Origin of the sequence: Noviherbaspirillum sp. (assembly GCF_035654295.1) — a bacterium.
Taxonomy (GTDB): Bacteria; Pseudomonadota; Gammaproteobacteria; order Burkholderiales; family Burkholderiaceae_D; genus Noviherbaspirillum.
In genome coordinates this window covers 1-46,764 of record NZ_DASRXF010000172.1, presented here as the reverse complement: position 1 = coordinate 46,764, position 46,764 = coordinate 1, and the positions used below count along the sequence as shown (strand labels likewise).

Sequence of the window (46,764 nt, the reverse complement as noted above, 5' to 3'; positions counted from 1 at the left end):
ACGACGAGCGGCGCAAGCGTCATGAAAAACCGGAGGCGCGGTCGCATCGTGCTTACTTCAGGTAGGGCGCCAGCGCCGCTTCGTAATTGCCCTGGGCACGCAGGATCAGGTCGCACAGTTCGCGCGCCGCGCCCTGGCCGCCGCCGGCCTTGGTAACGTAATGCACCCGCGATTTCACTTCCCCGTGTCCGTTCGGCACGCTCGCGGCAAAGCCGACGCGCATCAGGATGGGCAGGTCGATCACGTCGTCGCCGACGAAGCCGCATTCTTCCTTGCCGATGCCGGTTTTCGCCAGCAGGTCTTCGAATGCCTCGAGCTTGTCGTGCACGCCCTGGAACAGGTAGGGAATGCCGAGGTCGGCCGCGCGCTTGGCGACGATCGCCGACTTGCGCGCGCTGATGATCGCAGTCGCCACGCCGGACTGCTGCAGCAGCTTGATGCCGTGTCCGTCCAGCACATTGAAGGTCTTGATCATCTCGCCGTCGGGGGCGTAATGGAGGCTGCCGTCCGTCAGGATGCCGTCGACGTCGAATATCATGAGACGGATGCGCGCCGCCCTTGCCATTGCCTCTTGCATCAGATCACCTTCGCATGCGTCAGGTCGTGGATGTGCAGCGCGCCGACCAGCTTGCCGTCGCCATCGGCGACCAGCAGTTGGTTGATACGGAAATGTTCCATCAGTTCGACGGCTTCGACCGCGAGCTGGTCGGGGCTGACGGTGCGCGGGTTGGCGTGCATGACGTCGGCCATTTTCAGCTTGCCGAAGTCCTGCGCCTTCTCGATCAGGCGGCGCAGGTCGCCGTCGGTGAAGATGCCGACCGCGCGGCCTTCGTCGTCCACCACGGCGGTCATCGCCATGCCCTTGCGGGTAATTTCGAGCAGCGCGGTCGGCAGCATCACATCGGGCTTGACCGATGGTATTGCCGCTCCGGAGCGCATCACGTCGCGCACGTGCGTCAGCAGGCGCCGCCCAAGCGCTCCGCCCGGGTGGGAGCGGGCGAAATCCTCCTCGCGGAATCCGCGGGCGTCCAGCAAGGCCACCGCCAGCGCGTCGCCCAGCGCCAGCGTGGCGGTCGTGCTCGCGGTCGGCGCCAGGTTCAGCGGGCAGGCTTCCTTGTCGACATGGACGTTGAGATGGATATCGGCCAGCTGCGCCAGGCGAGAGGCATCGTTGCCGGTGATCGCGATCAGCTTGGCGCCCATGCGCTTGATGATGGGGATGATGGAAACGAATTCGGCCGCTTCGCCGGAATACGAAATCGCGATGACGGCGTCGTTCTCGGTGATCATGCCAAGGTCGCCGTGCAGGGCTTCCGCCGCATGGACAAACAGCGCGGGCGTGCCGGTGGATGCCAGCGTGGCCGCGATCTTGCGCGCAATATGGCCGGATTTCCCGATGCCCGACACGACCACGCGGCCGCTGCAGTGCAGCAGCAGCATCATGGCCTTGGCAAAGTTGTCATCGGGCTCGTCGGAGAGCCGGCTTTTCAGCGCGAGCAGGGCGTCTGCTTCGATTTGAATGGTCTCGCGTGCGAGCGCCAGTGCGCGTTGCGCATTTTTCGCATCGAAGTCTTTCGGCAAGGTTTTTGCATCGGTTACACTCATGCCGGAAGTATAGCTGAATTACGAAAGCAAAAAATCTGCCAGTCATAACAAAAAGTTGGGCTTTGACGACTGTCAACGGCTGTTTTTGTTTCGTAAGCCCTTCATTTTTAAGCGATCGTGCAAACGGGAAAAAGATGTCTGCAAGGACGGCCCGCGTACACCGCTATCGACTGCTCCTATAAGAATTAATGTTCTCGGCCCTCGAACTCACGCTGATCCTGCTGACTGCCGCCGTGCTCGGCGTGGTGGCGTTCCGCATGCTGCACCTGCCGCCGATGCTGGGCTACCTGGTGGTCGGCATCGTGATCGGTCCGTTCGGATTCGGGCTGGCGGAGCAGAGCGACACCACGCATGTGCTGGCCGAGTTCGGCGTGGTCTTCCTGATGTTTTCGATCGGGCTGGAATTCTCGCTGCCGAAACTGGTTTCCATGCGGCGCACGGTCTTCGGCCTCGGCATGGCGCAGGTGCTGCTCACGATCGCGGCCACCATGCTGTTCGGCTGGCTCGTGGCGCAACTCCTGCCGCAGATGATCGACATCAGCTGGCGCGCGGCTTTCGCCCTCGGCGGCGCACTTGCCATGTCTTCCACCGCGATCGTCTCCAAGCTGCTTACCGAACGGCTGGAACTCGACAGCCCGCACGGCAGGCAGATCTTCGGCATCCTTCTGTTCCAGGATCTGGCCGTCGTGCCCTTGCTGATCCTGGTGCCGGCGCTGGCGAAGAATACCGACAACCTGCTGCCGACCCTGGCATTGGCGGCCATGAAGGCAGGCATCGTGCTCGTACTGCTGCTCGTGATCGGCCAGCGCCTGATGCGCAGCTGGTTCCACATCGTCGTCAAGCGCCGTTCGCAGGAATTGTTCATGCTCAACCTGCTGCTCATTACGCTGGGGGCGGCGTGGATCACGGAAAAGGCAGGGCTGTCGCTGGCGCTCGGTGCATTCGTCGCCGGCATGCTGATCTCGGAAACCGAATACAGGCACCAGGTGGAAGAAGACATCAAGCCCTTCCGCGATGTGCTGCTCGGCCTGTTTTTCATTACCGTCGGCATGCTGCTGAACGTGCGGCTGGTGCTGGAGAACTGGTGGCTGGTGCTGCTGCTCCTGACCGCCCCCGTGCTGCTGAAATTCGCGCTGATCGCCGGGCTCACGAAATTGACCGGCGCGTCGACGGGTACCGCCCTGCGAACCGGCCTCGGCCTTGCGCAGGCAGGTGAATTCGGCTTCGTGCTGCTCAATCAGGCGGGCGGCCTGCAACTGATGGATCCGCTGCTGATCCAGCTCATCCTGGCGTCGATGGTGCTGTCGATGCTGGTGGCGCCGTTCCTCATCGCCAATTCGGATGCGATCGTGATGAAGCTGTCCGCCAATGAGTGGATGTTGCAATCCCTGGCGCTGACGCAGATCGCCACGCGCACCATGACCACCCAGAAGCATGTGCTGATCGCCGGCTTCGGCCGCACCGGGCAGAGCCTTGCCAAGCTGCTGGAGGAAGAGGGCATCGCCTACCACGCGCTCGACCTCGATCCGGATCGCGTGCGCGAGGCGCAGGCGGCCGGCGCGAATGTTTCCTATGGCGATGCCGCGCGGCGCGAAAGCCTGGTGGCGGCGGGCATCCATCGCGCGGCGGCGCTCGTCGTCACCTATGCCAGCACGCCCTCGGCGCTGAAAGTCCTGCACTTCGCGCATGAACTCGCGCCGTCCCTGCCGGTGATCGTCCGCAGTCATGACGATTCCGACCTCGACAAGCTGCGCGAGGCCGGCGCGGCGGAAGTCGTGCCGGAAGCTATCGAAGGCAGCCTCATGCTTGCCTCGCATGCGCTGGTGATGCTGGGCGTGCCGCTGCGGCGCGTGGTGCACCGCGTGCAGGCCGCGCGCGACGAGCGCTATGCTTCATTGCGCGGTTATTTCCATGGCGCCAGCGACGCGCCCGAGGATGCGGAACACCTGCACGTGCGGCTGCATTCGGTGACCCTGCCCGAAGGCGCGAAGGCGGTCGGCAAGATGCTCGCCTCGCTCAAGCTGGGCGAGATCGGCGCCGAAGTCACGATCGTCCGGCGCGGCAAGAGCCGTATCGAGGTCAAGCCGGAGACCGTCCTGCACGCCGGCGACATCATCGTGTTGCGCGGCACGACCGAGGGCGTGGCGCGGGCGGAAGAGAGCCTCCTCAAGTAAGCGCGTCCTGCCTTGCGAGGAGGAAACGAAATCCCGCATATCTCGCTACAATGCAGGGAGTACTCCTCGCCGTCTCCGAAAGAAATCCATGCAAGTGTTTGAGCGCATCCTAGGCATCATCCTGCCGGTCTTCATCATCATCGCGGTCGGTTACGGCTATGCACGCGTGCGCGGCGAGCGTGTCAGGAATGACATGGCATCGGTCAATCGCGTCAGCATGGATGTGTTGTGCCCGCTGCTGGTATTCACTGCGCTCGCAGCCAAGGATTTCGATCTCGTCCACAACGGCATGCTGATCCTGGCGGGTGTCATCATCTCGCTGGGCTCCGGCCTGATCGCATGGCCGGTCGCGCGGCTGCTCGGCTACGACGTGCGCACCTTCATTCCGCCCATGATGTACAACAACTGCGGCAACATGGGCCTGCCGCTCGCCGTGCTGGCCTTCGGCACCTCGGGCCTGGCCGCAGCGGTGGCGCTGTTCATGGCCTGCAATCTGATCTACTTCTCGGCCGGCATCAAGATCATCGAAAGCGGGCGCAACTACCACACGCCGATGTGGAAATTCCTGGTGAGCCCGATGATGCTGGCGATGATGGTCGGCATGGTGTTCGCCGTTTTCCGCATCACGCTGCCCACGCCGCTGATGCAGGCGCTGAAGATGCTCGGCGATGCTTGTATCCCCATCATGCTGTTTGCGCTCGGCGTGCGCATGCTCGATGTCAATTTCAAGAGCTGGCACATCGGCCTGGTGGGAGCGATCGTGTGCCCGGTGGGCGGACTGGCCGTCGCCTGGCTGCTGGACGGAGCGCTGACCCTGACCGACGCGCAGCGCGGCCAGATGTACCTGTTCGCGTCGCTGCCTCCCGCCGTGTTCTGCTTCATGGTGGCGGAACAGTACAAGCAGGAGCCGGACAAGGTGGCATCGATCGTCCTGCTCGGGAATCTTGCCGCGCTGGCCTTTGTGCCGCTCGGGCTGTGGATGGGATTGCCGCGCTGATTGATACGTCAGGCGGTACGGCGGACCTCGAACCGCCCCACGGCGAAGGATGAGGCATCCGCGTCATTGACGACAACGTCCTTCACCCGCGCCGCCGAAGGGCAGCGCCTGGCCCATGCAATGATGTTTTCGACAGCTTCCGGATCACCCTCGACCACCGCCTCGACCGAGCCGTCGGCGCGGTTGCGCACCCAGCCGGAAAGGCGCAGGGCGCGCGCCTGCGCCTCGAAGGAGGCGCGATAGCCGACGCCTTGCACCAGTCCGACGATACGCAGGTGGGCCGCCATCGCTTTTCCTTTCCTTATTTTTTCTTCAGCATCGGCGCCAGGTACTTGCCCGTCACGCTGGCCGCATTCTTCGCCACGTCTTCCGGCGTGCCGGCCGCAATGATCCGGCCGCCGCCTGCGCCGCCTTCCGGCCCGAGGTCGACGATCCAGTCGGCCGTCTTGATCACGTCCAGGTTGTGCTCGATGATCACCACCGTATTGCCCTGGTCGCGCAGGCGGTGGATCACTTTCAGCAGCAGGTCGATGTCATGGAAGTGCAGGCCGGTGGTCGGCTCGTCCAGGATGTAGAGGGTGCGGCCCGTATCGCGCTTGGACAGTTCCAGCGACAGCTTCACGCGCTGGGCCTCGCCGCCCGACAAGGTGGTCGCGCTCTGGCCGAGGCGGATGTAGCCGAGGCCGACGTCGAGCAGGGTCTGCAGCTTGCGCGCAACGACCGGCACGGGCTTGAAGAATTCATGCGCTTCCTCGACCGTCATCTCCAGTACTTCATGGATGTTCTTGCCCTTGTACTGGACTTCCAGCGTCTCGCGGTTGTAGCGCTTGCCGTGGCAGACATCGCAGGGCACATACACGTCGGGCAGGAAGTGCATTTCCACCTTGAGCACGCCGTCGCCCTGGCAAGCCTCGCAGCGCCCGCCCTTGACGTTGAATGAAAAGCGCCCGGCGCTGTAGCCGCGCTCTTTCGCCGCCGGCACTTCCGAGAACAGATCGCGGATCGGCGTGAAGACGCCGGTATACGTCGCCGGATTCGAGCGCGGCGTGCGGCCGATCGGCGCCTGGTCGACGGAGATGACCTTGTCGAAATGCTCCAGCCCGCTGATCGTTTCATAGGGCGAGGGCTCCGTCTGCGAACCGTACAAGTGGCGCGAGGCGGCGTGGTACAACGTATCGTTGACCAGCGTCGATTTGCCCGAGCCGGACACGCCGGTCACGCAGGTCAGCAATCCGACCGGCAGTTCCAGTGCCACGTCCTTCAGGTTATTGCCGGAGGCGCCGGTGATCACGAGCTGGCGCTCGGGATCGGGCGCGGTGCGCTTCTTCGGCACAAGGATCGCCAGCGTCCCGTTCAGGTATTTCGCGGTCAGCGACTTCTTGTTCTTGAGGATGTCCGGAAGCGGTCCCTTGGCGATCACTTCGCCGCCATGCACGCCCGCGCCCACGCCCATGTCGACGATGAAGTCGGCGCATCGGATCGCATCCTCGTCATGCTCGACCACCAGCACGCTGTTGCCGATGTCGCGCAAATGCTTGAGCGTGTTGATCAGCCGGTCGTTGTCGCGCTGGTGCAGGCCGATGGAGGGCTCGTCCAGCACATACATCACGCCGGTCAGGCCGGAGCCGATCTGCGATGCCAGACGGATGCGCTGCGCCTCGCCGCCGGACAGCGTGTCCGCGCTGCGCTCCAGCGACAGGTAATCGAGGCCCACGTTGTTCAGGAACTTCAGGCGCGACACGATTTCCTTGATGATGCGGTCGGCGATCTCCTTCTTCGCGCCGGTGAGCTTGAGCTTCTCGAAGAATTCCAGCGTGTCGCGCAGCGGCGTGATCGCCACTTCGTGAATGGAGCGTTCCTGCTTGCCGGTGCCCACCTTCACATAGCGCGCTTCCACGCGCAGGCGCGCCCCCTTGCAGGTCGGACATTCCTTCTGGTTGATGAACTTCGCCAGTTCTTCCTTCACCGCGATGGAATCGGTTTCGCGATAGCGGCGCTGCAGGTTGTTCACCACGCCTTCGAAGGTATGCTCGCGCACCACCGCGCGGCCGCGCTCATTGATGTAGGTGAACGGAATCGTCTGGCGGCCGGAACCGTACAGCACTGCCTGCTGCGCCGCATCCGGCAGTTTCTCGAAGGGCATGTCGATGTCGAAGCGGTAGTGCTCGGCGATGTTCGACAGCATCTGGAAATAGAACTGGTTGCGCCGGTCCCAGCCCTTGATCGCACCGCTGGCGAGCGACAGGTTGGGGAAGGCGACGATGCGCTTCGGGTCGAAGAATTCGATATGGCCGAGGCCGTCGCATTCCGGGCAGGCGCCCATCGGATTATTGAACGAGAACAGGCGCGGCTCCAGTTCCTGCAGCGAGTAGCCGCAGGTCGGGCAGGCGAACTTGTTGGAGAACAGCTGTTCCTTGCCGCTGTCCATTTCGAGCGCAATCGCGCGGCCCTCGGCGAGACGCAGCGCGGTTTCGAAGCTCTCCGCCAGGCGCTGCTTCACGTCCGCCTTGACCTTCAGGCGGTCGATGACGACATCGATGGTGTGCTTCTCGGTTTTCTTCAGCTTCGGCAGGTCATCCACTTCGTAGATGCGCGCGGCATGCGTGCCGCTCTGGATGCGGAAGCGGACAAAGCCCTGCGCCTGCATTTCCTCGAACAGGTCCACATGCTCGCCCTTGCGATTGGCGACGACCGGCGCCAGGATCATCAGCTTGGTGTCTTCCGGCATGGCCAGCACGGCGTCCACCATCTGCGACACGGACTGCGCGGCCAGCGGGTTTTCCGGATGGTCGGGGCAGTACGGCGTGCCGACGCGCGCATACAGCAGGCGCAGGTAGTCGTGGATCTCGGTGACGGTGCCGACGGTGGAGCGGGGGTTGTGCGACGTGGCTTTCTGTTCGATCGAGATCGCCGGGGACAGGCCTTCGATCAGGTCCACATCCGGCTTCTCCATCAATTGCAGGAACTGGCGTGCGTACGCCGACAGCGATTCCACATAGCGGCGCTGTCCTTCTGCGTAGAGGGTGTCGAATGCGAGCGACGATTTTCCGGAACCGGACAGACCGGTAATGACGATCAACTGATTGCGCGGCAATTCCAGGTTGATGTTCTTCAGATTATGCGTGCGCGCACCGCGAATTCTTATTTCTTCCATGAACTGCTTTCAACATGCGCCCAACTGGGCTTTATACGGGTCAACCTGATACTATAACGGGTTTTGGGCTTCGCCGTATCTGCCCACGCCACCCTGTTTTCTACGCCTGATGTCATCGATTCCTTCCGTCGAACCCAGTCCCCGCATGTCGCCCCTGGAAATCCGGGCCAGCGCCTCGCTTGCATCGATCTTTGCGCTGCGCATGCTCGGCATGTTCCTGATCCTGCCCGTCTTTGCCGTCCATGCAAGATCGCTGCCGGGTGGTGACAGCGCGACAATGGTCGGCCTGGCAATGGGAATCTACGGCCTGACCCAATCGTTCGGGCAGATCCCGTTCGGCGCCGCCTCCGACAAGTACGGGCGCAAGCGGGTCATCATCATCGGCCTGGTGCTGTTCGCCCTCGGTTCGTTCATCGCGGCGGCGGCAAGCAATCTGACGTGGGTGATTGTCGGCCGCGCCATCCAGGGCGCCGGAGCGATTTCGGCAGCGGTGACCGCATTCATCGCCGACTCCACGCGCGACGAGCACCGCACCAAGGCGATGGCCATGGTGGGCGGATCGATCGGGCTGACTTTCGCCGTCTCGCTGGTCGCGGCGCCCGCGATGTACAAACTGATCGGCATGGAAGGCTTGTTTGCGCTGACCGGCATCTTGTCCCTGCTGGCCATCCTTGTGGTGTTATATGTCGTGCCGCCGGCGCCGCCGAAACCTCCGGTGCAGAGCGTGCCGTTCTCCGAAGTGCTTTCCAACCGCGAGCTGATGCGCCTGAACTATGGCGTGTTTGCCCTGCACGTCACGCAGATGGCCATGTTCGTGGTCGTACCCTCGGCCCTGGTTCAGTATGCGGACATTCCGCTACCCAGCCATTGGAAGGTTTACCTGCCGGTAGTGCTGGTCTCGTTCGCGCTCATGATGCCGCCGCTGCTGGCGGGCGAGAAGCGGGGCATGATGAAACAAGTGTTTCTCGGCGCCATTGCCTTGATGGCAATCGTCCAGGCCGGCCTGTGGATGTTCCTGTCCAACCCGACCATGCCCTCCGCGGTCCTGATTATTTTGTTGCTGCTCTTCTTCATATCCTTCAACATATTGGAAGCCTGCCAGCCTTCGCTGGTGTCGCGCATTGCGCCGCCGGCCGCGAAAGGGGCGGCGCTCGGCGTGTACAACACCTTGCAGGCGCTGGGTCTGTTCTGCGGCGGTGCGCTCGGCGGATGGCTGCAGCAGCATGCCGGCGCAGCGTCCGTGTTCGCCCTGGGCGGTGTGCTCACAATTGTCTGGATTATAATTGCCGCCACCATGAAGAACGTGCCCCGCCGCGGCGCTGCCGCGGCCTGACCTGCATTGTCCGCACACAACCGTTTTGTTTGATTCAGCTTTAGGAGAAATTTATGGCCTCGGTTAACAAAGTCATCATCGTCGGCAACCTGGGGCGCGACCCGGAAACGCGCTACATGCCGAACGGCGATGCCGTCACCAATGTTGCAGTCGCGACCACCGAAAGCTGGAAAGACAAGAACACCGGCGAGAAGAAAGAGTTGACCGAGTGGCATCGCATCACCTTCTACCGCAAGCTGGCCGAAATCGCCGGCCAGTACCTGAAGAAGGGTTCCCAGGTCTACGTCGAAGGCCGCCTGCAGACCCGCAAGTGGACGGACAAGGATGGCGTGGAACGCTACACCACCGAAATCATCGCCGACACCATGCAGATGCTGGGTAGCCGCCAGGGCATGGGCGGCGGCGGTGGCGGCGCCTCGATGGACGACGATTACGGCGGCGCGCCCGCGCCGCGCCAGAGTTCCGGCGGCGGCGGTGGAGGTGCAGCGCGTCCCGCATCCCGCCCCGCGCCGAACTTCAGCGACATGGACGACGACATCCCGTTCTGATGTCCTTCCGGACCGCATGCAAAAGCCCCGCCGCGCGCGGGGCTTTTTTTTCAGTTGAATCAAGCTTTTGTGACTTTTTCTGCATTTTCTGCAATAACATGCGCCTGCAATTTATGTTTCTTCTCTACAATTTGTTAAGATGACTTAAGCAGCGGACCGGCACTGATCCGCGCTCCATCCCAATTCCTGTTTCAGCCAATGTTTTCCATTCGTCGTGACCGGCCAGATGCATTAGCCCAGCCCCAATTGGAAAGCCTCATGGAGGCGGCCGGCGACGCGGTATTCCGCCTCGATACGCAAGGAGCGATCCTGTACGCGAGCCGCCGGGCTGCGGATTTGACCGGATCGCCGGAACTGGCGGGCCGTTCGCTGGCTGAACTTGTCGAACCCGCCGACCGTCCCGCGCTGGACGCCCTGGTTGTACAGGCGCGGACGGCAAGCCAGCCGCGCAAGTCCAATCTGCGGATCCAGGCCGCAAACGGGGTGCTATGGATCGAGCTGCAGGTCTCCGCCTATGCCGCCGCCGGCGGCGAAACCGAATTGCTGGCTGTCGGACGCGACATCTCCGGGCAGCAGGCGACCGAAGAGCGCCTGCGCCACATGGCCACGCACGATGCCCTTACCGGGCTGCCGAACCGCTCCCTGCTGTCGGACCGCATCCGCATGGGAATTGCCCATTCGCGGCGGACCGGCGAGGGATTTGCCGTGCTCGCGCTTGACCTGGATGGTTTCAAGAAAGTCAATGACGCCCTCGGCCATCCGGTCGGCGATGCCCTCTTGCGCGTCGCCGCGATGCGCCTGTCCGAGACCTTGCGCGATGTCGATACCCTTGCCCGCGTCGGCGGCGACGAATTCGTCGCCGTGCTGCCCGGCGCCATCACGGAAGGCGAGATCCAGGTCATCGCGCGGCGCATGATCTCCACCATGCAGCTTCCCTTCGAGATCCAGGGCCACACCCTGTATGTGGGGACTTCGATCGGGGCGGCGGTATTTCCGGAACACGGCGACAGCGAGGTCAAGCTGCTGGCGCATGCCGACACGGCGATGTACCGCGCCAAAGAGACGGGCAAGGCGCGCTGCGTCATCTACAGCCACCACCGGTTCAACCAGCCCGAGCACGACGTCTCGATGGAGGCCGCGATGTTCCAGGGCGTGCGGGACGGCGAATTCCTCCTGCACTACCAGCCCATCGTCAACGCCCGGAGCCGCCAGATCGTGGGCTTCGAGGCATTGATGCGCTGGAGCCGGCCGGGGCAGGGGATGGTGTCGCCGGCACAGTTCATCCCGATGGCCGAGAGCAATGGACTGATCAACCTGCTCGGCGCGTGGGCGCTCAAGGCCGCCTGCGTGCAGATCAGGCGCTTCGAGGAAGCGGCCGGGCGGCCGCTGTATGTGTCGGTCAACGTCAGCCCGCGCCAGTTCCGAAACGACCAGTTCCTGGACATCATGGACGAGGCGATGAAGCTGTCCGGCCTGGACGGCCAAAAGCTGCTTCTCGAAATCACGGAAGGCATCCTGATGTCGGACCCTGAGCATGCCGAGTCGCTGCTCAACGCCATGGCCGCCCGCAACGTGCGCATTGCCATCGATGACTTCGGCACCGGCTATTCGTCTCTGGCCTACCTGAAGCGCTTCCCGATCGCCACGTTGAAGATCGACCGCGCCTTCATCAAGGACCTGCCGGCCTCGGTCAAGGACGTGGCTATCTGCAATGTGGTGCTGAGCCTGGCAAGCCACCTCAATTTGACCACCGTTGCCGAAGGCGTGGAGAGCGAAGAGCAATTGCAGTTCCTCGCCGCGCACGGCTGCGGCATGATCCAGGGCTACCTCACCGGCCGCCCGCTGCTGCCGGAGCAAGCGATCGAATTACTCAAGAGCGGACGGCCCGTGAAGCAGGATGCCGTTGCAATCGAATAGCGAACAGAGCGAATGACTGCATTGAACCCGTCCGTTTCGGCAGACCCCGACAAGACGATGGAACTCATCTGGGCGCGTTCGCGCCAGCGCGGCGACCTGCCCGGGTTTTCCAAGGTCGTCACGGCGATCATTGCCGCCATGCGCGGCGATGACGATCGCGAATTCAACATGACACGAACCGTATTGCAGGATCCGGCGCTGACGCAAAAGGTCCTGCGGCTGGCCAACAGTGCGATGTATTCGGTCTTCGGGCAGGGCATCAATACGGTGTCCAAGGCCGTCATTGTCCTCGGGACGGAAGCGATCGGGCATCTGGCGCTGGGGTTGAAGCTGATCGACGGCTTGTCCGCGGCGTCCTCCGAGTCGGCGCTGGCCCGTGCGGAGCTGGAAAAATCGGTCATGGCGGGACATATCGCACGGCAGGTGGTCGCATCGACCAGCACGCGCGACACCGAGGAAGCCGTCGTCTGCTCAATGCTGCATTCCCTCGGGCGCATGCTTGTCACTTTCTACCTGCCCGAGTATTGGCAGCGGATCAGGGCGACCGCCGCCGAAAAGGGGGGCGATGAAAACCGCGCCGCCTCGGAGATCCTCGGTCTCGGGCTGGACGAAGTCGGCCGCCTGGCGGGACAACAATGGGGGCTGCCGGCCGCGCTGGTGGATACCTTCAAGGACATGCCGCCCCGGCCCGTCGGTGAGCCGCTCGACCACACGGACTGGCTCACGGCCGTTTCCACGCTGTCTTCCCGCTTCGCCGAGGCCTTGTGCAAGGAGGATGGATCCAGGCAGGCGGCCCTTGCCGGCCTTGCGGAAAGCTATGCCGACATGCTGGGCCTGGAGAAGGAGCTGCTCATCGCCGCAGTGGAAACCGCGCAGCAGGTTGCCGCGGACGAAGATGCGGTGACCATCAAGCCGCTCATGCCCGCTTCCGCTGCTGGGGCCGCCCTTGCCGGCAAGCCCGCCGACGCCGCGGGCGTCCTGGCGCGCGGCGCCGCTGAAATGCGTGGTGTGCAGCAGACGGCAACGCCCAGCCAGCTCATGTCGCTGGCCCTGGAAACCGTCTACCAGGGGCTTGGATTTACGCGCGTCGTCGCTTTTCTGCGCGACGCCGAGCATGCAAGTTACGCCGCCCACTTGTGTCTAGGGGAGGGTGGGCAGGAACTGCTGCCGCGCCTCGTTTTCGGCGACGCCTACGAACCCGATGTCTTCCACGCCGCGCTTGCCAATGACAAGATGATTTTTGTCGAGAATGCGCAGGCGCCGGCTTTTGCCAGCAAGGTGCCGCGCTGGTGGAAGGATGCGCTGCCGACGGTACGCAGTTTCATGGTGCTGCCGCTGACCGTGAACCGCCATCCGATCGGCTTCATCTACGGCGACTGGGACCGCAGCAAGCCCGCGGCCCGTATCGAGCAGGTCGAGGTCGGGCCCCTGAACGAGATCCGCACCCTCGTATCGGCCATGATTGAACAGCGGCGCCAGGCAGAGCCGGCCTGGATACGCAAGCTGTTCTGAACCCCCTCGACGCGTTTGCGCTAGCACAAACCTTCCGGCAAGTTTTGCCGCCGATAATGTTATCAAATGGTAAATTGCTTATCCTTTTGAAAACAATGAGGCGGATAAATGGAAACCTGGGTTTTCGTATCTATTGTCTTTGCCGGTTTGCTTGGATGGTTTGCACTGACGCGCGAAATGCCGGCGCGCTATCGGAAGAAAAACATGTTGACCGGCGGGGAGCGCGATTTCTATTTTCGTTTGCGCAACGCCCTGCCCGAATGCCACGTCTGTCCGAAAGTTGCCGTTTCCGCACTTGTCGAGCCGGCCGGTATGGGGAAGCTGCGTCAGCAGGCGGTGAATGCACTGGGCGGCAAGCGCGTCGGCTACGCCGTTTTTGATGGAGACATGGAATTGCTGGCCGTGGTGGAGCTGGCGCACCGGTCGCGCCCGACGCGGTTGGAGCGTATGCGCGAGGCATGCTTCGCGAGCGCCGGGATCAGGACACTCAGGTTCCCGGCCAAGCGCCTGCCGTCCGAAGCCAGGATACGCTCGAGCATCTTTGACCGCAGGTCGGCACGGAGCAGCCCGGATGTGCGGCCGGCCGCCGACAAGGAACTCGAGTTCCGCAAGACGCCATGGCGAAATACCGCCAACGCGCATCTCTGACCCCTGCGAAAGCGCCACGCCACAGGATAAAATCGCCACTGCCGCCGCCAACCCGGCTGCGGCATTGACGATCACGCCATGGCCAGACTTCCGCGACTTGTCGTACCCAACCAGCCGCACCACATCATCCAGCGCGGCAACGACAAACAGACCATTTTCCGGGATACCGAGGACTACACCAGTTTTCTCGCCTGGCTCAAGGAAGCTGCGCGGCACTTCAAGCTTGCCGTGCACGCGTACGCACTGCTCCCCGACCACCTCCACGTGCTCGTCACGCCGGCCGACGATGCCGGCCTCGGAAAGATGATGCAATGGATCGGCCGGCACTATGTCCCTTATTTCAACAGCAAGTATCAGCGGACGGGTACCCTATGGCAGGGGCGGTACCGTGCAACGGTGATTGATTCGGAACAATACTTCCTGCTCTGCAGCCGCTACATCGAATCCCATCCCGTGCGTGCCGGACTGGCCGCCTCGCCGGAAGACTATCCCTGGACGAGCATCGCCCACCACATCGGCGTAAAGCCCGATCCACTGATCACCGACCACCCCGTGTATTGGGCGCTTGGCAACACACCGTTCGACCGCGAGGCAAGTTACAAGTCGCTGCTCGATCTTGGCATCAGCCAGCGGGAAGCGGAGGTCGTCACCGAGGCAACCTTGAAGGGATGGCCGCTGGGTTCGGAAAAGTTCAAGGCAGCTCTGGCCAAGCAGGTCAACCGGCGCGTCGAGCCCGCGAAGCGGGGGCGTCCGCGGCGCACTGATTCCGATCCGAAAACCTCCACAAGTCCTTAAAAATCAAAAAGTTGTCAAAACACGCACGCGTGCTCGGCTTCACTCTGTCCCTAATTAAAAATGCACACAAATCGTGCGTGATTTAAAACGACTCCGACCCCTTTTATTTCAGTTGAACTAACTGTTGCACTGCACTATCCTTCAAAGCTCGATATCACCAAAAGTAGCGGAGAACGCTTATGCACGCGCAAGGTCTTTACGATCCCAATAACGAACACGACGCTTGCGGCGTCGGTTTCGTCGCCCATATCAAAGGCAAGAAAAGCCATTCCATCGTTGAACAAGGCTTGCTGATCCTGAAAAACCTCGATCACCGGGGTGCTGTCGGCGCCGACAAACTGATGGGCGACGGCGCGGGTATCCTGATCCAGATCCCGGACCAGTACTATCGTGAAGAAATGGCGAAGCAGGGCGTGACCCTCCCGCCGCCCGGCGAATACGGTGTTGGCATGGTGTTCCTGCCCAAGGAAAACGCCTCGCGCATTGCCTGCGAGCAGGAAATCGAGCGCGCCGTCCTCGCCGAAGGCCAGGTCGTCCTCGGCTGGCGCGACGTGCCCATCGACCTCGATATGCCGATGTCGCCCACGGTCCGCGCCAAAGAGCCGGTCATCCGCCAGATCTTCATCGGCCGCGGCCCGGACATCATGGTGACCGACGCGCTGGAGCGCAAGCTGTACGTGATCCGCAAGTCGTCCGGCCACGCGATCCAGGCGCTGAACCTGCTGCACGGCAAGGAATTCTTCGTGCCGTCGATGTCGGCACGCACCGTCGTCTACAAAGGCCTGCTGCTGGCCGACCAGGTCGGCGTGTACTACAAGGACCTGCAAGACCCGCGCTGCATTTCTGCGCTCGCCCTCGTGCACCAGCGCTTCTCCACGAACACCTTCCCGGAGTGGCCGCTGGCCCACCCCTACCGCCTGATCGCGCACAACGGCGAAATCAATACGGTCAAGGGCAACTTCAACTGGATGCGTGCCCGCGAAGGCGTGATGAAGTCCGCCGTGCTGGGTGAAGACCTGCAGAAGCTGTTCCCGCTGATTTATGAAGGCCAGTCCGACACCGCCTGCTTCGACAACGCGCTCGAACTGCTGCTCATGGCCGGCTACCCGATCGCCCAGGCAATGATGATGATGATTCCGGAAGCGTGGGAAAACCACACGCTGATGGATGACAACCGCCGCGCCTTCTACGAATACCACGCCGCGATGATGGAGCCGTGGGACGGCCCCGCCGCGATGGCATTCACCGATGGCCGTCATATCGGTGGCACCCTCGACCGCAACGGCCTGCGCCCGGCACGCTACATCGTGACCGACGACGACCTCGTCGTGATGGCCTCCGAATCCGGCGTGCTGCCGATCCCCGAGTCGAAGATCATCAAGAAATGGCGCCTGCAGCCGGGCAAGATGTTCCTGATCGACCTCGACGCCGGCCGCATCATCGACGACAAGGAACTGAAGGATACCTACGCCAACGCCAAGCCGTACAAGCAGTGGATCGATTCCGTGCGCATCAAGCTCGATGAGCTCGAGAACGCGCAGGAAGAGCCGAAGTCCGCAGTCCCCCTGCTGGACCGCCAGCAAGCGTTCGGCTACACCCAGGAAGACATCAAGTTCCTGATGGCGCCGATGGCCGCCGGCGGCGAAGAAGCGGTCGGTTCGATGGGCAATGACTCGCCGCTGGCCGTCATGTCCAACAAGAACAAGACGCTGTACAACTACTTCAAGCAGCTGTTCGCCCAGGTGACCAACCCGCCGATCGACCCGATCCGCGAAGCCATGGTCATGTCGCTCGTGTCCTTCATCGGCCCGCGCCCGAACCTGCTCGACACCAACAACATCAACCCGCCAATGCGTCTGGAAGTGTCGCAGCCTGTGCTCGACTACGCCGACATGGCCAAGCTGCGCAACATCAGCCAGTACACCGGCGGCAAGTTCAAGTCCTATGAACTGAACATCTGCTACCCGGTCGCATGGGGCAAGGAAGGCATCGAAGCGCGCCTCGCCTCCCTCTGCGCGAAGGCAGTCGATGCGGTCAAGTCCGGCCACAACATCCTGATCATCTCCGACCGCAAGTTCGATGCGGACCAGGTGGCGATCCCGTCGCTGCTGGCAACCTCGGCCATCCACCTGCACCTCGTGAGCAAGGGCCTGCGCACCTCCACCGGCCTGGTGGTCGAGACCGGTTCGGCACGCGAGACGCACCACTTCGCGCTGCTCGCCGGCTATGGCGCGGAAGCCGTCCATCCCTACCTCGCGATGGACACGCTGACCGAACTGGCCAAGGGCCTGCCGGGCGAGCTCTCCGCTGAAAAGGCGATCTACAACTTCCAGAAGGCGATCGGCAAGGGCCTGATGAAGGTCATGTCCAAGATGGGCATCTCGACCTACATGTCCTACTGCGGCGCGCAGATCTTTGAAGCCATCGGCCTGAACAAGGCGCTGGTCGACAAGTATTTCAAGGGCACCGCATCGAACGTCGAAGGCATCGGCGTGTTCGAGATCGCCGAGGAAGCGCTGCGCCTGCACCGCCTGGCCTTCGGCAACGACCCAGTCCTGGCCAATGCGCTGGACGCCGGCGGCGAGTACGCCTTCCGCGTGCGCGGCGAAGACCACATGTGGACGCCGGATGCGATCGCCAAGCTGCAGCATTCGACCCGTTCGAACAATTTCAACACGTACAAAGAGTACGCGCAGATCATCAACGACCAGTCCAAGCGCCACATGACGCTGCGTGGCCTGTTCGAATTCAAGATCGATCCGTCCAAGGCGATCTCGATCGATGAAGTCGAACCGGCGAAGGAAATCGTCAAGCGTTTCGCCACCGGCGCCATGTCGCTCGGCTCGATCTCGACCGAAGCGCACGCCACGCTGGCCATCGCGATGAACCGCATCGGCGGCAAGTCGAACACCGGTGAAGGCGGCGAAGACGAAAACCGCTATCGCCAGGAACTGAAGGGCATTCCGATCAAGAAGGGCGAGACCCTCGCTTCCGTGATCGGCAAGGACCGCGTCGAAGTCGACCTGCCGCTGCAGGAAGGCGATTCGCTGCGCTCCAAGATCAAGCAGGTGGCGTCCGGCCGTTTCGGCGTGACCACCGAGTACCTCACTTCCGCCGACCAGATCCAGATCAAGATGGCACAAGGCGCGAAGCCGGGCGAAGGCGGCCAGCTGCCGGGCCACAAGGTGTCCGAGTACATTGCGAAGCTGCGCTTCTCGGTGCCGGGCGTGGGCCTGATTTCCCCGCCGCCGCACCACGACATCTACTCGATCGAAGACCTGGCACAGCTGATCCACGACCTGAAGAACGCCAACCCGAAGGCATCGATCTCCGTGAAGCTCGTGTCTGAAGTCGGTGTCGGCACGGTTGCCGCGGGCGTCGCCAAGGCCAAGGCCGATCACGTCGTGATCGCCGGCCACGACGGCGGCACCGGCGCATCGCCGCTGTCCTCGATCAAGCACGCCGGCACGCCGTGGGAACTCGGCCTGGCCGAGACCCAGCAGACCCTGGTGCTGAACCGCCTGCGCAGCCGCATCCGCGTGCAGACCGACGGCCAGATCAAGACCGGCCGCGACGTCGTCATCGGCGCCCTGCTGGGTGCAGACGAGTTCGGCTTCGCGACCGCGCCGCTGGTCGTTGAAGGCTGCATCATGATGCGCAAGTGCCACCTGAACACCTGCCCGGTCGGCGTCGCCACCCAGGATCCGGTGCTGCGCGCCAAGTTCCAGGGCAAGCCGGAACACGTGGTGAACTACTTCTTCTTCGTTGCCGAAGAAGTCCGCCAGATCATGGCGCAGTTGGGCATCCGTACCTTCAATGAACTGATCGGCCGTTCCGACCTGCTCGACAAGTCCAAGGCAATCACGCACTGGAAGGCGAAGGGCCTGGACTTCACCAAGATCTTCTACCAGCCCGAAGTGCCGGCCTCCGAGCCGCGCTTCCAGGTGGAAGAGCAGGACCACGGCCTCGACAAGGCGCTGGACCACAAGCTGATCGCACAGGCCAGGGCGGCGCTGGAGAAGGGCGAGAAAGTGTCCTTCATCTCGCCGGTCAAGAACGTCAACCGTACCGTCGGCACCATGCTGTCGGGCGAAGTCGCGAAGAAGTACGGCCATGAAGGCCTGCCGGACGACACGATCCACATTCAGCTGCAGGGCACCGCGGGCCAATCTGCCGCCGCCTTCCTCGCACACGGCATCACGCTGGACCTGGTGGGCGAAGGCAACGACTACGTCGGCAAGGGCCTGTCGGGCGGCCGCATCATCGTGCGTCCGAACACCGAGTTCCGCGGTTGGGCCGTCGACAACATCATCATCGGCAATACCGTGCTGTACGGTGCGATTTCCGGTGAGGCCTTCTTCAATGGCGTCGCCGGCGAGCGCTTCGCGGTGCGCAACTCCGGCGCGATCACTGTCGTCGAAGGCACCGGCGACCACGGTTGCGAATACATGACCGGCGGCACCGTCGTCGTGCTGGGCGCGACCGGCCGCAATTTTGCCGCGGGCATGTCGGGCGGTATCGCCTACGTGTACGACCCGGACGGCGACTTCGCGAAGAAGTGCAACATGTCGATGGTCGCCCTCGAGCCGGTCCTGGCCAGCGCCGACCAGGAAGCGAAGATCGATCGGGCCATCTGGCACGCCACCGTACGCGGCGGCGAAGGCCAGACCGACGAAGCGATCCTGAAGGGGCTGATCGAGCGCCACTTCAAGTACACCGGCAGCACGCGCGCGCGCAACTTGCTGGATGACTGGGCGAATGCACGCGGCAAGTTCGTCAAGGTGTTCCCGACCGAGTACAAGCGGGCACTGGGCGAGCTGAACGCAGCGAAGCAGTCCAAGGAAAAGATCGCGGCCTAATTGATAAAACTATGGCAGCAGGGATCCCGCAAGCGATCCCTGTGGCCCAGACTGTGAGTAAAAAATGGGAAAAGTAACCGGCTTTCTGGAATACCAACGCCTGCAAGAGGCGAGCGAAGCGCCCACGCTGCGCAAGAAGCATTACAAGGAATTCGTGGTGCACCTGTCGGACGCCGACGCCAAGGTGCAGGGCGCGCGCTGCATGGACTGCGGCATCCCCTTCTGCAACAACGGCTGCCCGGTCAACAACATCATTCCGGACTGGAATGACCTCGTCTATCACGGCCACTACCGCGAAGCGCTGGACAACCTGCACTCGACCAACAACTTCCCGGAGTTCACCGGCCGCATCTGCCCGGCGCCCTGCGAAGCTGCCTGCACGCTCGGCATCAACAACGACCCGGTCGGCATCAAGTCCATCGAGCACTTCATCATCGACAAGGGCTGGGAAAATGGCTGGGTGAAGCCGCAGGTCCCGGCAGCGAAGACCGGCAAGAAGGTCGCCGTGGTCGGTTCCGGCCCTGCAGGCATGGCCGCTGCACAGCAGCTCGCGCGTGCCGGCCACGACGTGACCGTGTTCGAGAAGAGCGACCGTATCGGCGGCCTGCTGCGCTACGGCATTCCCGACTTCAAGATGGAGAAGTCGCACATCGACCGCCGCGTCGAGCAGATGAAGGCAGAAGGCGTGACCTTCCGCACCGGCGTCTTCGTCGGCAAGGATTTCACCCCGAACGTCTACAACTGGGCGAAGGAAACCGTCTCGCCGGAACAGCTGAAGAAGGATTTCGACGCGATCGTGATCGCCGGCGGCGCCGAGCTGCCGCGCGACCTGCCGGTTCCCGGCCGCGAGCTGAAGGGCGTGCACTTCGCCATGGAATTCCTGCCGCTGCAAAACAAGGTCAACGCCGGCGACAAGGTGAAGGACCAGATCATGGCGACCGGCAAGCATGTCGTCGTCATCGGCGGCGGCGACACCGGCTCCGACTGCGTGGGCACCTCGAACCGCCACGGCGCAGCCTCCGTGACCCAGTTCGAACTGCTGCCGCAGCCGCCCGAGCAGGAAAACAAGCCGCTGGTCTGGCCGTACTGGCCCACCAAGCTGCGCACCTCTTCCTCGCACGAGGAAGGCTGCGAGCGCGACTGGGCGGTGGCGACCAAGCGCCTTGAAGGCAAGAACGGCAAGGTGGACAAGCTGATCGCCGCGCGCGTCGAGTGGAAAGACGGGAAGATGGTGGAAGTGCCGAATTCCGAGTTCGAACTCAAGGCCGACCTCGTGCTGCTGGCAATGGGCTTCGTATCGCCGGTGCAGCAGGTGCTGGACGCGTTCGGCGTCGACAAGGATGCCCGCGGCAACGCCAGGGCAACGACCGACGGCGACGGCTGCTACAAGACCTCGGTCGACAAGGTGTTCGCGGCCGGTGACATGCGCCGCGGCCAGTCGCTCGTGGTATGGGCGATCCGCGAAGGCCGCCAGTGCGCGCGCGCCGTCGACGAGTTCCTGATGGGCTCCTCGGTCCTGCCGCGCTAAGCAAGTCTTTGTCCGGAAAACCCGCCGCACCGCAAGGTCCGGCGGGTTTTATGTTTTTTGCAACATGTTACACAGGACAAACGGCTTGAAAACGGGTTTTGCTCTACAATCTAACTTTTGAGTCAAATAATTCGTTGTGCCTAACCTCGTCGAAATCCACGACCTGCATTTTTCCTATGGAACGCGCGCCATTCTCTCCGGACTCCGGATGGACTTCCCCAGAGGGAAAGTGGTGGCTGTCATGGGTGGCTCGGGTTCGGGCAAAACAACCATCCTGCGCCTGATCGGCGGCCAGTTGCAGGCCCAGAAGGGCAAGATCGTGTTCGACGGCCAGACGGTCAACGCACGCGACTCGAAACTGATGTACGAGATGCGCCGGCGCATGGGCATGCTGTTCCAGCACGGCGCCTTGTTCACCGACCTGACGGTCTACGAAAACGTCGCCTTTCCGCTGCGCGAGCACACGCGCCTGCCGGAAGAACTGATCCGCGACCTCGTGTTGATGAAACTGCATGCTGTCGGCCTGCGCAATGCCGCCGGGCTGAAGCCGTCCGAGATTTCCGGCGGCATGGCGCGCCGGGTGGCGCTAGCACGTGCGGTTGCGCTCGATCCGCAGCTGATCATGTATGACGAACCCTTCGCCGGCCTCGACCCGATTTCGATGGGTGTGGCGGCCAACATCATCCGCCGCCTCAACGATGCCCTCGGTTCGACCTCGATCGTGGTGTCGCACGACGTGCACGAGACATTCCTGATCGCGGACTATGTGTATTTCCTGTCGCAGGGCAAGATCGTCGCGCACGGTTCTCCGCAACAGATGCTGGCATCCGAGGATCCGTATGTGAAGCAGTTCGTCCATGCGCAAGCCGACGGCCCGGTGCCCTTCCATTACCCGGGACGCTCCTTGCAGGACGACCTGTTGCGCGAGGTGAAGCAATGACGGGCGCCATTACCGGACTGGGGCGCTGGGTGCGCGAATCGGTGACCAACGTCGGTTTCGCCACGCGCACCTTTTTTGCCGTGCTGGCAACGTCCGGCGGGATGCTGCGCCGGCCGCGGCTGGTGACCGACCAGATCCATTTCATCGGCAACTATTCGCTGGTGATCATCGCCGTTTCCGGCCTGTTCGTCGGTTTCGTGCTCGGCCTGCAAGGCTATTACACGCTGAACCGCTACGGCTCTGAAGAGGCGCTCGGCCTGCTGGTCGCCCTGTCGCTGACCCGCGAGCTCGGGCCGGTGGTGACCGCCTTGCTGTTCGCGGGGCGCGCGGGGACCTCGCTGACGGCGGAAATCGGCTTGATGAAAGCCGGCGAACAGCTGGCGGCAATGGAGATGATGGCGGTCAATCCGCTCCAGCGCGTCATCGCGCCGCGCTTCTGGGCCGGCGTCATTGCGATGCCTGTGCTGGCAGCCATCTTCAGCGCCGTCGGCGTGATTGGCGGTTATATCGTCGGGGTGTTGATGATCGGCGTGGACGAAGGCTCCTTCTGGTCGCAGATGCAGGCGGGGGTGGATGTCTGGAATGACATCCTCAACGGCGTCATCAAGAGCATCGTCTTCGGCTTCGCGGTCACGTTTACGGCGCTCTTCCAGGGGTATGAGGCCCAGCCGACGCCGGAAGGCGTGGCAAGGGCGACGACGCGAACGGTCGTGATCGCCTCGCTCTCGGTCCTGTGGCTGGACTTCCTGCTCACGGCCTTGATGTTTAGCTGAGGCAAATGCGGGTCGCAGGGCCCGCGACCAAAAAGGTAAATCGATTTACGGCACCGCAAAGCGGTTCCGCATCCTATATTTAGGGTATTGGCATGCAAAGAAAATCTCTGGACTTGTGGGTCGGCCTGTTCGTGCTGCTGGGCGCGGCCGCCCTGTTTTTCCTGGCGATGAAGGCCGGGAACATGAGTTCGCTATCGTTCGAGAAGACCTATCCGGTCATCACCAAGTTCGACAACATCGGTGGACTGAAGCCGCGCGCACCCGTCAAGAGCGCCGGTGTGGTGGTGGGGCGCGTGGGCGATATCAAGTTCGACGACAAGTCGTTCCAGGCCGTCGTGACGCTGGAGCTGGAAACCAGCTACAAGTTTCCGAAGGACACCTCCGCGAGGATCCTGACGTCCGGGCTGCTGGGCGAGCAGTACATCGGGCTGGAGGCCGGGGGCGATACGAATAACCTGGTGGCGGGCGACCGCATCAAGATGACGCAATCCGCGGTGGTGCTGGAAAGCCTCATCAGCCAGTTCCTGTACAGCAAGGCAGCGGAAGGAAAGGAAGGCGACAAATAATGGGGCCTGCGCTAAGAATCATGATGCTGGCGGCGGCGCTCGCCCTGACCGGCTGTGCCACCACGCATCCCCAGGATCCGTTCGAGAAGTTCAACCGGGCGATGTTCCGGTTCAACGACACGGTGGACCAGGCGGCAGTGAAGCCGGCCGCCGAGGTCTACCGCCGAACCTTGCCGGGCTTCGTCCAGACGGGCGTCGGCAATTTCTTCGGCAATCTCGAAGACGGCTGGACCGCGGTCAACAACCTCCTGCAAGGCAAGGTGGCCGACGGCATGTCCGACGTGATGCGATTTACCTTCAACTCGACCTTCGGCCTTGGCGGCGTGCTCGATATCGCCTCGGAAGCCGGCTTGCAGAAGCACAAGGAAGATTTCGGTCAGACGCTCGGTAAATGGGGCGTACGTTCCGGGCCGTATGTCGTGCTGCCTGTTTTCGGTTCCTCGACGCTGCGCGACACCGTTGCCTTCCCGGTCGATATCGAGGCTGACCCGTGGCGCTACGTGCGCCCCGTGCATACGCGCAACCCGGGATCCATCCTGCGCGTGGTGGACCAGCGCGCCGTCCTGCTCGATGCATCCAACCTGATCGAGGAAGCCGCGCTCGACCGCTACGAATTCGTGCGCGATGCGTATTTGCAGCGCCGCCAGAGCAAGGTGTACGATGGCGACCCGCCGACCAGCGCTTACGAGTTTGACGTCGGCCCGACCGAAGCCAGCGGCGATTCGACGGCGGCTGAAGCGGCCAGTAGCGGCGCGGCAACTTCGACGGAACCTGCGCAAGGGCCGGTTGTCAAAGTGGAACAAAACGGAGGCGGCGCGGCGAATACCGGCGTTGCCGATAAGGAATCCAGGCAATAGCGACCCGTTTTGCAGCCGTTTGGTACGATATTCTCGGTCGGAGCTTCCGACTTCTCCGGACAATGCAGTCCGCCTTTTGATTACCCAGGAAGATATGAACGTTTTCAAGAAATTGTTTGCAGTCGCCGGCGTTGCACTGGCCGGCCTGGCATTCGCGCCGGCCGCTGTTGCGCAAGAGGCGCCTGACGCGCTGATCAAGCGAATCAGCCAGGAAGTGCTCGATACCGCCAAGAACGACAAGGAAATCCAGGCCGGCAACCAGAAGCGTGTGCTGGACCTGGTGGAAGCGAAGATCCTGCCGCACGTCGATTTCCAGCGCATGACCGCGCTGGCGGCCGGCCGCTTCTGGCGTGAAGCGACGCCGGAGCAGCAAAAGCAGCTGGTCAACGAGTTCCGTACCTTGCTCGTCTATACCTATTCGGGCGCCATTTCCCAGGTCAAGGACCAGAAGCTCGAGTTCAAGCCGATGCGCGGCGAACCGACCGACACGGAAGTCGAAGTGCGTTCGCAGGTGCTGCAACCGCGCGGCGGCGATCCGATCCAGCTGAACTACCGGCTGGAAAAGCTGCCCTCCGGCTGGAAGATCTATGACGTCAACGTCCTGGGCGCTTGGCTGGTGGAGACCTACAAGGGCAATTTTGCGGCCGAGATCAGCAAGGGCGGCATCGACGGCCTGATCAAGACGCTGTCCGACAAGAACAAGCGCCTGGCAGCCAGCGCCGCGAAAACCGCGAAGTCATCCTGATGTCGTACCGTCCCGCCCTGACGCTGACCGTACACAACGCGCCATCCGTGCTCGAAGCCGGATTGCGCGCGATCGCGGGCGGACAGACGCAGTTCGACCTGTCGGAACTGACTGTGGTCGATTCCGCCGCCGTTGCCACCATGCTGGCCTGGCAGCGCGCGGCGCTTGGCGACGGCAAGTCGCTGGTATTCAGCAATCTCCCCGCCAATCTCCAGAGCCTGGTCAACCTGTATGGCGTGGCCGAGCTGCTGCAAGCCTCGCCGCGCGCCGACCTGCCGCATCATTGACCCTGCAAGGTCAGTCCCGCAATCCGGCTTCCTGCCGGGAAATCCAATATAATCAAGGGTTTCGCCGCTCGCATCGCGACGTTTCGCGATCCCCCGCCGGCCCTATCAAGATAATCAAGCCAGCATGGCTGCTCTCCAAATCGTCAATGTCGAAAAACGCTACAAGTCGCTCCAGGCGCTTGGCGGCGTGACGCTCTCCGTCGAGCAGGGCGAGTTCTTCGGTCTGCTCGGTCCCAACGGCGCGGGCAAGACCACCCTGATCTCGATCATCGCGGGACTCAACCGCGCCGATGCGGGTTCCGTTTCCATCCACGGCCACGATGTGGTGCGCGACTACCGCGAGGCGCGCAAGCGTCTCGGGGTGGTGCCGCAGGAACTGGTATTCGATCCCTTCTTCACCGTGCGCGAAACCCTGCGCATGCAGTCCGGCTATTTCGGCCTGAAGAACAACGACAAGTGGATCGACGAAGTGATGGCCAACCTCGATCTGACCAACAAGGCCGACACCAACATGCGCGCGCTGTCCGGCGGCATGAAGCGCCGCGTGCTGGTGGCGCAGGCGCTGGTGCACAAGCCCCCCGTCATCGTGCTCGACGAGCCCACGGCAGGCGTCGACGTCGAGCTGCGCCAGACGCTGTGGAAGTTCATCTCCCGCCTCAACCGCGAGGGGCACACCATCGTCCTGACCACGCATTACCTGGAAGAGGCGCAGGCGCTGTGCAACCGCATCGCCATGCTCAAGGCGGGCAGGGTGGTGGCGCTCGATTCCACCTCGGCGCTGATCAAGCGCATTTCCGGCTCGCAGCTGGTGGTCAGCCTGGCGAAGGGCGCGCTGCCCGACGGGCTCAAGCCGCTCGTTTCGCATCCCGACGAGCTCATCGCCGGCAACAAGTACACGCTGCGCGTCAACGCCTACACGGACGTCGAGCCGATCCTGGCGCGCCTGCGCGAGGCCGGCGCCGTGATCGAGGACATGCAGCTGCAGCAGGCCGACCTCGAAGACGTTTTCATCCAGATCATGGAGGGCGAGAAATGACCGGCTTCCAGACCCTGCTGTACAAGGAAGTGCTGCGCTTCTGGAAGGTCGCGATGCAGACCATCACCGCGCCCATCCTGACGGCAATGCTCTACCTGCTGATCTTCGGCCACGTGCTGGAAGAGCATGTGCAGGTCTACCCCGACGTGCGGTATTCCTCCTTTCTGATCCCCGGGCTGGTGATGATGAGCGTGCTGCAGAACGCATTCGCGAACAGCTCCTCCTCGCTCATCCAGTCCAAGATCACAGGCAACCTCGTGTTCGTGCTGCTGCCGCCGCTGTCGCACTGGGAATTGTTCGGCGCGTACGTGCTCGCTTCCGTCATTCGCGGCCTTGCGGTGGGCGCCGGCGTCTTCGCCGTGACGGCGTGGGCTGCCGACCTCTCCTTCCACGCGCCGTGGTGGATCGTCATCTTCGCCTTGCTGGGCGCCGCCATCCTCGGCACGATGGGCCTGATCGCCGGCATCTGGGCGGAAAAGTTCGACCAGCTGGCCGCGTTCCAGAACTTCCTGATCATGCCGGCAACCTTCCTGTCCGGCGTGTTCTATTCGATCCACTCGCTGCCGCCGTTCTGGCAAACGGTGTCGCACTTCAACCCGTTTTTTTATATGATTGATGGCTTCCGTCACGGCTTTTTCGGCCAGTCCGACGTCGATCCATCGACCAGTTTCATCATCGTCAGCGTCTTTTTCCTGCTTCTTGCCGGCTTTGCCATCCGCCTGCTGAAGACCGGGTACAAACTGCGCCATTAAAGGATAACCATGCTGCCCACTCCCGAGCTTGTCAAAAGCTACATTGCCGCCGGCCTCGAATGCACCCACCTCGAAGTGGAGGGCGACGGCCAGCATTTCAGCGCCGTGATCGTGTCACCGGCCTTTGCCGGCAAGCGCCCGATCCAGCGTCACCAGATCGTGTACGCGGCGCTCGGCGACCGCATGCGCCAGGAAATCCACGCGCTGTCGATGAAAACCCTGACCCCTGAAGAATTCCAGCAACAGTAATGGACAAACTGCTTTAATGGATAAACTGCTTATTACCGGCGGCAACCGCCTGTCGGGTGAAATCGCGATTTCCGGTGCGAAGAACGCCGCCCTGCCCATCCTCTGCGCCGGCCTGCTGACCGCCGACACGGTGCGGCTGTCCAATGTCCCGCACCTGCAGGACGTCAACACCATGCTCAAGCTGCTGCGCCAGATGGGCCTGCGTGTCGAAGAGGACGGCGACCGCATGGCGCTCACCGGCAACGCGATCGAGAAACTGGAGGCGCCGTACGAGCTGGTGAAGACCATGCGCGCGGCCATCCTTGTGCTCGGCCCGCTCGTGGCGCGCTTCGGCGAAGCCAAGGTATCCCTGCCCGGCGGCTGCGCCATCGGTTCCCGCCCGGTCGACCAGCACATCAAGGGCTTGCAGGCGATGGGCGCCGAGATCGCCATCGAGGCCGGCTACATCCACGCGAAGGCGAAGAAGCTCAAGGGCACGCGCATCGTGACCGACATGATCACCGTCACCGGCACCGAAAACCTGCTGATGGCGGCGGTGCTGGCCGAAGGCGAGACCGTGCTGGAGAACGCCGCGCGCGAGCCGGAAGTGACCGACCTCGCGAACCTGCTCGTGCAAATGGGCGCGAAGATCGAGGGCATCGGCACCGACCGCCTCGTGGTGCAGGGCGTCGACAAGTTGCACGGCGCCTCGCATGACGTAATCCCGGACCGTATCGAAACCGGCACCTTCCTGTGTGCCGTCGCTGCCGCAGGCGGCGATGTGACCCTGCGCGCGACGCGCAGCGACATCCTCGACGTGGCGCTCGACAAGCTGCGCGAAGCCGGCGCCATTCTCACTTCCGGTGCCGACTGGATCCGCGTGCAGATGGCGGCCCGTCCCAAGGCGGTCAGCTTCCGCACCACCGAATACCCCGGCTTCCCCACCGACATGCAGGCACAGTTCATGGCGCTCAACTGCATTGCCGACGGCAGCAGCCGCGTCACCGAGACCATCTTCGAGAACCGCTTCATGCACGTGCAGGAGCTGAACCGCCTAGGCGCAGCGATCGATATCGATGGCCATACCGCCGTGGTGCAGGGGGTGGAAAAGCTGGTCGGCGCGCCCGTGATGGCCACCGACCTGCGCGCCTCGGCGTCGCTGGTCATTGCCGGCCTCGCCGCCGAGGGCCAGACGCTGGTCGACCGCATCTATCACCTCGACCGCGGCTACGACCGCATGGAGGTCAAGCTCTCCGCCGTCGGCGCCAACATCGAGCGGGTGAAATGATGGGCCCGCAACTTACCCTCGCGCTCTCCAAGGGCCGCATCTTCGAAGAAACCATGCCGCTGCTGCAGGCAGCAGGCATCAGGGTCGCGGAAGATCCGGAGAAATCGCGCAAGCTGATCTTGCCGACCAACGACCCGGACGTGCGCGTGATCATCGTGCGCGCCTCCGACGTACCAACCTACGTGCAGTACGGCGCCGCCGATTTCGGCGTGGCCGGCAAGGATGTGCTGCTGGAGCATGGCGGGGAAGGGCTGTACCAGCCGATCGACCTCAACATCGCCAAATGCCGCCTCTCGGTCGCCGTGCCGGCGGGCTTCGATTACGCGAGCGCGGTACGACAGGGCGCCCGCCTGCGGGTCGTCACCAAGTACGTGAAATGCGCGCGCGAACATTTCGCCGCCAAGGGTGTGCACGTCGACCTGATCAAGCTGTACGGCTCGATGGAGCTGGGGCCGCTGGTCGGCCTTTCCGACGCCATCGTCGACCTCGTCAGCACCGGCAGCACCCTGCGCGCGAACAACCTGGTGGAAGTCGAGCACATCATGGACATCTCTTCGCGCCTGGTGGTGAACCAGGCTGCGCTCAAGCTCAAGCGCGACCGCCTGCAGCCCATCCTGGAAGCCTTCGAAAAGGCATCGAAAGCGGAATAAGACCATGACGATCCAGATTCGCAAACTCGATTCCACCCAGCCGGATTTCAAGGCACAGCTCTCCGCCGTGCTCGCATTCGAGGCGAGCGAAGACGAAGCGATCGATCGCGCCGCTGCGCAGATCCTGGCTGACGTGAAGGCGCGCGGCGATGCCGCCGTGCTCGAGTACACCAACCGTTTCGACAAGCTGGACGCAAGCAGCGTCGCCGGCCTCGAGATCGGCCGTGCGGAGTTGCAGGCCGCGCTCGAGAGCCTGACGCCCGAACGCCGCCACGCGCTGCAGGTCGCTGCCGACCGTGTGTGCACCTATCACGAACGCCAGAAGATCGAGACCGGCGGCGACGGCTTTACCTACACCGAGGCGGACGGCACGGTGCTCGGCCAGAAAGTCACGCCGCTCGACCGCGTCGGCATCTATGTCCCGGGCGGCAAGGCGGCGTATCCTTCGTCCGTGCTGATGAACGCCATTCCGGCCAAGGTCGCCGGCGTGCAGGAAGTCATCATGGTCGTCCCCACGCCAAGCGGCGTGAAGAATGCCCTGGTGCTGGCCGCCGCGGCGATCGCCGGCGTGGACCGCGTGTTCACCATCGGCGGTGCGCAAGCAGTCGGCGCGCTGGCATACGGAACGGCAAGCATTCCCCAGGTTGACAAGATCGTCGGCCCCGGCAATGCCTATGTCGCCGCCGCCAAGCGCCGCGTGTTCGGCATCGTCGGCATCGACATGATTGCCGGCCCGTCGGAGATCCTCGTGGTCTGTGACGGCAGCACCGATCCCGACTGGGTGGCGATGGACCTGTTCTCGCAGGCTGAGCACGACGAACTGGCGCAGTCCATCCTCGTCTGCCCGGATGCCGCCTACATCGAGAAGGTCGAGACCAGCATCAACCGCCAATTGGATGCCATGCCGCGCAAGGATGTGATCCGCACCTCGCTCGTCAACCGCGGCGCGATGGTGAAGGTGCGCGACATGGACGAGGCCTGCGAGATCGCCAACCTGATCGCTGCGGAGCACCTCGAAATCTCTGCCGAGAACCCGCAGCAGTGGGCCGACAAGGTCCGGCATGCAGGCGCGATGTTCCTCGGCCGCTTTTCTTCCGAATCGTTGGGCGACTATTGCGCCGGGCCGAACCACGTGCTGCCGACCTCCCGCACGGCGCGCTTCTCGTCGCCGCTCGGCGTGTACGACTTCCAGAAGCGTTCGAGCATCATCCACGTGAGCGAAGCCGGAGCGCGCACCCTCGGCAAGGTGGCCGCCGAGCTTGCCTACGGCGAAGGCTTGCAGGCGCACGCAGGATCGGCGGAGTACCGGTTGAAATGAAAGGCGCCGCCCTTCAGGTGAAGCCGTGACTGCGTGGCTCAACCGCGTCTATTGCGAAGATGCCTTGCACGGCTTTGCCCGGATTCCTGACGGCAGCGTCGACCTGCTGATCGCCGACCCGCCGTATGGACTCGGCAAGGACTACGGCAACGATTCCGACAAGCTCGACGCGGAGGCTTACTTGCACTGGACCGAGCAATGGGTCGACGCCGCGCTGCCCAAGCTCAAGCCCAACGGCAGCCTGTACATTTTCCTGACCTGGCGCTACTCGCCGGAAATCTTCGTGATGCTGAAAAAGCGCATGACGATGGTCAACGAAATCATTTGGGATCGCCGCGTGCCCTCGATGGGCGGCAGCACCCGCAAATTTTCGTCGGTGCATGACACCATCGGCTTTTTCGTGAAGGCGAAGGATTACTATTTCGACCTGGACGCGGTGCGCATTCCCTACGACGCGGAAACCAAGAAGGCGCGCTCCCGCTCGATTTTCGTCGGCGCCAAGTGGCTGGAGATCGGCTACAACCCGAAGGATGTCTGGAGCGTGTCGCGCCTGCACCGCGAGCACCGCGAGCGCGCCGACCATCCGACGCAGAAGCCGCTGGAGATCGTGGAGCGCATGCTGAAGGCGTCCTGCCCGCCCGGCGGCGTCGTGCTGGACCCTTTCATGGGCAGCGGCACGACGGCCGTGGCCGCCAAGCGCTGCGGAAGGAATTACATCGGGTTCGAGTTGAATCCCGACTACTGCACATTGATCGAAAACCGTCTGGCCGAGGTGGACAAGCCCGAGCCCGAAGCCGCCTGAAAGCGAAAACATGTCCCTGATCGAAAACATCATCCGCCCCGAGGTACGCGCACTTTCCGCCTACCATGTGCCCGACGCCGGCGGCTTCACCAAGCTGGATGCGATGGAGAACCCCTACGTGCTGCCGCAGACACTGCGGGAGGCGCTCGGCCGCCGCCTCTCGGAAGTCGCGCTGAACCGTTACCCGGTGCCGTCCTATACCGAACTCAAGGCGAAGATCTGTGCCGGGCTCGGTGTGCCGCCAGGATACGATGTCATCCTCGGCAACGGTTCCGACGAACTGATCACCCTCGTGTCGGTCGCCTGCGCGAAGCCGGGCGCGAAAGTGCTGGCGCCGACGCCGGGATTCGTGATGTATGCGATGTCGGCAAAGTTCGCCGGACTGGAATTCGTCGGCGTCCCGCTCAAGCCGGACTTCACCCTCGACAAGGCCGCGATGCTGGATGCCATCGCAAAGCATAAGCCAGCGATCACTTATCTCGCATACCCGAATAACCCGACCGGGAATCTGTTCGACGCGGATGACATGGTGGAGATCATCCGCGCCGTGGGCGACAGCGGCGTGGTCGTGGTGGACGAGGCCTACCAGCCCTTCGCCCAGTCCACCTTCATGCCGCGCCTGCCGGACTTCGCCAACCTGGTTGTCATGCGTACCGTCTCCAAGCTCGGCCTGGCCGGCATCCGGCTGGGCTACATGTCCTGCAGCAGCGAACTGCTGGCCGAATTCGACAAGGTGCGCCCGCCTTACAATGTGAACGTGCTCACCCAGGCCGCCGCCGAATTCGTGCTGGAGCACGTCGACGTACTGGACGCGCAGGCCGCCTCCCTGCGCTGGGAGCGCACCAAGCTCAGCGCTGACCTGGCGGCGCTTCCGGGTGTCGAGGTTTTCCCTTCGGCAGCGAATTTCCTGCTGATCCGGGTGAAAAACGCGCGAATCAGCGCCGACGGACTGTTTACCGCATTGTTGGACCGTAAGGTTTTGATCAAAAATGTCGGTAAAATGCACCCATTGCTGGAAAACTGCCTGCGGGTGACCGTCAGCACCCCGGAAGAGAACCGGATATTCCTTGATGCCATGAAGGCATCGCTTGCTTTGTAACCTTACCCACTTAACATGTCCACGTCACGCATTGCCGAGGTCACTCGCAATACCAACGAAACGCAGATCCGCGTTGCGATCAACCTCGACGGCACCGGCCAGCAGAAGCTGAACACCGGCGTCCCTTTCCTCGACCACATGCTCGACCAGATCGCCCGCCACGGCCTGATCGACCTCGACATCGAAGCCAAGGGCGACTTGCATATCGACGCGCACCATACCGTCGAAGACGTGGGCATCACGCTCGGCCAGGCCTTTGCCAAGGCCATCGGCGACAAGAAGGGCATCCGCCGCTATGGCCATGCCTACGTGCCCCTGGACGAGGCGCTGTCGCGCGTCGTGGTCGACTTCTCCGGCCGTCCCGGCCTCGAGTTCCACGTGCCGTTCAAGCGCTCGATGATCGGCGCCTTCGACGTGGACCTCACCCACGAATTCTTCCAGGGCTTCGTGAACCATGCCCTGGTGTCCCTGCATATCGACAACTTGCGCGGCGAGAACGCGCACCACCAGTGCGAAACCGTGTTCAAGGCCTTCGGCCGCGCATTGCGCATGGCCGCCGAACTCGACCCGCGCGCGGCAGGGACCATACCTTCGACGAAAGGCAGTCTGTAACCGCGCGCGGCGCGGACTGACAACCTCATTTCAGCCATGAAAAAGATTGTTGTAGTGGATTACGGCATGGGCAACCTGCGCTCCGTTGCGCAAGCCCTTCGCCATGCCGCGCCGGAAGCGGACGTGCGCATTTCCGGCGAGCTGGCGGACATCAAGTCGGCCGACCGCCTCGTCCTGCCCGGGCAGGGCGCCATGCCCGATTGCATGCGCTGCCTGCGTGAATCCGGATTGCAGGAAGCCGTGGTCGAGTCGACCCGGACCAAACCCATGCTCGGCGTATGCGTCGGCGAGCAGCTGCTGTTCGAGCGGAGCGAGGAGGGCGATACCCCCGGCATCGGTTTGCTGCCCGGCAAAGTGGTGCGCTTCCGCCTGGACGGCCTCGTGCAGGAAGACGGCTCGCGCTTCAAGGTACCCCAGATGGGCTGGAACCGTGTGAAACAGACATTGTCCCATCCGCTGTGGAATGGCATTGCCGACAACAGTTATTTCTACTTCGTGCACAGCTATTACGCGGTTCCCGCCGATCCACAGAACATTGCCGGCGAGACCGTCTACGGTGCCCCGTTCGCGTGCGCCGTGGCAAAAGACAATATTTTTGCTACCCAGTTTCATCCGGAAAAAAGTGCCGCGGCAGGTTTGCGCCTGTACAAGAACTTTGTAGACTGGAATCCGTAGTCGTTATTGTTCACTCAACCCTTGACCCCAACCACATCCACCTAATGTAGCCATGCTGCTCATACCTGCCATCGACCTCAAGGACGGTCATTGCGTGCGCCTGAAACAGGGCGATATGGACCAAGCCACCGTGTTCTCGGACGACCCGGGACAGATGGCGCGACACTGGCTGGCGCAAGGTGCGCGACGATTGCACCTGGTGGACCTGAACGGCGCGTTCGCCGGCAAGCCGAAGAACGAACCCGCGGTCAAGTCGATCATCCAGGCGGTGCGCGAGTTCGCGCTCGAGAACGATGTCGACGAGATCCCGGTGCAGCTGGGCGGCGGCATCCGCGACCTCGACACCATCGAGCGTTTCCTCGACGACGGCCTGTCCTACATCATCATCGGCACCGCCGCGGTGAAGAACCCGGGTTTCCTGCACGATGCATGCAGCGCCTTCCCGGGCCAGATCATCGTCGGCCTCGACGCCAAGGATGGCAAGGTGGCGACCGACGGCTGGAGCAAGCTGTCCGGCCATGAAGTGATCGACCTGGCAAAGAAGTTCGAAGACTACGGCTGCGAAGCCATTGTCTACACCGACATCGGCCGCGACGGCATGATGGGCGGGGTGAACATCGAGGCCACCGTGAAGCTGGCGCAGAGCGTCCAGATCCCCATCATCGCCTCCGGCGGCGTGCACAACATCAAGGACGTGGAAGCGCTGTGCGCGGTGCAGGACGAAGGCATCGAAGGCGTGATCTGCGGCCGTTCCATCTACGAGGGCACGCTCGACCTGCGTGCCGGGCAACAACGCGCTGACGAACTCAGCGGCCTCGAAGAAGAGGCGGAAGAAGAGTAATGAGCCTTGCAAAACGCATCATCCCCTGCCTGGACGTGACCAACGGCCGTGTGGTCAAGGGCGTCAATTTCGTCGAACTGCGCGACGCCGGCGACCCGGTCGAGATCGCGCGGCGCTATGACGAGCAGGGGGCCGATGAAATCACCTTCCTCGACATCACCGCGACCTCCGACGGCCGCGACCTGATCCTGCACATCATCGAGGAAGTGGCCTCGCAGGTATTCATCCCGCTGACCGTCGGCGGCGGCGTGCGCACCGTCGACGACGTGCGCCGCCTGCTCAATGCCGGCGCCGACAAGATCAGCGTCAACAGCACCGCGGTGGCCAACCCGCAGATGGTGCAGGAAGCCGCGCATAAATTCGGCTCGCAATGCATCGTCGTCGCGATCGATGCCAAGAGGGGCGCGCAGGGCGGCTGGGAAGTCTTTACCCACGGCGGCCGCAAAGCGACCGGCCTCGACGTCGTCGAATGGGCGAAGAAAATGGAAAGCCTCGGCGTAGGTGAAATCCTCCTCACCAGCATGGACCGCGACGGCACCAAGAGCGGTTTCGACCTTGAACTGACGCGCGCCGTCTCCGACGCCGTGTCGATTCCCGTCATTGCCTCGGGCGGCGTGGGCGGCCTGCAGGATCTGGCCGATGGCATCAAGGTCGGAAAGGCCGATGCCGTGCTTGCGGCCAGCATCTTCCATTACGGCCAGCATACGGTGCAGGAAGCCAAGCATTTCATGGCCGGACAAGGCATCCCGATGAGGCTTGCATGAGCGCTGCCTCCAAATGGCTGAACAAGGTGAAATGGGACGAGCACGGGCTGGTGCCGGTGATCGCCCAGGAAGTCGGCAGCAATGATGTGCTGATGTTCGCCTGGATGAACCGCGACGCGCTCGCGAAAACAGTCGAGCTGGGCGAGGCCGTGTACTGGAGCCGCTCCCGCAAGAAACTGTGGCACAAGGGTGAAGAGTCCGGCCACGTGCAGAAAGTGCACGAAATCCGCCTCGACTGCGACGAAGATGTGGTGCTGCTGAAGGTGGAGCAGTCAGGCAGCATCGCCTGCCATACCGGCCGCCACTCCTGCTTCTTCCAGAAATTCGAGGGCAGTGCCGACAAGGGCGACTGGCAAGCGGTCGACCCGGTGCTGAAAGACCCGGAAAGCATCTACAAATAACCCTGCGGCGGGCGCTGCCCGACCTGACCATGAGTGAAATCCTGAAACGCCTGGCCGATGTCATCGAGTCCCGCAAGCCTGCGAACGGCGGTGACATCGACAAGTCTTATGTTGCCCGTTTGTTCAGCAAGGGCGACGACGCCATCCTCAAGAAGATCGGCGAGGAGGCCACCGAGACTGTGATGGCCGCCAAGGATGCGCGCGCCGGCGGCGATGCGGCCAAGCTGGTGTACGAATGCGCCGACCTGTGGTTCCACTCGATGATCCTGCTGTCGCAATTCGGTTTGAGCGCAGACGATGTCCTCAGGGAACTTGCCCGCCGGGAAGGACTCTCTGGTATCGAGGAAAAGGCCAGTCGCGAGTCGGGCAAGCCGGATTGACGCAATTGATGAAAATTCTTTGATCCATCGACGGGAAAGCCATGACAAACTGCATCTTTTGCAAAATCGCTTCGAAGCAGATTCCGACCAAGGCCGTCTACGAGGACGACGACGTCATCGCCTTTCATGACATCAATCCGGCCGCGCCGGTGCATGTCCTGATCGTGCCGAAACTGCATGTTCCGACGCTGGCCGACTGCGATGAAAGCCACGCGGCGCTGCTCAGCAAGATGATGCTGCTCGCGCCGAAGATCGCGCAGGAGCAGGGCTGCGGTTACCAGGCAGTCGATGGCGGCACCGGCAGCGGCGGTTTCAAGACGCTGTTCAATACCGGTCCGGACGGCGGTCAGGAGGTGTACCATCTCCATTTGCACGTAATTGGCGGTCCGCGTCCGTGGCGCGGGCAGCGATAAAGCAGTTAATTTGATGTTTGAAGGACGTTCGCGTCCGCTTAGGAGAAAGTAATGGGTTCGTTTAGCATTTGGCACTGGCTGATCGTGCTGGTCGTCGTCGTGTTGATCTTCGGTACCAAGAAGCTCGGCAACATCGGCTCCGACCTCGGCAAGGCCGTCAAGGGCTTCAAGGATGGCGTCAAGGGCGATGAAGAAAAGTCCGCGGCCGACAAGTCCGCCATCGACGTCGACGCCAAGGAAAAGAAGAGCTGATGTCCGCTGTCCCGCATCGCGCGGCTGATGCGCCGCGTGCCCTCCTGCTTGTCTTTTCGTCATGATTGATCTCGGCCTTTCCAAACTCGCTTTGATCGGCGTTGTCGCGCTGGTCGTCGTCGGGCCGGAGCGCCTGCCGAAGGTGGCCCGCATGGCCGGCACCCTGTTCGGCCGCGCGCAGCGCTACATCAGCGACGTGAAGGCGGAAGTCAGCCGCGAGATCGAACTGGAAGAGCTGCGCAAGATGCAGAAGGAAATGCAGGAAGCGGCCACCGACGTCGAACAGACCATCACTTCCAACCTCGCCGAGCTGGAGTCGGACGTGCAGGAAGCCCTGCGCAATCCCTTGCTCGAGCCCGGGGAGGAGCCCAGCCAGATGGCGGTCAAGGCCAAGGACTTCCGCAAGAAGAAGCTGGCTCGCAATTCCGCCATTCCCGCCTGGTACAAGAAACAGAACGGTCGCAGGACCCGCGTGATTTCCGGCGCCGCCCGCGTCGCGAAGTACCGCCCTGCCGGCGCCCGCAAGACCCCCGCGTCCTTCCACTGATGACCGACGACCAAAACTCGACTCCCGCGGGAGAAACCTTCGTCTCGCACCTCGTGGAGCTGCGCAACCGCCTCGTGAAGGCGCTCACCGCGGTACTGCTCGTGTTCCTGGGCCTGATGCCCTTCGCGGGCAAGATCTACGACGTGCTTGCGCAACCGATGATGTCCGCGCTGCCGGCCGGGAGCAAGATGATTGCCACCGGCGTCATCACGCCTTTCCTGATCCCGGTGAAGGTCACCCTGCTGGTTGCCTTCCTGATTGCCTTGCCGGTGGTCCTGTACCAGGCGTGGGCGTTCGTCGCCCCCGGCCTTTATGAGCACGAGAAAAAGCTGATCGCACCGCTGGTCATCTCGTCGTCGCTGCTGTTCCTGATCGGCGTGGCGTTCTGCTATTACTTCGTGTTCGGCACGGTATTCCAGTTCGTGAACCAGTTCGCGCCGCAATCGGTGTCGGTGGCGCCGGATATCGAGAGCTACTTCAGTTTCGTGATGACGATGTTCATTGCGTTCGGCATTACCTTCGAGGTGCCGATCGTCGTCATCGTCCTGGTGCGCATGGGCATTGTGACGGTGGAGAAGCTGAAGGAATTCCGTCCGTACATGATCGTTGGTGCATTCGTCATCGCCGCCATCGTCACGCCGCCGGATGTCGTCAGCCAGCTGCTGCTCGCGATCCCGCTGTGCCTGCTGTACGAACTCGGGCTGATCCTGGCGCCGATCTTTGCGCGCGCCACGCGCGCGCCCGAAGAAACCGCCTGAAACCTCATGTCGCCTGGCGCAGCCAGGCTACCAGGGGATAAGCATCCTTGAAGCCGGCAAGGACTTCCTTGCCCAGGTCGGCCGGCACTTTCTTTCTGATGCCGGTTTCCGTCCACACGATGAAGCTCTTCATCTTGATGTACTCGATGTGCGGGAGATCGGCGTCGAAGCCTTTCGGCGGCCGCACCAGCTTGCCTTCGTCCTGGAGGTCGCCGAAGCGCTGCTTCAGCGCCTTGTTCCTCAGCACCTTGCCGAATCCCGCCGCATCGGCAATCACATGCTCGCGAATCGCCTTGAGCCGCGGCGCAGGCGGCATGTACTCGCCCCCCGCAACCAGCAGCACGCCGTTGGCATCGATATGGAAATAGTAGGCCGGGCCGCCGCCCTGGCTCGGCTTTTTCAGACCGCTGGCGGTGATGGCGGCGGAAAACGTTGTCTTGTACGGGCTCTTGTCCTTGGAAAAGCGCATGTCCCGGTTGATGCGGAACAGGGCTTTCTTCGGGTTGCATCCCGCCACGGCAGGGTCGAACTTGCTGATGCCGGCGATCAGCTGCGTGACCAGTTCGAGGAACTCGGCGCGCAGGATGTCGTAGCGCGGCTTGTTCATCACGAACCACGCGCGGTTATTGTTTTCGGAAAGCTCGGAAAGAAACTGGATCAGGTCGCGCGTGTGCATGCGAAAGGCTCCGCCAAACGTAAGAGTTATTCCTGGTCTTCGCGGCGCGGACGGGGGCGCTTGCCGACCACGACTTCGACGGTCGCCTCCTGCCCCTTGCGCAACACCGTCATCCTTGCCTTGTTGCCCGGCGTGAGCTGGGCGATCAGGTTCAGCATGTCGGTCGTGTCGCTCACCGGTTTGCCTTCCACGGCCATGAGGATGTCGCCGGGACGCATGCCCGCGCGGTCGGCCGGGCCGCCCTTGAGCACGCCGGCAATGATGGCGCCGGATTTCTTGGCCAGCCCGAAGCTCTCGGCGAGTTCAGGCGTGATGTCCTGCGGCTCCACGCCGATCCATCCGCGCACCACCTGTCCGGTGCTGATGATGGATTCCATCACTGTCTTCACCGTCGTCACCGGGATGGCGAAGCCGATGCCCAGCGAGCCGCCGCTGCGGGAGTAGATAGCGGTATTGATGCCGAGCAGATTGCCGCTCACGTCGATCAGCGCGCCGCCCGAATTGCCCGGGTTGATCGCCGCATCGGTCTGAATGAAGTTTTCGAAGGTGTTGATCCCGAGATGGTTGCGACCCAGCGCGGAAATGATCCCCATCGTCACCGTCTGGCCGACGCCGAACGGATTGCCGATGGCCAGCACCACATCGCCGACCTTGGCCTCGTCCGCATGGCCCAGCGTGATGGAAGGGAGGTTCTGCAGATTGATCTTGACGACGGCGAGGTCGGTTTCCGGATCGGTACCCACCACCTTTGCCACGGCCTTGCGTCCGTCAGCCAGCGCGATCTCGATTTCGTCGGCGGTCTCGATCACATGGTTGTTGGTGAGGACGTAGCCTTCCGGGCTCACCACCACGCCCGAACCCAGGCTGAACTGGCGGTCTTCCTGTTCACCGAAGAAGCGGCGGAACAGGGGATCGTCCATGAACGGCGTCTTCGGCTGGCGCGCGCCCTTGGTGGTAAAGATATTCACGACCGCCGGCATGGCAACCCGCGCCGCCTCGCGATATGAACTCTGCGCGGGACTGGCCCCGGCCGGCGCTTCCACCATCGCCACCGGCGAAGCAACCCGCGACGTGCGGCTGCCCGCGGCCCACTCCGGCTTCAGGGTCGTTACAATGAACCAGATTGCCAGGCCGACCGTGACGGTTTGCGCAAACAGAAGCCAGAGACGTTGCATAGAGGTGAGGAAATGAACCGTGGATCAATAAACAGGGACGAATTTGCAAAATATCTTGAGCAAACGCTCGATATTAACCGCTTTCGCGACTATTGCCCAAATGGACTGCAGGTGGAAGGCCGTGCCTCTATCACTAAACTCGTCACCGGCGTAACGGCCAGTCTGGCCCTGCTGGAGGCCGCCGCGCACGAGGGCGCCGATGCCATCCTCGTGCATCACGGCTACTTCTGGCGCGGGGAGGACGCCCGCGTGGTCGGCCCGAAGCAGCGGCGGCTCAAGCTGCTACTGGGTCAGGATATCAGCTTGTTTGCTTATCATCTGCCGCTCGACGCGCATCCCGAGTTCGGGAACAACGTGCAGTTGGCCAGGCGGCTCGGCCTGGTGCCGGACGGACGCTTCGGCGAGAACGACCTGGGTTGGCTCGGGGTGCCGGCAGACGCCGGCCTGGGCACGGTGGGCGGCCTGGCAAAGGACATTGAAGAGCGCCTGGGGCGTGCTCCGCTGCTCATTGGCGACCCGGCGCAGAAGCTTGGACGGATTGCCTGGTGCACCGGTGCGGCCCAGGGCATGCTCGGCGATGCCATCGCGGCCGGCGCTTCCGTCTATCTGAGCGGCGAGATTTCCGAACCGACCGTTCACCTCGCGCGCGAAGCAGGAGCGGCCTATCTCGCGTGCGGGCACCACGCCACGGAACGCTTCGGCGTGCAGGCCCTGGGAGAGCACCTGGCGCAAGAATTCGGCATCGAACACCGCTTTATTGACATCACCAACCCCGTATAGAGGATTTCAGCTATTAGATTGCCGGTTACCCTCATTCATCGACGGACAAGGTATCATTACTCCAAGTGAGGGAATTGACATGCTCCAAGAAACATCGCGCGATCCGGTGGGCGTTCTGGTCGTCGAAGACGACGCCGTGACGCGAAAAGCGCTATGCCTGGCGATTGAATCCGACCCCGGCTTGAAGCTGCTCGACGCTTTCGACAGCGTCAAGCCCGCGCTCGACTTTCTCGAATCATCCTCACCCGATGTCCTGATGACCGACCTCGGGCTGCCCGACGGCTCCGGCATCGACATCATCCATGCCTGCGCGCGCCGCCATCCAGCCACCGACATCATGGTCGTGACCATGTCCAGCGACGAGGCCAACGTGCTCGCCTGCATCGAGGCCGGCGCCTCCGGCTACGTCCTCAAGGATGCCGGCAAGCTGGACATTGCGCGCGCCGTGCTCGACCTGCGCGCCGGCGGCGCGCCAATGAGCCCGGCGATCGCCCGCATGGTGCTGGCCAAGGTGCGCGACAACAAGAAGCCCGCGGTGCCGCAATCCTCCCCGGCCAGCGACACCACCAGCCTGACCAGGCGCGAGGCGGCGATCCTGGACCTGATCGCCCAGGGCGAGAGCTATGGCGAAGTGGCGAAAATGCTGTCCGTCTCAGTCGGCACCGTCCAGACTCACATCAAGAACATCTACGGCAAGCTCTCCGTCCATTCCCGCGGCGAGGCCGTGTACGAGGCGCATCGCCGCGGCCTGCTGCAGCTCGGCCGGCCGCCCGGCAAGCGCAGCTGATTACTTCTTCAGCGAATCCCGGATTTCCCGCAGGAGCAGGATCTCTTCCGCCGTGGGGGCGGGCTCGGACGCTTGCGCCGGTTCGGACCTCTTTGCCTTGTTCAGGGTGCGCACCATCTGGAAGATGATGAACGCCAGGATGATGAAGTTCAGCAGGATGGTGATGAAGCTGCCGTACGCGAATACGGCGCCTGCCTTCTTCGCCTCGGCCAGGGCAAGGTGGGTTCCCTGGTTGTTCAGGGGCAGGTAGTAGTTCGAGAAATCCAGCCCGCCCAGCAATTTGCCGGCGAGCGGCATGATCAGGTCCTGCACCATCGAATCGACGATCTTCGCAAACGCGCTGCCGATGATCACGCCGACGGCAAGGTCGATCACATTCCCCTTGATCGCAAACGATCTGAAATCCTGCAGCATGCCCATCGATTCACTCCCTTCTTGTTGTTGAAAACGCAAGCCGGCGCGCCTGTCAGGCAACCGGCCCCGCGACTATGACAGAGTTTCATCGACTTTTCCGGCCCCCTTGCGGCGGGTGTATGGAATTGCACGAAAAAGTTCCCGGAAGTCGCGCCCGGCCTTGCATATTCACTTTAAAACGAATGTCCCGTCAGTTATAATCTAAGGTTGCTGAACTTTCCTACAGATTTTCGCTTTTTCACTGATTGGGGTTGGTATGAGTAACGAAAAGCAGGTCGATTCCGGTCGACGTGGCTTGCTCGTCGCGACATGCGCGGCGGGTGGTGTGGCCGGGTTGGCCACAGCGGGGGCCTTTGTGTCGACCTTCCAGCCGTCCGAGCGGGCCAAGGCCGCCGGCGCACCGGTTGAAGTTGACATCGCCGCTCTGGCACCGGGAGAAATGATGACGGTCGAGTGGCGCGGCAAGCCGGTCTGGATCCTGAAGCGCTCCCCGCAGATGGTCGAGTCGCTGGCGAAGACCGAAGGCCAGGTCGCCGATCCCAAGTCCGAGCGCAACCCGAACGAACTGACGCCGGAGTACGCGCGCAATGCCTACCGTTCGCGCAAGCCGGAAATCCTGGTTGCCGTCGGCATCTGCTCGCACCTCGGCTGCTCGCCGACCACCAAGCTGCAGCCGGGCGCGCAGCCTTCCCTGCCGGACGACTGGGCAGGCGGCTTCCTTTGCCCGTGCCACGGTTCCACCTTCGACCTCGCCGGCCGCGTCTTCAAGAACAAGCCGGCACCGGACAACCTCGAAGTCCCGCCGCACATGTACCTGAGCGATACCAAGCTGATCATCGGTAAAGACGAGAAAGGCGAAGCATAACCATGGCATTTCAAGAGAAAAAGCTTCCCGCTGACGCGCCGCTGTCCGCCAAGACCCTGAACTGGTTCGACGCCCGCTTCCCGGTTTCGTCGACCTGGAAGGCGCACCTGTCCGAGTACTACGCGCCGAAGAACTTCAACTACTGGTATGCCTTCGGTTCGCTGGCGCTGCTGGTGCTGGTGATCCAGATCGTCACCGGTATCTTCCTCGTGATGCACTACAAGCCGGACGCCAACCTCGCGTTCGCTTCCGTCGAGTACATCATGCGCGACGTGCCTTGGGGCTGGCTGGTGCGCTACATGCACTCCACCGGCGCATCCGCCTTCTTCATCGTCGTCTACCTGCACATGCTGCGCGGCCTGCTCTACGGTTCCTACCGCAAGCCGCGCGAGCTGGTGTGGCTGTTCGGCGTGGGCATCTTCCTGATGCTGATGGCAGAAGCCTTCTTCGGCTACCTGCTCCCGTGGGGACAGATGTCCTACTGGGGCGCGCAGGTGATCGTGAACCTGTTCGGCGCCATCCCGTTCATCGGTCCGGACCTGTCGCTGTGGATCCGTGGCGACTACGTCGTTTCCGATGCAACACTGAACCGCTTCTTCTCCTTCCACGTGATCGCCATTCCGCTGGTGCTGCTGGGCCTGGTCGTCGCACACATCGTTGCCCTGCACGAAGTGGGCTCGAACAACCCGGACGGCGTGGAAATCAAGGAAAAGACCGACTCCAACGGCGTTCCGCTCGACGGCATCCCCTTCCATCCGTACTACACGGTGCACGACGTGTTCGTTGCCGCGGTCTTCCTGATCGTGTTCAGCGCCATCGTGTTCTTCGCACCGGAGATGGGCGGTTACTTCCTCGAGTACAACAACTTCATCCCGGCCGACCCGCTGAAGACGCCGCCGCACATCGCGCCGGTCTGGTACTTCACGCCGTTCTACTCGATCCTGCGTGCGACCACCTCGGAGTTCATGCTGTACCTGGCGATCGGCCTGGTTGCGTATGTCGCACTGATCATGCTGAAGTCCAAGCTCAGCGGTTCGACCAAGACCGGCATCCTGATCGTCTCCATCGCGGCGTTGATCGGCATGTTCGTGTTCGACGCGAAGTTCTGGGGCGTCGTGCTGATGGGCGTTTCCGTGCTCATCCTGGCCGGCCTGCCCTGGCTCGACCATTCCCCGGTGAAGTCCATCCGCTATCGTCCGGCTGGCCACGGCTACATCTACCTGGTGTTCGGCATCGCGTTCGTGATCCTCGGCTACCTCGGCGTCCAGGCCCCGACCCCGGTCGGTACCGCGGTCGCGCAGGTCTGCACCTTCATCTACTTCGGCTTCTTCCTGCTGATGCCGTGGTGGAGCAGGATGGGCCAGTTCAAGGCCGTGCCTGACCGTGTCACGTTCCACCCGCACTAAGCCGCAAAAGGGATATAAGAACCATGAACTTGTTGAAAAAACTGATTGCGGTCCTGGCATTCGTTCCGGCGGTTGCCTTCGCCAGTGAAGCAACCTTCCCGCTGGATCAGGCGCCTAACCGCACCCAGGACCTCGCGTCCCTGCAGAACGGCGCCAAGCTGTTCGTCAACTACTGCCTGAACTGCCATTCGGCGTCGGCCATGCGCTACAACCGCCTGACCGACATCGGCCTGACCGAAGAGCAGATCAGGAACAACCTGCTGTTCACCGGCGAGAAGGTCGGCGACCTGATGAAGGTGTCGATGGCGGCGAAGGATGCCAAGGAGTGGTTCGGCGCCGTTCCGCCGGATCTCTCGGTCATCGCGCGTGCGAAGGCATCCGGCGAGGGTTCCGGCCCGGACTGGCTGTACACCTATCTGCGTACCTTCTACAAGGACGACACCCGTCCGACCGGCTGGAACAACCTGGTTTTCCCGAACGTCGGCATGCCGCACGTGATGTGGGAACTGCAAGGCGTCCGCGCCGCGAAGTTTGTTGAGGAGAAGGACCCGCACGACGCCAGCAAGACGGTGCACAAGTTTGCCGGCTTTGAGCAGATCAAGCCGGGCAAGCTGTCCGGCACCGACTTCGACAACGCCACCGCCGACCTCGTCGCCTACCTGGAGTGGATGGGTGAGCCTGCGCAGAACAAGCGCAAGCGTCTCGGCGTGATCGTCCTGCTCTTCCTCGGCGGCTTCATGCTCCTCGCATGGCTGCTGAACAAGTCGTACTGGAAAGAAATCAAGTAAGGCCTAGGCCCGCAGCGTACGCTGCGGGCAATTGATTTGGGGTGAGCCGTACCTGGTCTCACCCTTTTGTTTCTAAGGAACTACAACATGATGGTTCTCTACTCGGGCACAACCTGCCCATTTTCGCAACGCTGCCGCCTCGTGCTGTTCGAGAAAGGCATGGATTTCGAGATCCGCGACGTCGACCTGTTCAACAAGCCGGAAGACATCTCGGTGATGAATCCGTACGGACAGGTGCCGATCCTGGTCGAGCGCGACCTGATCCTGTACGAGTCGAACATCATCAACGAATATATCGACGAGCGTTTTCCGCATCCGCAACTGATGCCTGCCGACCCGTTGATGCGCGCCCGCGCCCGCCTGATGCTGTTCAATTTCGAAAAGGAATTGTTTGTCCACGTTCACGCGCTGGAAAACGACAAGTCCAAGGCCGCCGACAAGACGCATGAAAAGGCACGCGCGGAAATCCGCGACCGCCTGACGACGCTGGCGCCGCTGTTCATCAAGAACAAGTACATGCTGGGCGACGAGTTTTCCATGCTCGATGTCGCGATCGCACCCTTGCTGTGGCGCCTCGACCACTACGGCATCGAACTATCGAAGACTGCCGCGCCTCTGATGAAATATGCGGAGCGGATTTTTTCCCGTCCCGCTTACATTGAAGCACTGACGCCGTCCGAAAAGGTCATGCGTCGTTAAGGGGTTGGCGCTGGCGCGCATTTTTCGCCGGCGCCGATCCTATTCCAGACCGGAAACCATGTCTGAAATCTCGACCAAGCCCTATCTCCTGCGCGCCATCTACGAATGGTGCACAGACAACGGCTACACGCCTTATCTCGCAGCCGCGGTCGATGCCCGCACGCTGGTGCCGCGCGAGTTCGTCAAGAATGGCGAAATCGTCCTGAATATCAGCTTCACCGCGACCAGCGGCTTGAAGATGGACAACGATTTCATCAATTTCCACGCCCGGTTCGGTGGTGTCTCGCGCGAGATCTCGATTCCGGTCGACAATGTCGTCGCCATCTACGCGCGCGAAAACGGCCAGGGAATGGCTTTCGAGGTGACGCCCGCAGCTCAGCAGGATGGCGAAAGTCCCGTCGAAGAAAAGCCCAACGGCCCGGCGCTCGCGGCAGTTCCGCCAACACCGGAGAGCTCCGCCGACCACGACGCAGGGAGCGGACCCGACGATAACGGCGACGGGCCAAAAAAAGGCGGACGTCCGACGCTAACCCGAATCAAATAAAGTACAATACGGGACTTTCAGTTTCGCCGGCTTAGCTCATCTGGTAGAGCAGTTGATTTGTAATCATCAGGTGGCGGGTTCGAGTCCTGCAGCCGGCACCAATTAAAAAGCCCACGATCAGCGATGATCGTGGGCTTTTTGTTTCATGGCGCGCAGGTGAAGCTCAGACGTCGCCTTTCAGGCCGTTCCAGCGCGGCGTAAGCGCATGGGGAATGGAGAACAGGTCGAGCACCCGGCCGACCGTGTGATCCACCATTTCCTCGATCGTCTTCGGACGCTGGTAGAAACCGGGAAGGGGCGGAAAGATGATGCCGCCCATTTCAGTCACTGCCGTCATGTTGCGCAGATGGGCAAGGTTGAAGGGTGTTTCACGCACCATCAGCACCAGGCGGCGCCGTTCCTTGAGCACGACGTCGGCAGCGCGCGTGATCAGGTTGTCCGACAGTCCGTGCGCGATGCCCGCGAGTGTCTTCATCGAGCAAGGCGCAATCACCATCCCATCGGACTGGAACGAACCGCTTGCGATCGAGGCACCGATATCGCGCACGTTGTGTACCACGTGCGCCAGCGCTTCGA

49 protein-coding genes and 1 tRNA gene are annotated in these 46,764 nt (G+C 62.6%); 42 read left to right on the top strand and 8 right to left on the bottom strand.

Annotated elements, in window-relative coordinates; genetic code table 11:
* Positions 1 to 52: 52 nt before the first annotated feature.
* Both VFF99_RS16515 and VFF99_RS16510 read right to left on the bottom strand, forming a co-directional pair.
* Positions 53 to 577, bottom strand: a complete 525-nt coding sequence (locus VFF99_RS16515; RefSeq protein ID WP_325019803.1) for an HAD family hydrolase — start codon at positions 575 to 577, stop codon at positions 53 to 55.
* Positions 577 to 1,605, bottom strand: a complete 1,029-nt coding sequence (locus VFF99_RS16510) for a KpsF/GutQ family sugar-phosphate isomerase (RefSeq protein WP_325019801.1) — start codon at positions 1,603 to 1,605, stop codon at positions 577 to 579. Before VFF99_RS16510 ends, VFF99_RS16515 begins: the two co-directional genes overlap by 1 nt.
* A gap of 188 nt (positions 1,606 to 1,793) precedes the next feature.
* On the opposite strand from VFF99_RS16510, the gene VFF99_RS16505 reads away from it, so the two are divergent.
* Both VFF99_RS16505 and VFF99_RS16500 read left to right on the top strand, forming a co-directional pair.
* The gene (locus tag VFF99_RS16505; RefSeq protein WP_325019800.1) at positions 1,794 to 3,779 is read left to right on the top strand and encodes a monovalent cation:proton antiporter-2 (CPA2) family protein; all 1,986 of its coding nucleotides are present in this window, start codon (positions 1,794 to 1,796) and stop codon (positions 3,777 to 3,779) included.
* Between the two features lie 88 nt (positions 3,780 to 3,867).
* Complete coding sequence (locus tag VFF99_RS16500) at positions 3,868 to 4,776, top strand: AEC family transporter (RefSeq protein ID WP_325019798.1); 909 nt, start codon at positions 3,868 to 3,870, stop codon at positions 4,774 to 4,776.
* An 8-nt stretch (positions 4,777 to 4,784) separates the two neighbouring features.
* On the opposite strand, the gene VFF99_RS16495 is transcribed toward VFF99_RS16500, so the two are convergent.
* Both VFF99_RS16495 and uvrA read right to left on the bottom strand, forming a co-directional pair.
* A complete protein-coding gene (locus tag VFF99_RS16495) occupies positions 4,785 to 5,063 on the bottom strand; it encodes an acylphosphatase (RefSeq protein ID WP_325019796.1) in 279 nt (92 codons plus the stop codon).
* A 14-nt stretch (positions 5,064 to 5,077) separates the two neighbouring features.
* Complete coding sequence (uvrA, locus tag VFF99_RS16490; protein ID WP_325019794.1) at positions 5,078 to 7,930, bottom strand: excinuclease ABC subunit UvrA; 2,853 nt, start codon at positions 7,928 to 7,930, stop codon at positions 5,078 to 5,080.
* 145 nt (positions 7,931 to 8,075) lie between these two features.
* Here uvrA and VFF99_RS16485 point away from each other — a divergent pair, with 145 nt between their 5' ends.
* The 32 genes from VFF99_RS16485 to tatC all read left to right on the top strand — a co-directional run bounded on the left by VFF99_RS16485 (position 8,076) and on the right by tatC (position 38,054).
* Positions 8,076 to 9,263: an MFS transporter gene (locus VFF99_RS16485; RefSeq protein WP_325019792.1), complete on the top strand. Its 1,188-nt coding sequence runs from the start codon at positions 8,076 to 8,078 to the stop codon at positions 9,261 to 9,263.
* Positions 9,264 to 9,316: 53 nt separating this feature from the next.
* Positions 9,317 to 9,811, top strand: coding sequence for a single-stranded DNA-binding protein (ssb, locus tag VFF99_RS16480; RefSeq protein ID WP_325019790.1), 495 nt, complete (start codon positions 9,317 to 9,319; stop codon positions 9,809 to 9,811).
* A 258-nt stretch (positions 9,812 to 10,069) separates the two neighbouring features.
* Positions 10,070 to 11,728 carry a putative bifunctional diguanylate cyclase/phosphodiesterase gene (locus VFF99_RS16475; protein WP_414691550.1) on the top strand — a complete coding sequence of 553 codons (1,659 nt, stop codon included), beginning with the start codon at positions 10,070 to 10,072 and terminating at the stop codon, positions 11,726 to 11,728.
* A 12-nt stretch (positions 11,729 to 11,740) separates the two neighbouring features.
* On the top strand, positions 11,741 to 13,240 hold the full coding sequence (locus VFF99_RS16470) for an HDOD domain-containing protein (RefSeq protein ID WP_325019786.1): 1,500 nt from the start codon (positions 11,741 to 11,743) through the stop codon (positions 13,238 to 13,240).
* 108 nt (positions 13,241 to 13,348) lie between these two features.
* The gene (locus VFF99_RS16465) at positions 13,349 to 13,888 is read left to right on the top strand and encodes a DUF2726 domain-containing protein (RefSeq protein WP_325019784.1); all 540 of its coding nucleotides are present in this window, start codon (positions 13,349 to 13,351) and stop codon (positions 13,886 to 13,888) included.
* Between the two features lie 78 nt (positions 13,889 to 13,966).
* Positions 13,967 to 14,683 (top strand): transposase, encoded by a 717-nt coding sequence (locus tag VFF99_RS16460; protein ID WP_325019783.1) that lies wholly within the window; start codon positions 13,967 to 13,969, stop codon positions 14,681 to 14,683.
* A gap of 179 nt (positions 14,684 to 14,862) precedes the next feature.
* On the top strand, positions 14,863 to 19,542 hold the full coding sequence (locus VFF99_RS16455; protein WP_325019781.1) for a glutamate synthase-related protein: 4,680 nt from the start codon (positions 14,863 to 14,865) through the stop codon (positions 19,540 to 19,542).
* Positions 19,543 to 19,606: 64 nt separating this feature from the next.
* Complete coding sequence (locus VFF99_RS16450; protein WP_325019779.1) at positions 19,607 to 21,070, top strand: glutamate synthase subunit beta; 1,464 nt, start codon at positions 19,607 to 19,609, stop codon at positions 21,068 to 21,070.
* Positions 21,071 to 21,206: 136 nt separating this feature from the next.
* Entirely contained in the window at positions 21,207 to 22,010 is an 804-nt protein-coding gene (locus VFF99_RS16445; RefSeq protein ID WP_325019777.1) for an ABC transporter ATP-binding protein, read from the top strand.
* Positions 22,007 to 22,783 carry a lipid asymmetry maintenance ABC transporter permease subunit MlaE gene (gene mlaE, locus VFF99_RS16440; RefSeq protein ID WP_325019775.1) on the top strand — a complete coding sequence of 259 codons (777 nt, stop codon included), beginning with the start codon at positions 22,007 to 22,009 and terminating at the stop codon, positions 22,781 to 22,783. The genes VFF99_RS16445 and mlaE overlap by 4 nt, the downstream gene beginning before the upstream one ends.
* A 92-nt stretch (positions 22,784 to 22,875) precedes the next feature.
* Entirely contained in the window at positions 22,876 to 23,349 is a 474-nt protein-coding gene (gene mlaD, locus VFF99_RS16435) for an outer membrane lipid asymmetry maintenance protein MlaD (RefSeq protein ID WP_325019773.1), read from the top strand.
* A complete protein-coding gene (locus VFF99_RS16430) occupies positions 23,349 to 24,206 on the top strand; it encodes a VacJ family lipoprotein (protein WP_325019771.1) in 858 nt (285 codons plus the stop codon). Before mlaD ends, VFF99_RS16430 begins: the two co-directional genes overlap by 1 nt.
* Before the next feature lie 94 nt (positions 24,207 to 24,300).
* Entirely contained in the window at positions 24,301 to 24,951 is a 651-nt protein-coding gene (locus VFF99_RS16425; RefSeq protein WP_325019769.1) for an ABC transporter substrate-binding protein, read from the top strand.
* Entirely contained in the window at positions 24,951 to 25,238 is a 288-nt protein-coding gene (locus VFF99_RS16420; protein ID WP_325019767.1) for an STAS domain-containing protein, read from the top strand. The genes VFF99_RS16425 and VFF99_RS16420 overlap by 1 nt, the downstream gene beginning before the upstream one ends.
* Positions 25,239 to 25,362: 124 nt before the next feature.
* Positions 25,363 to 26,274 carry an ABC transporter ATP-binding protein gene (locus tag VFF99_RS16415; RefSeq protein ID WP_325019765.1) on the top strand — a complete coding sequence of 304 codons (912 nt, stop codon included), beginning with the start codon at positions 25,363 to 25,365 and terminating at the stop codon, positions 26,272 to 26,274.
* Positions 26,271 to 27,026, top strand: a complete 756-nt coding sequence (locus tag VFF99_RS16410; protein ID WP_325019764.1) for an ABC transporter permease — start codon at positions 26,271 to 26,273, stop codon at positions 27,024 to 27,026. The genes VFF99_RS16415 and VFF99_RS16410 overlap by 4 nt, the downstream gene beginning before the upstream one ends.
* A gap of 9 nt (positions 27,027 to 27,035) precedes the next feature.
* The gene (locus tag VFF99_RS16405) at positions 27,036 to 27,275 is read left to right on the top strand and encodes a BolA family protein (RefSeq protein WP_325019762.1); all 240 of its coding nucleotides are present in this window, start codon (positions 27,036 to 27,038) and stop codon (positions 27,273 to 27,275) included.
* Positions 27,276 to 27,291: 16 nt separating this feature from the next.
* Positions 27,292 to 28,542, top strand: coding sequence for a UDP-N-acetylglucosamine 1-carboxyvinyltransferase (gene murA, locus VFF99_RS16400; protein WP_325019760.1), 1,251 nt, complete (start codon positions 27,292 to 27,294; stop codon positions 28,540 to 28,542).
* The gene (hisG, locus tag VFF99_RS16395; RefSeq protein ID WP_325019805.1) at positions 28,542 to 29,192 is read left to right on the top strand and encodes an ATP phosphoribosyltransferase; all 651 of its coding nucleotides are present in this window, start codon (positions 28,542 to 28,544) and stop codon (positions 29,190 to 29,192) included. The genes murA and hisG overlap by 1 nt, the downstream gene beginning before the upstream one ends.
* A 4-nt stretch (positions 29,193 to 29,196) precedes the next feature.
* Positions 29,197 to 30,510, top strand: a complete 1,314-nt coding sequence (hisD, locus tag VFF99_RS16390) for a histidinol dehydrogenase (RefSeq protein WP_325019758.1) — start codon at positions 29,197 to 29,199, stop codon at positions 30,508 to 30,510.
* A 25-nt stretch (positions 30,511 to 30,535) separates the two neighbouring features.
* A complete protein-coding gene (locus tag VFF99_RS16385; RefSeq protein ID WP_325019757.1) occupies positions 30,536 to 31,312 on the top strand; it encodes a site-specific DNA-methyltransferase in 777 nt (258 codons plus the stop codon).
* A 10-nt stretch (positions 31,313 to 31,322) separates the two neighbouring features.
* A complete protein-coding gene (gene hisC / locus VFF99_RS16380; protein WP_325019755.1) occupies positions 31,323 to 32,411 on the top strand; it encodes a histidinol-phosphate transaminase in 1,089 nt (362 codons plus the stop codon).
* 15 nt (positions 32,412 to 32,426) lie between these two features.
* Entirely contained in the window at positions 32,427 to 33,023 is a 597-nt protein-coding gene (hisB, locus tag VFF99_RS16375) for an imidazoleglycerol-phosphate dehydratase HisB (RefSeq protein WP_325019753.1), read from the top strand.
* A gap of 36 nt (positions 33,024 to 33,059) precedes the next feature.
* Complete coding sequence (hisH, locus tag VFF99_RS16370; protein WP_325019751.1) at positions 33,060 to 33,698, top strand: imidazole glycerol phosphate synthase subunit HisH; 639 nt, start codon at positions 33,060 to 33,062, stop codon at positions 33,696 to 33,698.
* A 52-nt stretch (positions 33,699 to 33,750) separates the two neighbouring features.
* Positions 33,751 to 34,539 carry a 1-(5-phosphoribosyl)-5-[(5-phosphoribosylamino)methylideneamino]imidazole-4-carboxamide isomerase gene (gene hisA / locus VFF99_RS16365; protein WP_325019749.1) on the top strand — a complete coding sequence of 263 codons (789 nt, stop codon included), beginning with the start codon at positions 33,751 to 33,753 and terminating at the stop codon, positions 34,537 to 34,539.
* A complete protein-coding gene (hisF, locus tag VFF99_RS16360) occupies positions 34,539 to 35,303 on the top strand; it encodes an imidazole glycerol phosphate synthase subunit HisF (RefSeq protein ID WP_325019747.1) in 765 nt (254 codons plus the stop codon). Before hisA ends, hisF begins: the two co-directional genes overlap by 1 nt.
* Positions 35,300 to 35,704 carry a phosphoribosyl-AMP cyclohydrolase gene (gene hisI / locus VFF99_RS16355; protein WP_325019745.1) on the top strand — a complete coding sequence of 135 codons (405 nt, stop codon included), beginning with the start codon at positions 35,300 to 35,302 and terminating at the stop codon, positions 35,702 to 35,704. Before hisF ends, hisI begins: the two co-directional genes overlap by 4 nt.
* A gap of 29 nt (positions 35,705 to 35,733) precedes the next feature.
* Entirely contained in the window at positions 35,734 to 36,084 is a 351-nt protein-coding gene (locus VFF99_RS16350) for a phosphoribosyl-ATP diphosphatase (protein WP_325019743.1), read from the top strand.
* Positions 36,085 to 36,125: 41 nt separating this feature from the next.
* Positions 36,126 to 36,497 (top strand): histidine triad nucleotide-binding protein, encoded by a 372-nt coding sequence (locus VFF99_RS16345; RefSeq protein ID WP_325019741.1) that lies wholly within the window; start codon positions 36,126 to 36,128, stop codon positions 36,495 to 36,497.
* A gap of 51 nt (positions 36,498 to 36,548) precedes the next feature.
* On the top strand, positions 36,549 to 36,749 hold the full coding sequence (tatA, locus tag VFF99_RS16340; protein ID WP_325019739.1) for a Sec-independent protein translocase subunit TatA: 201 nt from the start codon (positions 36,549 to 36,551) through the stop codon (positions 36,747 to 36,749).
* 61 nt (positions 36,750 to 36,810) lie between these two features.
* On the top strand, positions 36,811 to 37,296 hold the full coding sequence (tatB, locus tag VFF99_RS16335) for a Sec-independent protein translocase protein TatB (RefSeq protein ID WP_325019737.1): 486 nt from the start codon (positions 36,811 to 36,813) through the stop codon (positions 37,294 to 37,296).
* On the top strand, positions 37,296 to 38,054 hold the full coding sequence (tatC, locus tag VFF99_RS16330) for a twin-arginine translocase subunit TatC (RefSeq protein WP_325019735.1): 759 nt from the start codon (positions 37,296 to 37,298) through the stop codon (positions 38,052 to 38,054). The genes tatB and tatC overlap by 1 nt, the downstream gene beginning before the upstream one ends.
* A gap of 4 nt (positions 38,055 to 38,058) precedes the next feature.
* Here tatC and VFF99_RS16325 read toward each other — a convergent pair whose 3' ends face one another.
* Complete coding sequence (locus VFF99_RS16325; RefSeq protein WP_325019733.1) at positions 38,059 to 38,730, bottom strand: DUF2461 domain-containing protein; 672 nt, start codon at positions 38,728 to 38,730, stop codon at positions 38,059 to 38,061.
* A gap of 26 nt (positions 38,731 to 38,756) precedes the next feature.
* Positions 38,757 to 39,905, bottom strand: coding sequence for a Do family serine endopeptidase (locus tag VFF99_RS16320; protein WP_325019731.1), 1,149 nt, complete (start codon positions 39,903 to 39,905; stop codon positions 38,757 to 38,759).
* A gap of 12 nt (positions 39,906 to 39,917) precedes the next feature.
* Here VFF99_RS16320 and VFF99_RS16315 point away from each other — a divergent pair, with 12 nt between their 5' ends.
* Both VFF99_RS16315 and VFF99_RS16310 read left to right on the top strand, forming a co-directional pair.
* The gene (locus VFF99_RS16315; protein WP_325019728.1) at positions 39,918 to 40,685 is read left to right on the top strand and encodes a Nif3-like dinuclear metal center hexameric protein; all 768 of its coding nucleotides are present in this window, start codon (positions 39,918 to 39,920) and stop codon (positions 40,683 to 40,685) included.
* 79 nt (positions 40,686 to 40,764) lie between these two features.
* Positions 40,765 to 41,472 carry a response regulator transcription factor gene (locus tag VFF99_RS16310; protein ID WP_325019727.1) on the top strand — a complete coding sequence of 236 codons (708 nt, stop codon included), beginning with the start codon at positions 40,765 to 40,767 and terminating at the stop codon, positions 41,470 to 41,472.
* On the opposite strand, the gene mscL is transcribed toward VFF99_RS16310, so the two are convergent.
* Positions 41,473 to 41,892, bottom strand: coding sequence for a large conductance mechanosensitive channel protein MscL (gene mscL, locus VFF99_RS16305; RefSeq protein WP_325019725.1), 420 nt, complete (start codon positions 41,890 to 41,892; stop codon positions 41,473 to 41,475). It lies immediately after the preceding gene.
* A gap of 250 nt (positions 41,893 to 42,142) precedes the next feature.
* Between mscL and petA the strand changes: the two genes are divergently transcribed.
* The 6 genes from petA (at position 42,143) to VFF99_RS16275 (ending at position 46,289) form a co-directional block, all read left to right on the top strand.
* Entirely contained in the window at positions 42,143 to 42,751 is a 609-nt protein-coding gene (gene petA, locus VFF99_RS16300) for a ubiquinol-cytochrome c reductase iron-sulfur subunit (protein WP_325019723.1), read from the top strand.
* 2 nt (positions 42,752 to 42,753) lie between these two features.
* A complete protein-coding gene (locus VFF99_RS16295; protein WP_325019721.1) occupies positions 42,754 to 44,157 on the top strand; it encodes a cytochrome bc complex cytochrome b subunit in 1,404 nt (467 codons plus the stop codon).
* A 23-nt stretch (positions 44,158 to 44,180) separates the two neighbouring features.
* Positions 44,181 to 44,945, top strand: a complete 765-nt coding sequence (locus tag VFF99_RS16290; protein ID WP_325019719.1) for a cytochrome c1 — start codon at positions 44,181 to 44,183, stop codon at positions 44,943 to 44,945.
* 87 nt (positions 44,946 to 45,032) lie between these two features.
* Positions 45,033 to 45,644 (top strand): glutathione S-transferase N-terminal domain-containing protein, encoded by a 612-nt coding sequence (locus VFF99_RS16285; RefSeq protein WP_325019717.1) that lies wholly within the window; start codon positions 45,033 to 45,035, stop codon positions 45,642 to 45,644.
* Between the two features lie 58 nt (positions 45,645 to 45,702).
* Positions 45,703 to 46,188 (top strand): ClpXP protease specificity-enhancing factor, encoded by a 486-nt coding sequence (locus VFF99_RS16280; protein ID WP_325019715.1) that lies wholly within the window; start codon positions 45,703 to 45,705, stop codon positions 46,186 to 46,188.
* A 25-nt stretch (positions 46,189 to 46,213) separates the two neighbouring features.
* A tRNA-Thr gene (locus tag VFF99_RS16275) sits at positions 46,214 to 46,289 on the top strand.
* 62 nt (positions 46,290 to 46,351) lie between these two features.
* Here VFF99_RS16275 and VFF99_RS16270 read toward each other — a convergent pair.
* The coding region (locus VFF99_RS16270) for a UbiX family flavin prenyltransferase (RefSeq protein ID WP_325019713.1) at positions 46,352 to 46,764 on the bottom strand (413 nt) is incomplete at its 5' end.

Excerpts from the sequence above, each read along its gene's own strand:
- VFF99_RS16515 (WP_325019803.1), bottom strand. The coding sequence starts at position 577 with ATGCAAGAGGCAATGGCAAGGGCGGCGCGCATCCGTCTCATGATATTC.
- VFF99_RS16510 (WP_325019801.1), bottom strand. The coding sequence starts at position 1,605 with ATGAGTGTAACCGATGCAAAAACCTTGCCGAAAGACTTCGATGCGAAA.
- VFF99_RS16505 (WP_325019800.1), top strand. The coding sequence starts at position 1,794 with ATGTTCTCGGCCCTCGAACTCACGCTGATCCTGCTGACTGCCGCCGTG.
- VFF99_RS16500 (WP_325019798.1), top strand. The coding sequence starts at position 3,868 with ATGCAAGTGTTTGAGCGCATCCTAGGCATCATCCTGCCGGTCTTCATC.
- VFF99_RS16495 (WP_325019796.1), bottom strand. The coding sequence starts at position 5,063 with ATGGCGGCCCACCTGCGTATCGTCGGACTGGTGCAAGGCGTCGGCTAT.
- uvrA (WP_325019794.1), bottom strand. The coding sequence starts at position 7,930 with ATGGAAGAAATAAGAATTCGCGGTGCGCGCACGCATAATCTGAAGAAC.
- VFF99_RS16485 (WP_325019792.1), top strand. The coding sequence starts at position 8,076 with ATGTCGCCCCTGGAAATCCGGGCCAGCGCCTCGCTTGCATCGATCTTT.
- ssb (WP_325019790.1), top strand. The coding sequence starts at position 9,317 with ATGGCCTCGGTTAACAAAGTCATCATCGTCGGCAACCTGGGGCGCGAC.
- VFF99_RS16475 (WP_414691550.1), top strand. The coding sequence starts at position 10,070 with ATGGAGGCGGCCGGCGACGCGGTATTCCGCCTCGATACGCAAGGAGCG.
- VFF99_RS16470 (WP_325019786.1), top strand. The coding sequence starts at position 11,741 with ATGACTGCATTGAACCCGTCCGTTTCGGCAGACCCCGACAAGACGATG.
- VFF99_RS16465 (WP_325019784.1), top strand. The coding sequence starts at position 13,349 with ATGGAAACCTGGGTTTTCGTATCTATTGTCTTTGCCGGTTTGCTTGGA.
- VFF99_RS16460 (WP_325019783.1), top strand. The coding sequence starts at position 13,967 with ATGGCCAGACTTCCGCGACTTGTCGTACCCAACCAGCCGCACCACATC.
- VFF99_RS16455 (WP_325019781.1), top strand. The coding sequence starts at position 14,863 with ATGCACGCGCAAGGTCTTTACGATCCCAATAACGAACACGACGCTTGC.
- VFF99_RS16450 (WP_325019779.1), top strand. The coding sequence starts at position 19,607 with ATGGGAAAAGTAACCGGCTTTCTGGAATACCAACGCCTGCAAGAGGCG.
- mlaE (WP_325019775.1), top strand. The coding sequence starts at position 22,007 with ATGACGGGCGCCATTACCGGACTGGGGCGCTGGGTGCGCGAATCGGTG.
- mlaD (WP_325019773.1), top strand. The coding sequence starts at position 22,876 with ATGCAAAGAAAATCTCTGGACTTGTGGGTCGGCCTGTTCGTGCTGCTG.
- VFF99_RS16430 (WP_325019771.1), top strand. The coding sequence starts at position 23,349 with ATGGGGCCTGCGCTAAGAATCATGATGCTGGCGGCGGCGCTCGCCCTG.
- VFF99_RS16425 (WP_325019769.1), top strand. The coding sequence starts at position 24,301 with ATGAACGTTTTCAAGAAATTGTTTGCAGTCGCCGGCGTTGCACTGGCC.
- VFF99_RS16420 (WP_325019767.1), top strand. The coding sequence starts at position 24,951 with ATGTCGTACCGTCCCGCCCTGACGCTGACCGTACACAACGCGCCATCC.
- VFF99_RS16415 (WP_325019765.1), top strand. The coding sequence starts at position 25,363 with ATGGCTGCTCTCCAAATCGTCAATGTCGAAAAACGCTACAAGTCGCTC.
- VFF99_RS16410 (WP_325019764.1), top strand. The coding sequence starts at position 26,271 with ATGACCGGCTTCCAGACCCTGCTGTACAAGGAAGTGCTGCGCTTCTGG.
- VFF99_RS16405 (WP_325019762.1), top strand. The coding sequence starts at position 27,036 with ATGCTGCCCACTCCCGAGCTTGTCAAAAGCTACATTGCCGCCGGCCTC.
- murA (WP_325019760.1), top strand. The coding sequence starts at position 27,292 with ATGGATAAACTGCTTATTACCGGCGGCAACCGCCTGTCGGGTGAAATC.
- hisG (WP_325019805.1), top strand. The coding sequence starts at position 28,542 with ATGGGCCCGCAACTTACCCTCGCGCTCTCCAAGGGCCGCATCTTCGAA.
- hisD (WP_325019758.1), top strand. The coding sequence starts at position 29,197 with ATGACGATCCAGATTCGCAAACTCGATTCCACCCAGCCGGATTTCAAG.
- hisC (WP_325019755.1), top strand. The coding sequence starts at position 31,323 with ATGTCCCTGATCGAAAACATCATCCGCCCCGAGGTACGCGCACTTTCC.
- hisB (WP_325019753.1), top strand. The coding sequence starts at position 32,427 with ATGTCCACGTCACGCATTGCCGAGGTCACTCGCAATACCAACGAAACG.
- hisH (WP_325019751.1), top strand. The coding sequence starts at position 33,060 with ATGAAAAAGATTGTTGTAGTGGATTACGGCATGGGCAACCTGCGCTCC.
- hisA (WP_325019749.1), top strand. The coding sequence starts at position 33,751 with ATGCTGCTCATACCTGCCATCGACCTCAAGGACGGTCATTGCGTGCGC.
- hisF (WP_325019747.1), top strand. The coding sequence starts at position 34,539 with ATGAGCCTTGCAAAACGCATCATCCCCTGCCTGGACGTGACCAACGGC.
- hisI (WP_325019745.1), top strand. The coding sequence starts at position 35,300 with ATGAGCGCTGCCTCCAAATGGCTGAACAAGGTGAAATGGGACGAGCAC.
- VFF99_RS16350 (WP_325019743.1), top strand. The coding sequence starts at position 35,734 with ATGAGTGAAATCCTGAAACGCCTGGCCGATGTCATCGAGTCCCGCAAG.
- VFF99_RS16345 (WP_325019741.1), top strand. The coding sequence starts at position 36,126 with ATGACAAACTGCATCTTTTGCAAAATCGCTTCGAAGCAGATTCCGACC.
- tatA (WP_325019739.1), top strand. The coding sequence starts at position 36,549 with ATGGGTTCGTTTAGCATTTGGCACTGGCTGATCGTGCTGGTCGTCGTC.
- tatB (WP_325019737.1), top strand. The coding sequence starts at position 36,811 with ATGATTGATCTCGGCCTTTCCAAACTCGCTTTGATCGGCGTTGTCGCG.
- tatC (WP_325019735.1), top strand. The coding sequence starts at position 37,296 with ATGACCGACGACCAAAACTCGACTCCCGCGGGAGAAACCTTCGTCTCG.
- VFF99_RS16325 (WP_325019733.1), bottom strand. The coding sequence starts at position 38,730 with ATGCACACGCGCGACCTGATCCAGTTTCTTTCCGAGCTTTCCGAAAAC.
- VFF99_RS16320 (WP_325019731.1), bottom strand. The coding sequence starts at position 39,905 with ATGCAACGTCTCTGGCTTCTGTTTGCGCAAACCGTCACGGTCGGCCTG.
- VFF99_RS16315 (WP_325019728.1), top strand. The coding sequence starts at position 39,918 with ATGAACCGTGGATCAATAAACAGGGACGAATTTGCAAAATATCTTGAG.
- VFF99_RS16310 (WP_325019727.1), top strand. The coding sequence starts at position 40,765 with ATGCTCCAAGAAACATCGCGCGATCCGGTGGGCGTTCTGGTCGTCGAA.
- mscL (WP_325019725.1), bottom strand. The coding sequence starts at position 41,892 with ATGGGCATGCTGCAGGATTTCAGATCGTTTGCGATCAAGGGGAATGTG.
- petA (WP_325019723.1), top strand. The coding sequence starts at position 42,143 with ATGAGTAACGAAAAGCAGGTCGATTCCGGTCGACGTGGCTTGCTCGTC.
- VFF99_RS16295 (WP_325019721.1), top strand. The coding sequence starts at position 42,754 with ATGGCATTTCAAGAGAAAAAGCTTCCCGCTGACGCGCCGCTGTCCGCC.
- VFF99_RS16290 (WP_325019719.1), top strand. The coding sequence starts at position 44,181 with ATGAACTTGTTGAAAAAACTGATTGCGGTCCTGGCATTCGTTCCGGCG.
- VFF99_RS16285 (WP_325019717.1), top strand. The coding sequence starts at position 45,033 with ATGATGGTTCTCTACTCGGGCACAACCTGCCCATTTTCGCAACGCTGC.
- VFF99_RS16280 (WP_325019715.1), top strand. The coding sequence starts at position 45,703 with ATGTCTGAAATCTCGACCAAGCCCTATCTCCTGCGCGCCATCTACGAA.